General features: G+C 67.5%; 56 protein-coding genes, 1 pseudogene and 1 riboswitch (2 of these 58 only partly in view). Of the genes and pseudogenes, 32 read left to right on the top strand and 25 right to left on the bottom strand.

Going from position 1 to position 55,385, the window contains the following annotated elements:
• The 5 genes from BMX96_RS06370 to BMX96_RS20045 form a co-directional block, all read left to right on the top strand.
• Positions 1–1,324: the end of a formate dehydrogenase subunit alpha gene (locus BMX96_RS06370; protein WP_091844739.1), read on the top strand. It extends 1,637 nt beyond the left edge of the window; the window shows 1,324 of its 2,961 coding nt (coding positions 1,638–2,961); its start codon lies beyond the left edge, outside the window; it ends in the stop codon at positions 1,322–1,324.
• Between the two features lie 14 nt (positions 1,325–1,338).
• Complete coding sequence (gene fdh3B / locus BMX96_RS06365) at positions 1,339–1,932, top strand: formate dehydrogenase FDH3 subunit beta (protein WP_073128519.1); 594 nt, start codon at positions 1,339–1,341, stop codon at positions 1,930–1,932.
• A gap of 122 nt (positions 1,933–2,054) precedes the next feature.
• Positions 2,055–3,509, top strand: coding sequence for a formate dehydrogenase subunit gamma (locus BMX96_RS06360; protein WP_236736984.1), 1,455 nt, complete (start codon positions 2,055–2,057; stop codon positions 3,507–3,509).
• An 8-nt stretch (positions 3,510–3,517) separates the two neighbouring features.
• Positions 3,518–4,843 (top strand): c-type cytochrome, encoded by a 1,326-nt coding sequence (locus BMX96_RS06355; RefSeq protein WP_091844855.1) that lies wholly within the window; start codon positions 3,518–3,520, stop codon positions 4,841–4,843.
• Entirely contained in the window at positions 4,840–4,974 is a 135-nt protein-coding gene (locus BMX96_RS20045; protein WP_269085821.1) for a hypothetical protein, read from the top strand. The genes BMX96_RS06355 and BMX96_RS20045 overlap by 4 nt, the downstream gene beginning before the upstream one ends.
• A gap of 9 nt (positions 4,975–4,983) precedes the next feature.
• Here the strand turns inward: BMX96_RS20045 and BMX96_RS06350 are convergent, their stop codons facing one another.
• Together BMX96_RS06350 and BMX96_RS06345 are read right to left on the bottom strand one after the other, a co-directional pair.
• A complete protein-coding gene (locus BMX96_RS06350) occupies positions 4,984–5,679 on the bottom strand; it encodes a glutathione S-transferase family protein (protein ID WP_091844738.1) in 696 nt (231 codons plus the stop codon).
• Between the two features lie 119 nt (positions 5,680–5,798).
• Positions 5,799–6,290, bottom strand: a complete 492-nt coding sequence (locus BMX96_RS06345; protein ID WP_139209999.1) for a hypothetical protein — start codon at positions 6,288–6,290, stop codon at positions 5,799–5,801.
• A gap of 325 nt (positions 6,291–6,615) precedes the next feature.
• On the opposite strand from BMX96_RS06345, the gene mscL reads away from it, so the two are divergent.
• Both mscL and trhA read left to right on the top strand, forming a co-directional pair.
• The gene (gene mscL / locus BMX96_RS06340; RefSeq protein WP_091844736.1) at positions 6,616–7,053 is read left to right on the top strand and encodes a large conductance mechanosensitive channel protein MscL; all 438 of its coding nucleotides are present in this window, start codon (positions 6,616–6,618) and stop codon (positions 7,051–7,053) included.
• Positions 7,054–7,154: 101 nt separating this feature from the next.
• On the top strand, positions 7,155–7,850 hold the full coding sequence (gene trhA, locus BMX96_RS06335) for a PAQR family membrane homeostasis protein TrhA (protein ID WP_091844735.1): 696 nt from the start codon (positions 7,155–7,157) through the stop codon (positions 7,848–7,850).
• On the opposite strand, the gene cobO is transcribed toward trhA, so the two are convergent.
• Positions 7,847–8,455, bottom strand: coding sequence for a cob(I)yrinic acid a,c-diamide adenosyltransferase (cobO, locus tag BMX96_RS06330; protein ID WP_091844734.1), 609 nt, complete (start codon positions 8,453–8,455; stop codon positions 7,847–7,849). The two genes, trhA and cobO, sit on opposite strands and share 4 nt — an antisense overlap.
• Positions 8,456–8,553: 98 nt before the next feature.
• On the opposite strand from cobO, the gene BMX96_RS06325 reads away from it, so the two are divergent.
• Entirely contained in the window at positions 8,554–8,892 is a 339-nt protein-coding gene (locus BMX96_RS06325; protein WP_091844733.1) for a hypothetical protein, read from the top strand.
• 145 nt (positions 8,893–9,037) lie between these two features.
• Here BMX96_RS06325 and BMX96_RS19265 read toward each other — a convergent pair whose 3' ends face one another.
• Genes BMX96_RS19265 through BMX96_RS06310 form a run of 4 tightly spaced genes read right to left on the bottom strand, consistent with a single transcriptional unit; the run spans position 9,038 to position 14,240 of the window.
• Positions 9,038–9,745, bottom strand: a complete 708-nt coding sequence (locus BMX96_RS19265) for an LrgB family protein (RefSeq protein ID WP_139209997.1) — start codon at positions 9,743–9,745, stop codon at positions 9,038–9,040.
• Positions 9,742–10,098 carry a CidA/LrgA family protein gene (locus tag BMX96_RS19260; RefSeq protein WP_139209996.1) on the bottom strand — a complete coding sequence of 119 codons (357 nt, stop codon included), beginning with the start codon at positions 10,096–10,098 and terminating at the stop codon, positions 9,742–9,744. Before BMX96_RS19260 ends, BMX96_RS19265 begins: the two co-directional genes overlap by 4 nt.
• Positions 10,095–13,766, bottom strand: a complete 3,672-nt coding sequence (gene cobN, locus BMX96_RS06315; protein WP_091844732.1) for a cobaltochelatase subunit CobN — start codon at positions 13,764–13,766, stop codon at positions 10,095–10,097. The genes BMX96_RS19260 and cobN overlap by 4 nt, the downstream gene beginning before the upstream one ends.
• Positions 13,767–13,772: 6 nt before the next feature.
• Positions 13,773–14,240 carry a GNAT family N-acetyltransferase gene (locus BMX96_RS06310; protein WP_091844731.1) on the bottom strand — a complete coding sequence of 156 codons (468 nt, stop codon included), beginning with the start codon at positions 14,238–14,240 and terminating at the stop codon, positions 13,773–13,775.
• A gap of 40 nt (positions 14,241–14,280) precedes the next feature.
• Here BMX96_RS06310 and BMX96_RS19595 point away from each other — a divergent pair, with 40 nt between their 5' ends.
• Entirely contained in the window at positions 14,281–14,451 is a 171-nt protein-coding gene (locus BMX96_RS19595) for a hypothetical protein (RefSeq protein WP_175481670.1), read from the top strand.
• A gap of 2 nt (positions 14,452–14,453) precedes the next feature.
• Here BMX96_RS19595 and cobW read toward each other — a convergent pair whose 3' ends face one another.
• The 3 genes from cobW to tldD all read right to left on the bottom strand — a co-directional run bounded on the left by cobW (position 14,454) and on the right by tldD (position 18,100).
• Entirely contained in the window at positions 14,454–15,521 is a 1,068-nt protein-coding gene (gene cobW, locus BMX96_RS06305; RefSeq protein ID WP_091844730.1) for a cobalamin biosynthesis protein CobW, read from the bottom strand.
• Between the two features lie 71 nt (positions 15,522–15,592).
• A complete protein-coding gene (locus BMX96_RS06300) occupies positions 15,593–16,234 on the bottom strand; it encodes a HupE/UreJ family protein (protein ID WP_091844729.1) in 642 nt (213 codons plus the stop codon).
• Positions 16,235–16,355: 121 nt separating this feature from the next.
• A riboswitch (cobalamin riboswitch) is annotated at positions 16,356–16,591 on the bottom strand.
• Positions 16,592–16,675: 84 nt separating this feature from the next.
• Positions 16,676–18,100: a metalloprotease TldD gene (gene tldD, locus BMX96_RS06295; RefSeq protein ID WP_091844728.1), complete on the bottom strand. Its 1,425-nt coding sequence runs from the start codon at positions 18,098–18,100 to the stop codon at positions 16,676–16,678.
• Between the two features lie 196 nt (positions 18,101–18,296).
• On the opposite strand from tldD, the pseudogene coxB reads away from it, so the two are divergent.
• The 12 genes and pseudogenes from coxB to BMX96_RS06235 all read left to right on the top strand — a co-directional run.
• Positions 18,297–19,181 (top strand): annotated as a pseudogene (gene coxB, locus BMX96_RS06290) (cytochrome c oxidase subunit II); the annotation flags it as partial.
• A 300-nt stretch (positions 19,182–19,481) separates the two neighbouring features.
• Positions 19,482–20,408 carry a heme o synthase gene (gene cyoE, locus BMX96_RS06285; RefSeq protein ID WP_091844726.1) on the top strand — a complete coding sequence of 309 codons (927 nt, stop codon included), beginning with the start codon at positions 19,482–19,484 and terminating at the stop codon, positions 20,406–20,408.
• Positions 20,408–20,590 carry a hypothetical protein gene (locus BMX96_RS06280; protein ID WP_091844725.1) on the top strand — a complete coding sequence of 61 codons (183 nt, stop codon included), beginning with the start codon at positions 20,408–20,410 and terminating at the stop codon, positions 20,588–20,590. The genes cyoE and BMX96_RS06280 overlap by 1 nt, the downstream gene beginning before the upstream one ends.
• Positions 20,587–21,144: a cytochrome c oxidase assembly protein gene (locus tag BMX96_RS06275; RefSeq protein WP_073128535.1), complete on the top strand. Its 558-nt coding sequence runs from the start codon at positions 20,587–20,589 to the stop codon at positions 21,142–21,144. The genes BMX96_RS06280 and BMX96_RS06275 overlap by 4 nt, the downstream gene beginning before the upstream one ends.
• Positions 21,145–21,171: 27 nt before the next feature.
• The gene (locus BMX96_RS06270) at positions 21,172–21,963 is read left to right on the top strand and encodes a cytochrome c oxidase subunit 3 (protein ID WP_091844724.1); all 792 of its coding nucleotides are present in this window, start codon (positions 21,172–21,174) and stop codon (positions 21,961–21,963) included.
• A 107-nt stretch (positions 21,964–22,070) separates the two neighbouring features.
• Complete coding sequence (locus BMX96_RS06265) at positions 22,071–22,757, top strand: SURF1 family protein (protein WP_091844723.1); 687 nt, start codon at positions 22,071–22,073, stop codon at positions 22,755–22,757.
• Between the two features lie 9 nt (positions 22,758–22,766).
• On the top strand, positions 22,767–24,152 hold the full coding sequence (gene thrC, locus BMX96_RS06260) for a threonine synthase (protein ID WP_091844722.1): 1,386 nt from the start codon (positions 22,767–22,769) through the stop codon (positions 24,150–24,152).
• Positions 24,149–25,411, top strand: coding sequence for a M16 family metallopeptidase (locus BMX96_RS06255; RefSeq protein WP_091844721.1), 1,263 nt, complete (start codon positions 24,149–24,151; stop codon positions 25,409–25,411). Before thrC ends, BMX96_RS06255 begins: the two co-directional genes overlap by 4 nt.
• Positions 25,411–25,995 (top strand): GNAT family N-acetyltransferase, encoded by a 585-nt coding sequence (locus BMX96_RS06250; protein WP_091844720.1) that lies wholly within the window; start codon positions 25,411–25,413, stop codon positions 25,993–25,995. Before BMX96_RS06255 ends, BMX96_RS06250 begins: the two co-directional genes overlap by 1 nt.
• Before the next feature lie 63 nt (positions 25,996–26,058).
• On the top strand, positions 26,059–26,607 hold the full coding sequence (locus BMX96_RS06245; protein WP_091844719.1) for a histidine phosphatase family protein: 549 nt from the start codon (positions 26,059–26,061) through the stop codon (positions 26,605–26,607).
• A 111-nt stretch (positions 26,608–26,718) separates the two neighbouring features.
• Entirely contained in the window at positions 26,719–27,543 is an 825-nt protein-coding gene (locus BMX96_RS06240; protein ID WP_236736983.1) for an MBL fold metallo-hydrolase, read from the top strand.
• Entirely contained in the window at positions 27,540–28,946 is a 1,407-nt protein-coding gene (locus BMX96_RS06235) for an FAD-binding oxidoreductase (RefSeq protein WP_091844718.1), read from the top strand. Before BMX96_RS06240 ends, BMX96_RS06235 begins: the two co-directional genes overlap by 4 nt.
• A gap of 78 nt (positions 28,947–29,024) precedes the next feature.
• On the opposite strand, the gene BMX96_RS06230 is transcribed toward BMX96_RS06235, so the two are convergent.
• The 6 genes from BMX96_RS06230 to BMX96_RS06205 form a co-directional block, all read right to left on the bottom strand.
• Positions 29,025–29,831: an ABC transporter permease gene (locus BMX96_RS06230; RefSeq protein WP_073128543.1), complete on the bottom strand. Its 807-nt coding sequence runs from the start codon at positions 29,829–29,831 to the stop codon at positions 29,025–29,027.
• Positions 29,828–30,697: an ABC transporter permease gene (locus BMX96_RS06225; RefSeq protein WP_091844717.1), complete on the bottom strand. Its 870-nt coding sequence runs from the start codon at positions 30,695–30,697 to the stop codon at positions 29,828–29,830. Before BMX96_RS06225 ends, BMX96_RS06230 begins: the two co-directional genes overlap by 4 nt.
• Before the next feature lie 153 nt (positions 30,698–30,850).
• Positions 30,851–31,582 carry a transporter substrate-binding domain-containing protein gene (locus tag BMX96_RS06220; protein WP_091844716.1) on the bottom strand — a complete coding sequence of 244 codons (732 nt, stop codon included), beginning with the start codon at positions 31,580–31,582 and terminating at the stop codon, positions 30,851–30,853.
• Positions 31,583–31,829: 247 nt separating this feature from the next.
• Entirely contained in the window at positions 31,830–32,258 is a 429-nt protein-coding gene (locus BMX96_RS06215; RefSeq protein WP_139209993.1) for a hypothetical protein, read from the bottom strand.
• A gap of 71 nt (positions 32,259–32,329) precedes the next feature.
• Entirely contained in the window at positions 32,330–33,097 is a 768-nt protein-coding gene (locus BMX96_RS06210) for an ABC transporter ATP-binding protein (protein WP_091844714.1), read from the bottom strand.
• A gap of 85 nt (positions 33,098–33,182) precedes the next feature.
• The gene (locus BMX96_RS06205; RefSeq protein WP_091844852.1) at positions 33,183–33,614 is read right to left on the bottom strand and encodes a tellurite resistance TerB family protein; all 432 of its coding nucleotides are present in this window, start codon (positions 33,612–33,614) and stop codon (positions 33,183–33,185) included.
• A 132-nt stretch (positions 33,615–33,746) separates the two neighbouring features.
• Between BMX96_RS06205 and BMX96_RS06200 the strand changes: the two genes are divergently transcribed.
• A complete protein-coding gene (locus BMX96_RS06200) occupies positions 33,747–34,568 on the top strand; it encodes a MipA/OmpV family protein (protein WP_091844713.1) in 822 nt (273 codons plus the stop codon).
• Between the two features lie 71 nt (positions 34,569–34,639).
• Here BMX96_RS06200 and BMX96_RS06195 read toward each other — a convergent pair whose 3' ends face one another.
• The 4 genes from BMX96_RS06195 to secG all read right to left on the bottom strand — a co-directional run bounded on the left by BMX96_RS06195 (position 34,640) and on the right by secG (position 37,779).
• Entirely contained in the window at positions 34,640–35,218 is a 579-nt protein-coding gene (locus BMX96_RS06195; protein WP_139209991.1) for a hypothetical protein, read from the bottom strand.
• A gap of 117 nt (positions 35,219–35,335) precedes the next feature.
• Positions 35,336–35,536, bottom strand: a complete 201-nt coding sequence (locus BMX96_RS06190) for a CsbD family protein (RefSeq protein ID WP_073128550.1) — start codon at positions 35,534–35,536, stop codon at positions 35,336–35,338.
• A 96-nt stretch (positions 35,537–35,632) separates the two neighbouring features.
• Positions 35,633–37,276, bottom strand: a complete 1,644-nt coding sequence (locus BMX96_RS06185; RefSeq protein WP_073128551.1) for a CTP synthase — start codon at positions 37,274–37,276, stop codon at positions 35,633–35,635.
• Between the two features lie 140 nt (positions 37,277–37,416).
• Positions 37,417–37,779 carry a preprotein translocase subunit SecG gene (gene secG / locus BMX96_RS06180; protein WP_091844711.1) on the bottom strand — a complete coding sequence of 121 codons (363 nt, stop codon included), beginning with the start codon at positions 37,777–37,779 and terminating at the stop codon, positions 37,417–37,419.
• A gap of 156 nt (positions 37,780–37,935) precedes the next feature.
• On the opposite strand from secG, the gene BMX96_RS06175 reads away from it, so the two are divergent.
• The gene (locus BMX96_RS06175; protein ID WP_091844710.1) at positions 37,936–39,228 is read left to right on the top strand and encodes an adenylosuccinate synthase; all 1,293 of its coding nucleotides are present in this window, start codon (positions 37,936–37,938) and stop codon (positions 39,226–39,228) included.
• A gap of 4 nt (positions 39,229–39,232) precedes the next feature.
• A complete protein-coding gene (locus tag BMX96_RS06170) occupies positions 39,233–39,457 on the top strand; it encodes a DUF2842 domain-containing protein (protein ID WP_091844709.1) in 225 nt (74 codons plus the stop codon).
• Between the two features lie 72 nt (positions 39,458–39,529).
• Here BMX96_RS06170 and BMX96_RS06165 read toward each other — a convergent pair whose 3' ends face one another.
• Positions 39,530–42,052: a hypothetical protein gene (locus BMX96_RS06165; RefSeq protein ID WP_091844708.1), complete on the bottom strand. Its 2,523-nt coding sequence runs from the start codon at positions 42,050–42,052 to the stop codon at positions 39,530–39,532.
• Between the two features lie 143 nt (positions 42,053–42,195).
• On the opposite strand from BMX96_RS06165, the gene BMX96_RS06160 reads away from it, so the two are divergent.
• Complete coding sequence (locus BMX96_RS06160; protein ID WP_091844707.1) at positions 42,196–42,849, top strand: thiamine diphosphokinase; 654 nt, start codon at positions 42,196–42,198, stop codon at positions 42,847–42,849.
• On the opposite strand, the gene BMX96_RS06155 is transcribed toward BMX96_RS06160, so the two are convergent.
• Positions 42,846–44,219, bottom strand: coding sequence for an L-serine ammonia-lyase (locus tag BMX96_RS06155; protein ID WP_091844706.1), 1,374 nt, complete (start codon positions 44,217–44,219; stop codon positions 42,846–42,848). The two genes, BMX96_RS06160 and BMX96_RS06155, sit on opposite strands and share 4 nt — an antisense overlap.
• A gap of 133 nt (positions 44,220–44,352) precedes the next feature.
• Between BMX96_RS06155 and rpiA the strand changes: the two genes are divergently transcribed.
• From rpiA to BMX96_RS06125, 6 genes are all read left to right on the top strand, one after another.
• Positions 44,353–45,141: a ribose-5-phosphate isomerase RpiA gene (gene rpiA, locus BMX96_RS06150; RefSeq protein WP_091844705.1), complete on the top strand. Its 789-nt coding sequence runs from the start codon at positions 44,353–44,355 to the stop codon at positions 45,139–45,141.
• Positions 45,142–45,154: 13 nt separating this feature from the next.
• Positions 45,155–46,633 (top strand): FAD-dependent oxidoreductase, encoded by a 1,479-nt coding sequence (locus BMX96_RS06145; protein ID WP_091844704.1) that lies wholly within the window; start codon positions 45,155–45,157, stop codon positions 46,631–46,633.
• Positions 46,634–46,708: 75 nt separating this feature from the next.
• Positions 46,709–47,881 carry an FtsH protease activity modulator HflK gene (gene hflK / locus BMX96_RS06140; RefSeq protein ID WP_091844703.1) on the top strand — a complete coding sequence of 391 codons (1,173 nt, stop codon included), beginning with the start codon at positions 46,709–46,711 and terminating at the stop codon, positions 47,879–47,881.
• On the top strand, positions 47,881–48,897 hold the full coding sequence (gene hflC / locus BMX96_RS06135; protein WP_091844702.1) for a protease modulator HflC: 1,017 nt from the start codon (positions 47,881–47,883) through the stop codon (positions 48,895–48,897). Before hflK ends, hflC begins: the two co-directional genes overlap by 1 nt.
• A complete protein-coding gene (locus BMX96_RS06130) occupies positions 48,897–49,091 on the top strand; it encodes a DUF2065 domain-containing protein (protein WP_073128561.1) in 195 nt (64 codons plus the stop codon). Before hflC ends, BMX96_RS06130 begins: the two co-directional genes overlap by 1 nt.
• Positions 49,092–49,318: 227 nt before the next feature.
• Positions 49,319–50,740, top strand: a complete 1,422-nt coding sequence (locus BMX96_RS06125) for a DegQ family serine endoprotease (protein ID WP_091844701.1) — start codon at positions 49,319–49,321, stop codon at positions 50,738–50,740.
• A 75-nt stretch (positions 50,741–50,815) separates the two neighbouring features.
• Here the strand turns inward: BMX96_RS06125 and BMX96_RS06120 are convergent, their stop codons facing one another.
• From BMX96_RS06120 to BMX96_RS06110, 3 genes are read right to left on the bottom strand one after another with little or no spacing between them, the layout of a single operon-like run.
• Positions 50,816–52,195 carry a S8/S53 family peptidase gene (locus BMX96_RS06120; RefSeq protein WP_091844700.1) on the bottom strand — a complete coding sequence of 460 codons (1,380 nt, stop codon included), beginning with the start codon at positions 52,193–52,195 and terminating at the stop codon, positions 50,816–50,818.
• Positions 52,195–53,067, bottom strand: a complete 873-nt coding sequence (locus BMX96_RS06115) for a phosphatase PAP2 family protein (RefSeq protein ID WP_091844699.1) — start codon at positions 53,065–53,067, stop codon at positions 52,195–52,197. Before BMX96_RS06115 ends, BMX96_RS06120 begins: the two co-directional genes overlap by 1 nt.
• Before the next feature lie 12 nt (positions 53,068–53,079).
• Positions 53,080–54,801, bottom strand: coding sequence for an AfsR/SARP family transcriptional regulator (locus BMX96_RS06110; protein WP_091844698.1), 1,722 nt, complete (start codon positions 54,799–54,801; stop codon positions 53,080–53,082).
• Positions 54,802–55,194: 393 nt separating this feature from the next.
• On the opposite strand from BMX96_RS06110, the gene BMX96_RS06105 reads away from it, so the two are divergent.
• Positions 55,195–55,385 carry the beginning of an Ldh family oxidoreductase gene (locus BMX96_RS06105; RefSeq protein WP_091844697.1) on the top strand. 1,573 nt of this gene lie beyond the right edge of the window, so 191 of the gene's 1,764 nt are visible here — the first part of the coding sequence; the start codon lies at positions 55,195–55,197; the stop codon falls past the right edge of the window.

The following is a 55,385-nucleotide window of genomic DNA, read 5'->3' as shown; positions in this document are numbered from 1 at the left end:
GTCGCTGCAATGGCGCGAGAAGGTGGTCGACCCGCTGTTCGAGTCGCTGCCCGACCACGTCATCATGAAGAAGTTCGCCGACAAGTTCGGCTTCTCGGACCGGATCTTCCGCCACATCGAGGTCAACGGCGACGAGCCGCTGATCGAGGACATCACCCGCGAGTTCAACAAGGGCATGTGGACCATCGGCTATACCGGGCAGTCGCCCGAGCGGATGCGCATGCACATGCAGAACCAGCACACCTTCGACCGCACCACGCTGCGCGCGAAGGGCGGCCCGGCCGATGGCGACTTCTACGGCATGCCGTGGCCGGCCTGGGGCAACCCCGAGATGAACCACCCCGGCACCGCGAACCTCTACGACATGTCGATGCCGGTGGCCGAAGGCGGCCTGACCTTCCGCGCGCGCTTCGGCGTCGAGCGGGACGGCGACAACCTGCTGGCCGAGGGCGTGGCCAGCGTCGGGTCGGAGATCCAGGACGGCTACCCCGAGTTCACCATGCAGATGCTGCGTGACCTGGGCTGGGACGGCGACCTGACCGACGAGGAGATGAAGCAGATCGAGTATGTCGCGGGCTTCCGCGACCGCAACGACGGCGTCGTGGGCGAGACCACGTTCACCGGCGAAGTCCCCTCGGACTACGAAGAGCGGACGGGTGCGGTGAACTGGAAGACCGACCTGTCGGGCGGCATCCAGCGCGTCGCGATCGCCCATGGCTGCGCGCCCTTCGGCAACGCCAAGGCCCGCGCCGTCGTGTGGACCTTCCCGGACCCCGTGCCGATCCACCGCGAGCCGCTTTACACCAACCGCCGCGACCTGGTCGAAGCCTACCCGACCTACGAGGACAAGAAGTTCTGGCGCGTGCCGACCATGTACAAGTCGATCCAGGAGAACGACTTCAGCCAGGATTACCCGATCATCCTGACCTCGGGACGCCTGGTGGAATACGAGGGCGGCGGCGACGAGACCCGGTCGAACCCCTGGCTGGCCGAGCTGCAGCAGGACATGTTCGTCGAGATCAACCCGCGCGATGCCAACAACCTTGGTATCCGCGAAGGCGGGCAGGTCTGGGTCGAAGGCCCCGAAGGCGGCAAGGTGCTGGTCATGGCGATGATCACCGAGCGGGTGGGCGAGGGCGTGGCCTTCATGCCCTTCCACTTCGGCGGCATGTACCAGGGCGAGGACCAGCGGTCGAAATACCCCGAGGGGGCCGACCCGTACGTGTTGGGTGAATCCACCAACACTGCCCAGACCTATGGCTATGACAGCGTGACCCAGATGCAGGAGACGAAAGCCACTCTCTGCAAGATCTGGGCGGCTTAAGGGAGGAAAAGACGATGGCAAGAGCCAAGTTTCTCGTCGATGCCGAGCGCTGCATCGAGTGCAACGCCTGCGTCACCGCGTGCAAGAACGAGCACGAGGTGCCGTGGGGCATCAACCGCCGCAAGGTGGTGACCATCCAGGACGGCCAGCCGGGTGAACGCTCGATCTCGGTCGCCTGCATGCACTGCTCGGACGCGCCGTGCATGGCCGTCTGCCCGGTGGACTGCTTCTACCAGAACGAGGAAGGCGTGGTCCTGCACTCGAAGGACCTGTGCATCGGCTGCGGCTACTGCTTCTACGCGTGCCCCTTCGGCGCGCCGCAATACCCGCAGGCCGGCAACTTCGGATCGCGCGGCAAGATGGACAAGTGCACCTTCTGCGCCGGCGGACCGGAGGAAAACAACTCCACCGCCGAGTTCCAGAAATACGGACGCAACCGGATCGCCGAGGGCAAGCTGCCCATCTGCGCCGAGATGTGCGCCACCAAGGCCCTGCTGGCCGGTGACGGCGACGTGGTGTCGTCGATCTACCGCGAGCGCGTCGTCGCGCGCGGCTTCGGCTCGGGCGCCTGGGGCTGGGGCACCGCCTACGAGCAGAAGGGCGGCTGATCCGCAGCCCCGCCTTTCGGCCATGAAATCGGGGCGGCCCTGCGCGCGAGTGCGGGGCCGCTTCCTTTCCCGTCCCGCGTCTCGGGACGGATGACCTGCAGTTTCCCCAGGGGGCCCGCAAAATGCGTCTTCTTCGTTCCGCTCTCGTCTTTCTCTGCCTCGCCGCCGCGCTGCCCGCCATCGCGCAGGACCGTCCGCTGGGCGATGCCGCGCTGGCCGACCGCGACCAGCCCTACCGCACACCCGCCGGAACCTCGTCGGTGCGCCCGCCCGAGGAAGGATCGCGGGACATCCTGCCCACGACCGACACGCCCGAACTGCCGGGCGAGGTGACGATGGAAACGCCCCTGCGCGACGCGTCGGAGGAGTTCGACACCCAAGGCGGCTCGTCCGTGCGCCCGCCCGAGGACACCGTCTACGAGGACGCGCCCCTGTCGGTGCAAAGCCGCCCCGAAACCGGCGGCGCGCAAACGCTGGAAGACATCCTGGCCCGCCAGCGCGGCGAGATCATCGACGAGGATTTCCGCAACAACCCCGACGCCGTCGGCACCGCCCCGGGCGCCGACATGGCGGGTGTGGGTGAGCTGGGCGCGCTAGGCGGCACCTCGGATTCCGAGCTCTGGCGCGCCATGCGTTACGACGCGCAAGAGCTGACCGTGACCGCCCGCGGCCCTGCCGCCGGCGTGCTGATGCAGGATGGCGGCATGGCCTGGTTGCAGTTCCGCCAGGGCCCGCTTCTGAAATGGGGCGGCATCGCCCTGGCCGCCATGGCCGGTCTCCTGCTTCTTTTCTACATCATCGCCGGCCGCATGCGCATCGACGGCGGCAAGGACGGCTCGACCATCACCCGGTTCCAGGGGGTCGAGCGGTTCGGCCACTGGCTGCTGGCCGGGTCGTTCATCATCCTGGCGATTACGGGCCTGTTCTCGCTGGCCGGACGCACGCTGCTGATCCCGGTGATGGGCAAGGAGGCCTATGCCAGCATCGCGGGCTTCAGCAAGTTCGTGCACGACAACATCAGCTGGGCCTTCATGATCGCGCTCGCGCTGATCTTCGTCATGTGGGTCTGGGAAAACCTGCCCGACCGCACCGACTGGACCTGGATCAAGATGGGCGGCGGTTTCCTGACGAAGCATCACCCGCCCGCGAAGAAGTTCAACTTCGGCCAGAAGATCGTGTTCTGGTCTGTGATTGTGCTCGGCACCTCGATCTCGATCTCGGGCCTGTCGCTGCTGTTCCCGTTCGAGCTGCAGCTGTTCGCCCCCACCTTCGACAAGCTGAACGGCCTCGGCATCCCGCAGGTTCTGGGCTTCGGGCCGCTGGACACCGACCTTGCCCCGCACGAGGAAATGCAGCTGAGCCAGCTGTGGCACGCCATCGTGGGCTTCGCGCTGATGACGCTGATCCTGGCGCATATCTATATCGGCTCGGTGGGCATGGAGGGCGCGTTCGCCGCCATGGGATCGGGCCAGGTCGACGAGGCCTGGGCCGAGCAGCACCACTCGATCTGGGCCGAGGAGCAGAAGGCCAAGGAACGGGAAGGCACCGGCACCGGGGCGGCAACCCCCGCCGAGTGAGCCCGCCGGTGCGCGCCCTTGCCCTGACGCTGGTCTGCGCCGCGCTGCCGCTGGCGGCCGATCCCGCGCGGCTGTCGGGGCATGGCGGCCCCGTCATGGACGTGGCGGTGTCGCCCGGGGGGCGCGTCGCCACAGCAAGCTTCGACAACGCGGTCGGGCTCTGGTCCGGTGACGATCCGCGCTGGCTGGACGGCCACGCCGCCGCGGTGAACGCGGTGCTGTTCCCCGGCGCGTCCGCGGTGTTCTCGGGCGGTGACGATTTCGCCGTCCGCCAGTGGACCCCGGAGACGGGCGCGTCCCAGGTGCTGGGCCAGCATCGCGGCAAGGTCTCGGCCCTGGCCCTGTCGCCCACCGCGCCGCTGCTCGCCTCGGCCAGCTGGGACGGCACCGTCGCGCTGTGGGAGATCGCGGCAGGGGGGGCGACCCCGCCTTCGCAAGGCGACGACGCTATCGTCCTTCGCGGGCACGACCAGGGCGTGAACGACGTTGCCTTCTCGGCCGACGGCACGACTCTTTACACCGCCTCCGCCGACGGGACGATCCGGGCCTGGGACCCCGGAACCGGGGCCGAGACGCGGGTCATCGCGCGGCACGGGTTCGGGGTGAACCGGCTGGTGCTGGGGCCGGGCTGGCTGGCCTACGGCGCAGTGGACGGGGGGACGCGGCTGGTGTCGCCCCTGACGGGCGAGCTTCTGGCCGACTTCACGGCCGAGCGGCGTCCCATCCTGTCGCTGGCCTACAGTGACGCGGCCGGGCTGCTGGCCGTCGGCGACGGCGAGGGGTTCATCATGGTGATCGACACCGCGACCCGCGGCGTCGCGCACGATTTCCGCGCCGTGTCGCGTGGCCCGGTCTGGGCGCTGGCCTTCTCGCCGGACGGATCGCGCCTGTATTCCGGCGGACTGGATCCCGACCTGCTGGTCTGGGAGGTGGCCGAGCTGGAGGAGGCCGTCCCGGCCACCACGGCCAAGCGGGCGAGCTTCCTGCGCGACCCCGAATCCATGTCGAACGGCGAACGGCAATTCATGCGCAAATGCTCGATCTGCCACAGCCTGACGCCCGACACGGCGCGGAAGGCCGGCCCGACCCTGCACGGGGTCTTCGGTCGCCGCGCGGGCACCGTGCCGGGCTACGTCTATTCCGAGCGTCTCGACGGGTCGGACATCACCTGGACGCCCGACACCATCGACGCCCTGTTCGACCAGGGCCCCGATCATTATATTCCGGGCTCGAAGATGCCCATGCAGGTCATCGCCAAGCCCGGTGACCGCGCCGACCTCATCGCCTGGCTTCAGACCGCCACGGCGACCCCCGATCAAGGAGACCAACCGTGAAAGCCTTCGTTCTTGCCGTCGTTTGCCTGGGCCTGATCACCGCCGCGGCGCCGATCCTGCTGGAAGACATTTTCGGCGACAGCTCGGCCGCGGTCACGGCCAGCGACAGCGTGCGCCTGCCCGAGGACTGATCGCCCGCTCTAGCCGGCGTCGGGCACGTTCAACCCGCGCTGCACCGCGGGGCGCGCCATGAAGCGGTCGAAATAGGCGTTCACGCGCGGGTAGTCGGTCCAGCCGACCATGTCCTTCGCGCCGTAGAACTCCAGCGCGCCCAGCCACGGCGCGATGGCCATGTCGGCGATGGAATACTCGCCCGCCACCCACTCGTAGCCCTCGAGCTTGGTCTCGAGCACCGACAGAAGGCGCTTGGCCTCGTTGATGTAGCGCTCGCGCGGGCGGGGATCCTCGATGTCCTTGCCGCCCAGCTTCACGAAGAAGCCCAGCTGCCCGAACATCGGCCCGAGACCGCCCATCTGCCATTGCAGCCAGGTGATCGCCTCCCAGCGCTGGGTGCCGGTGCCAAGGAACTGGCCGGACTTCTCGGCCAGGTACATCAGGATGGCGCCCGACTCCCATATGCCCAGCGGTTCGCCCCCGGGTCCGTCGGGATCGATCAGCGCGGGGATCTTGTTGTTGGGGTTCAGCGACAGGAACTCGGGCGATTTCACGTCCGCGTCCTTGAGCGTGACCAGGTGCGGCTCGTAGGGCAGGCCGGTCTCTTCCAGCATGATCCCCACCTTGCGCCCGTTGGGCGTGGGATAGGAGTAAAGCTGGATCCGGTCCGGGTGGCTGGCGGGCCATTTGCTGGCGATGGAAAAGTCGGCAAGGGTGCTCATGGCGTATCCTCTGGGTTCTGCGTCTTGCAGCCACCTAGGATGCCGAAAGGTATACGACAGGCCGGGCCGCGCGCAGAAGGGCTGCGCGCATGCAGGAGAAGGATAGATCCTCCTATTTCCTAGAAATTCGCGCCGCAGCCCCGCGCCAGAGCCCTGCCGGCGATCCGCGCACTGTCGACCGAAAAGGCCGTCGTATAATAGACCGCGCCAAGTATCTTCAGCCCGGATGTGACCGATTGCTCGGCCTTGCCCATTTGCGCCAGCAGGTCCAACGGCATCTCGCCTGTCACCGATAGCTGACCGTCGCCGGCACTGTCGGTCTTTCCCGCCAGAACGAAATGTCGGTTTTCATCCACCTGCACCACCAGGTTGATGGATGCGGCGTTCATGAGCTCGGCCCGGGCAAGCCCCACCTTCTCGGGGGTCGAGAACCGCGCGATGGGCACATCGTCCGCGCTGCATTCCAAAGACAAACCAAAAGCTCCACCCTCTTTCTTCTTTGCTTGCAGGGGAGCTGTATCCATCGCTCCCTGGTGGTTGCTCAGCATCCAGTGTCCGAATGCGGGCGCCGTCAGGGCCAGCAAAACGGAGGCAAATCCGAGAAATTTCATGACGTTATCGTCCCATTACCCCAGTTCGGAGCATTCTGCTCCGAAAGGTCGGTCGATGGATCTCTCGTCCCGATCCGACCACGTCAGCGTCCCACATGAAACGACGCCTCCGTTCCGGCGTCCCGTTGCTCGCTTCTGCGAAATCGATGACGCGGATTGCGCCCTAGGGTAGCAGGAAAAGCGGAAATAGTTTGGCAGGACGCTGTCAAAATGGGAATTTATCGGTGTCCGTGGCGACGATGCGACGAAACGTGATAATTTGTCGTGTGACGCGACCCAGACCCGGACGGGGACAACGCAGTATTTCAATCTCTAGGAGATCGGCATGATCGGTGAATTCAAGGACTTCATCGCCAAGGGCAATGTCATGGACATGGCTGTGGGCATCATCATCGGCGCGGCGTTCACCGCGATCGTCAGTTCGCTGGTGGCGGACCTCATCAACCCGTTCATCGGGATCTTTACCGGTGGAATAGACTTCTCGAACATGTTCGTCGTTCTGGGCGAGGGCGAGTATGCCTCGCTTACCGCCGCGCAGGAGGCGGGCGCCGCCGTCTTCGCCTATGGCAGTTTCATCAATGCGGTCATCAATTTCCTGATCGTGGCCTTCGTGGTGTTCATGCTGGTCAAGATGGTCAACCGCGTGAAAGAGGCAGCGACCAAGCCCGACGATGTCGCGCCCGAAGTTCAGACCGGCCCCTCCGAGCTGGATATCCTGATCGAGATCCGCGATGCGCTGGCGGCCGATCGAAAGGCGTCCTGAGCACTCGGAAGACCGGCGGCGCGGGGCAGGGTGCCGCTCCGTCACCACACCTTTCCGTGGTCTTTCATTTACCGGTTACGATTTGAGGTTATCTTCGGGGCATGACCAGGCTTCAAAGATATTGCCCGCGCTACGCCGTCGAGCGTCGCACCGACGCTGCGGTGCATTATCTCGGCCTGGGCCTTGCCTTGGCGGCTGTGCCAACGCTGATCGTGCTGGCGGTGCTGCGGCGGGGCGACGCGCCCACCGTGACTGCGGTCACGGTCTACGGGCTCAGCCTGGTGGCCATGCTGGGCGCCTCGGCCATCTACAATATCACCGGACGCCATCGCTGGACCAAGGTCCTGAAACGGCTCGACCATTCCGCCATCTACCTGAAGATCGCGGGCAGTTTCACGCCGCTGGTGGCGCTGACCGGCGGGGCGGGCGTGCCTTTCCTGGCCGGGCTCTGGGGCGCCGCGCTGGGCGGCACGTCGCTGAAGATGCTGGCGCCCGACCGCATGCGATGGCTTGGCCTCGCGCTCTATCTCGGGATGGGCTGGGTCGGCATTTGGCTGGGCTGGGACGTGTTCACCGCGCTCAGCCCCGCGGGGATGTGGCTGATCGGGCTAGGCGGCTGTCTCTACACGCTGGGGGTCATCTTCTTCCTGTGGGAACGGCTGCCTTATCACACGACGATTTGGCACAGCTTCGTCCTGGTGGCGAGCGGCCTGATCTACGCCGCCATCACCGTCGAAGTGCTGCGCGAGCTCGAGCCCGAGCTGATCGCCGAGACGATCGCGCCGGTGCTTTTCTAGAACTCCACGCCCACCTGCGCCTTGATGCCCGACCGGAACGGGTGCTTCACCAGCTCCATCTCGGTCACGAGGTCCGCGGCCTCAATCAGGTCGGGATGCGCGTTGCGCCCCGTCAGGACCACGTGGGTCATGGGCGGCTTGTGATCGCGCAGGAACGCCAGGACGTCGGCCAAGTCGAGATATTCATAGCGCAGCGCGATGTTGATCTCGTCCAGCAGGACCATGCGGTTGGTGTCGTCCGCGATCAGTTCGCGCGCCTTGGCCCAGGCGGCCTGCGCCATCTCGGTATCGCGGGACTTGTCCTGCGTTTCCCAGGTAAAGCCCTCGCCCATGGTGTGAAACGCGCAGACATCCTGGAATTTCGACAGGATAAGGTCGCGCTCGCCCGTGGACATGCCACCCTTGATGAACTGCACCACCGCGCAGGGCATTTCGTGGGCGATGCAGCGGAAGATCATCCCGAAAGCGGCCGAGCTCTTGCCCTTGCCCTTGCCGGTATGGACGATGATCAGCCCCTTCTCGTCGGTCTTGGTGGCCATGATCTTGTCGCGCGCGGCCTTCTTCTTGGCCATCTTCTGGGCGTGGCGGTCGGGATCGTCGCTCATCGGGGGCTCCTTTCGTGACGGGGGCAACCTGACGCCCCGCGCGCGGCTGCGCAAGCGCGTTCAGGGTTTGTTAACCTTGGCGCGGCAGGCTGTGTGCCATGCGCTGGTTCGTGATCTTCCTGTCGGTCGCGGCTTGCGACAGTCCGTCGCTTGAGTTCGCGCGGGCGCCGGTGACGCGGGTGGCGGTGGGCGACATGATGTTCTCGGTCCGTGTGCGCGGCGAACGGGCCGAGGCCATCCGCACCTCGCGTCACCTTCTGCCGCGTGAAGGCACGGTGCTGCACCACGCCGAGGTGGCGATCGAGAGTGCCAGCGGGTGCCGGGTGAAGTCACTGGATGCCGATCAGGCGATCCAGAGGGCCAGGTTAAGCTGCGACGATGCCCCGGACGATCCGGCCCCGTTCAGCAGACGTGTGGTGGTGTTGAAGCGGTACTGAGCTCGGACGCCTAAGTGCGCAGATGCAGAGTGAAGGAGGGCCGCAGTGTCCGATGCCACGTCCGTCTTCTCTGGCGGAACGCACGGTCGGCAGAAGGCGCCGCGCCTCAGCGTCGAGCCCGTGTCCCAGGCAGAAACCCTCTGACCTAGAGGAACAGCCGCACGACAACGGGTGCCAGCACCGCCGTCAGCACCGCGTTCAGGCCCATCCCGATGCCCGAGAAGGTCCCGGCGACCTCGTTCACCTGGAACGCGCGCGCGGTGCCGATGCCATGGGCGGCGACCCCGACCGCGAAGCCCCGCGCCCGGTAGTCGGTGAAGCCCAGCCCGTTCAGCAACGGGGTCACGATGATCGCGCCGATGATCCCGGTCAGGATCACCAGCACCGCCGTCAGGTTGGGCAGGCCGCCCAGCTCTTCTGTGATGCCGATGGCCACGGGCGCGGTGGCGGATTTCGGGGCCAGCGACACCAGCACGTCCATGGGCAGGCCCAGCGCCCAGCCCAACGCAAGCGCCGATCCCATGGCGACGACCGACCCCACCAGCAGCGCGGCCCCCATGGGCACCAGCACCCGCGCCACCCGGCCGTGATGCGCCCAAAGCGGCAGCGCCAGCGCCACGGTCGCCGGGCCCAGCATGAAGTGGACGAATTGCGCGCCCTCGAAATAGGTGGGGTAGGACGTGCCGGTCACCATCAGCACACCCGACAGGATCAGCACCGCCACCAGCACCGGGTTCACCAGCGGGCTGCGCCCCGACGCCCGGAAGGCCCAGTCGCCGCAAAGATAGGCCATCAGCGTCGCGGTCAGCCAGACAAGCTCGCCCCGGCTGAGGTAGGACCAGATCTCGCTCATCTGCCGTCCTCGGGCGCGAAACGGCGGGCCAGCACGGCGAAGACCCATGCTCCCGCCACGATGGCAAGCGCCGTGGAGACGACCAGCACCACGAGCAGCGCGAGGCCGCTGTCCCGCACGGTGTCCAGGTTGCCGACGATGCCGGTTCCGGCCGGGACGAACAGCAGCGACAGGTGCCCCAGCAGGGTCGACGTCAGCGGCCGCATCGTGTCCTCGAGCGCGGGGCGCAGCCATAGGGCCGCTACCAGAAGAACCAGTCCGATCACCGGGCCGGGGATGGGCAGGCCGAAGCCGCGGGCGATCACCTCGCCGGCCAGTTGAAAGCTCAGCAGGATGACGATGGAGCCGATCATGCCAGTTCCTCCAACGTCGCGCGGGCCGAGTTCGACTTGGGCTGCCACAGCCCCCGCTCGGCCGCCTCGGTCAGGCGCTGCGCGATCTCCCGCAGGGCGGGCGCGTTGTGCGCCTCGATGAATTCGCGGGTCTCGTCATCCTCGATGAAGGCGGCGTGCACCAGGTCGAAATGGTGGGACTTCACGGCGCCGGTCGTCGCGGCGAAGGCGAACATGTAGTCGACCGTCGCCGCGATCTCGAACGCGCCCTTGTAGCCATGGCGCTTCACCCCGTCGATCCACTTGGGGTTCACTACGCGCGCGCGGACAACGCGCCCGATCTCGTCCTCGAGCGTGCGGATCACCGGGCGTTCGGGGCGCGAATGGTCGTTGTGATAGATCGGCCGCCTGGTGCCCTGCAGCGTTTCGACCGCCGCCGCCGCGCCGCCTTCGAACTGGTAGTAGTCGTCGCTGTCCAGCAGGTCGTGCTCGCGGTTGTCCTGGTTCTGGACGATGGCGTCCGTCTGGCCCAGCCGCGTCTCGAAGGCCTGGCGGGCGGGCTGCCCTTCGGTCCCCGCGCCGTAGGCATAGCTGCCCCATGTCAGGTAGGCTTCCGCGAGGTCGGCGGTATCGTTCCAAAGCCGCTCGTCGATCATGGCCTGCAGCCCGGCGCCGTAGGCCCCGGGCTTCGCCCCGAAGACGCGTGCGCCGTCCTCGCCCGTGCGGGCCCGCGCCGCGGCGGGGTTCATGTCGTCGGGTTCATCCAGCGCCTGCACCGCGCGCGCGGCGCTGTCGAACAGCGCGATCAGCTGCGGGAAGGCATCGCGGAAGAAGCCCGAGATGCGCAGCGTCACGTCCACACGGGGCCGGTCGAGCGTGCCGGATGGCAGGATCTCGAAGCCGGTGACGCGGCGATTGGCGCTGTCCCATTTCGGCTTCACCCCCATCAGCGCCATGGCTTGGGCGATGTCGTCGCCGCCCGTGCGCATGTTGGCGGTGCCCCAGGCGGTGATCAGCATCGCGCGCGGCCAGTCGCCGTGATCCTGCAGGTGCTTGTCGATCAGCAGGTTGGCCGACTTCCACCCCAGCGCCCAGGCCGTGGGCGTTGGCACCGCGCGGCTGTCGACCGAGAAGAAGTTGCGCCCGGTCGGCAGCGTGTCCAGCCGTCCGCGCGTGGGCGCGCCCGATGGCCCGGGCGCGATGGCGCGACCGTCAAGCCCGCGCAGAAGCGCCCCCATCTCGGACGGGCCGCACCCGCGGATCGCGGGAAGAACCGTGGCGTGCAGGTGATCCATGACCGCGGCGCTGGCGGGACCGGGGGGCTGCGCCCGCCCCTCGACCAGCCGCGCGGCCAGCGCCTCGAGCCGCTCGACCGTGTCGCCGGTGCTGCGCCATGTCCCGTCGCCCAACAGCGTGTCGGGCCGCGCCCCCGCCCATGGCGCGGCCATGTCGCAATCCAGCGGGTCGAAGGCCAGCCCGAGATCCCCGGCCAGCGCCCGGATCAGCGAGGCGTCGGCCCCCGTCCCGTCGCCGCGCGGCACCCGCACCAGCGCGATGGCCAGGTCCCGCTCCAGACGCCCCCCGGGCGCGGTGCCGAAAACGTGCAGCCCGTCGCGGATCTGCGCCTCTTTCAATTCGCACAGGTAGGCGTCGAGCTTGGCCAGGTCGCCCTCGGCCTCGCCTGCGAAGCCCACGTCGCGGTCCAAGCCGGTGCTTTGGGCCAGCGACAGGATCTCGCCCCGCAGGTGGGTGATCCGTCGCGGGTCGACCCCGGCCGCCTCGTAGTACTCGTCCACCAGCGCCTCGAGATCGCGCAGCGGCCCGTAGCTTTCGGCGCGGGTCAGCGGCGGTGTGAGGTGATCGACAATGACGGCCTGCGCGCGCCGCTTGGCCTGGGTGCCTTCGCCCGGGTCGTTGACGATGAACGGGTAGAGATGGGGCAGGGGGCCGAGAACCGCCTCGGGCAGGCACTCGGCCGACAGGGCCAGCGCCTTGCCGGGTAGCCATTCCAGGTTGCCGTGCTTGCCCATGTGAACGATGGCCTGCGCGCCGTGGACGTGTCGCAGCCAGATGTAGAAGGCCAGGTAGTTGTGCGGCGGGACAAGGTCCGGCGAATGATAGGTGTCGGTCGGGTCGATGTTGTAGCCGCGGGCGGGCTGGATGCCCACGACCGCGTTGCCGAACCTGAGGATCGACAGGCGGATGCCGCCCGCGCCCGCGAACGGGTCGTCCTCGGGCGTGCCCCAGCGGTCCTCGATGGCCTGGCGCACCGACAGGGGCAGCGCATCGTAATGCCGGCGGTAGGTGTCGAGGGGCAGGACCTCGCCCCCGCGCCGGTCCGCACGGTCGGTCAGCCAGTTGGTCGGCCCCGCCATCACCCGTGCCATCAGCGCGTCGCTGTCGGCGGGGATATCGCCCACGCCATAGCCCGCCGCCGCCAGCGCCCGCAGCGCGCCCACCGTGGCGGCGGGCGTGTCGAGCCCCACGCCGTTGGCCAGCCGCCCGTCCTTGTTGGGGTAATTGGCCAGCACCATCGCCACCTTGCGCCCGGCCGCCGGGGTCGTGCGCAGCCGTGCCCAGTTCGCGGCCAGTTCGGCGACGAAGCCGATCCGGTCCCCGTGCGGGCGGTAGGTGGTGATGTTGCACTGGGTCGCCTCGTCGAAGAAGGCGGTGTCCTTGAAGCTGATCGCGCGCGACAGGATGCGCCCGTCGACCTCGGGCAGGGCCACGTTCATGGCGATATCGCGGGCCGACAGGCCGCTCAGCCCCTCGGACCATTGATCCTCGGTCGAGGAGGCGAGAACGCATTGGAACACGGGCGCTTCGTTCGCCCAAGGGGCAGCCAGCGGATTGTCGGCCCCTTCTCCGGCGTGGGGGCTGCCCACGGCGAAGCTGGTGGTGTTGAGAATCACCGACGGTGGCGCGGCGCGGAACAGGTGCTCGAGCGTTGCAGTCGAAACGGGGTCCTTCAGGGACGCGACGAAGACCGGCATGGGGTTCAGCCCGGCGCGCAGCAGCGCCTTGACCATGCGGTTGATCGGTTGCAGCCCCGCACCTTGCACCAGCGCGCGGTAGAAGATCACCGGGACCACCGGCGCGTCCGGTGTCCACGCGGCGCGCAGGTCGTCGAGCGTCGGCGCAGGCGTCCCGGGCCAATAAAGCCCGGCCCGCAGCAGGGGGCGCGCGGAAGGCGGACGCTCGGCCCCGTCGAGCATGGCGGCGGCGTGGGTCAGCAGCGTCTTTGCGTTCTCGACCCCGCCCTCGACGAAGCACGACCAGAGCGCGTCGTAATCGGCCCCCGACACGGTCGAGAGCGCCCGCAACTCGGCATCGGGCTTGTCGTCGCCGGGCAGCAGCACCAGGGGCACACCCGCCCGTGACAGACGATCCGAGAACTGCGCGACACCGTATTTCCAGTGTCCCACCCCGCCCAGCAGCCGCACGATCACCATGCGGCATTGGCGGGCGCAGTTTTCCAGGTGCAGGTCCACCGACATGGGGTGGCGCAGGTAGGTCAGGTTGGTCAGGCGCAGGCCGGGCGCATCGTCCATCTCGGCGCGTGCCATCGACAGGGCGGCAAGGTCGGTATCGGCGGCCGACAGGATCAGCAGGTCGGCGGGCGTCTGACCGGGATCTACGGGCTCGGTCCCATCGTCGATGGTGCCCGGGGTGGCGGCGAGAAGGTGCATGGCGCGTCAGGGCTCCAGCGGTTTTTCCATGAAGATGCTGGCCGAAATGTCGGACCCGTCCTGCCCGTAGGCGCCGAACGGGCCGCACATCGTGAAGCCGAGCGAACGGTAAAGTGCCACGGCGGCGTCCAGCCCGGTCCCTGTTTCCAGCCGCAGATGCGTGTGCGCGCGGTCGCGCGACAGGTCCTCGGCGGCGCGCATCAGGGCGCGGGCCACGCCCCGGCGACGGCCCGCGTCGGTCACGAACAGCGATTTCACCTCGCCATAGTCGCCCATGTCGGCCAGCGCCACCACGCCCAGGGCCGCGTCGCCGTCGCGGGCCCGCCACAGCGTGACGTGGGGCGCGGCAAGCGCGTCGTGGGATAGGAAGTGGTTCTGTTCGGGCGAGAAGAGCTTTCGCATCATCGCCTGGCTCGCATCGAGCAGGGCCGCCGCGTCGGGCTGACGCGGATGCGATTTTTCAATCGTCAACATGGATCCGCGCTCCAGTTCCTAGGGCAAAGGAGACACGATCATGACCGACGAGAACGGAAAACGCACCGACCGCCCCGCCCACGAGGACAAGGCGAAAGGCAAGACCAAGTTCGACAAGCCGCCCACGGGGGACGAGGCCATCGCCATCGACGAGGAATGGCCGAAGAACGTCCGCGGGCCCGAGGGCCACGCGAAGAAGTCCGACGACTAGGGTCACGCCGCCTGCAGCGCCGCCGTGATGGCGGCGCGGTCAAGCCCGGCCTGGCCGATGACCACCAGCCGCGTTTCGCGGGTGGTGGCGCGCTGGTCGTAATAGCTGTCGACGCGCGGGCCAACGGCCTGGATCGTCAGACGCATGGGTTTGCCGGTGACGGTGGCGAAGCCCTTCAGCCGCAGGATGTCGTGGGCGCGGATCGTGTCGGCGACCTTTTCCGAGAACGCCGCCGGGTCCGAGATCTCGCCCAGCTCGACCGTGAACGACTCGAACTCGTCGTGGTCATGGTCGTGATGGTAGTGGTGATCGTGATCGTCGTGGTCGTCGTCATCGTGATGATGATGGTGGTGATGCGCGGCGCGGGCGTCGACGCTGGCTTCGGCGGCGGCGTTCTGGCCCAGCAGCACGGCCGAGGGCAGCACGCCCATCGACGTGGTGACGACCTGCACGCCGGCCCGTGCCTCGGCCCGCAGGCGATCGGCCAGGCCCTTGGCCTCGATCGGCTCAAGCAGGTCGGTCTTGTTGACCACGATCATGTCGGCGCAGGCGATCTGGTCCTCGAACAGCTCGGACAGCGGCGTTTCGTGGTCGAGGTTGTCATCGGCGGCGCGCTGGGCGTCCACGGCCGACACGTCATGGGCGAAACGCCCCTCGGCCACGGCCTTGCCGTCGACCAGCGTCACGACCCCGTCGACGGTGACGCGGGTCGAGATCTCGGGCCAGTTGAACGCCTGCACCAGCGGTTGGGGCAGGGCGAGGCCGCTGGTCTCGATCACGATGTGATCGGGCGGCAGGTCGCGGGCCAGCAGCTTTTCCAGCGTCGGTACGAAATCCTCGGCGACGGTGCAGCAGATGCAGCCGTTTGACAGCTCCATCACGTCGTCGTCGCTGCAATTCTCGATCCCGCACCCCTTGAGGATGCCGCCATCCACGCCGAGATCGCCGAACTCGTTGATGATGAGCGCGATTCGGCGGCCTTCGGCGTTCTGCATCAGGTGGCGGATCAGCGTGGTCTTACCCGCGCCGAGAAAGCCGGTGACGATGGTGGCGGGAATCTTTGCGGGCATTTGAACGGCCTTGCTGAACGGGAAAATCGCGCGTCCCGCTACGGGACGCGCGCGTGGTCTTCAAGGGGCGATCAGCCCCAGCCGAGCGCAGTGAGGGTCGCGCCCTCGACCGTCTCGAGCGTCAGGAACAGCCCCATGCCGGCGACCAGGGCGCCCGCCAGGCGCGGCTGCATCGCGGCGGCGCTGTCGGCCACGCGCAGGGCGAGCGCGCCGGCGGCCAGCGCGATCAGGTACTGCACCGCGACCAGGCCCAGCAGGTAGCCCGGCAGCACGACCATGGCCGCGCCCGCCTCGGCCGAGGCCATCGCGCCGCCGAAGGCAGCACCGTGAAACAGGCCGAAGCCCGCGAACAGCGCCAGCGCGGCCCCGTGCGATACCTTGCGGCCCGACAGAGCCACCGCACCCAGCGCCAGCAGCGACACGGCGATGACCGCTTCGGCCAGCGGCAGCGCGACGCCCGCGACGGTGAACAGCACGCCGGCGGCCATGGCGCCCAGGTAGGCCAGCGGCGCGGTGCGCAGGTGGCCGGTGAACGCGGCGACGAGGCCCACGGCCACGACGAAGAACAGGTGGTCGAAGCCCAGCACGGGGTGTCCCACGCCCGAAAGCAGCCCGTGGGCGAAGGTCGTCATCTCCATCCCGGCCAGCGGGTGGTGGGCCAGCGCGGGCGTGGCGGCGAGGGCCAGGGCCCCGGTCGAAATCAGTTTTTTCATGTCGTTGTCCCCTTTCGGATCCCAGTTTTGAAAGGGGGGTCTGGCAACAAGGGGGCGCGGGCGGTGTCGTCGCGTCCTTCCCCATCCCCGGAACACCCCGTCCGTTCAGCAGGCCGGGTGCCGAGGCGCCCGGTGCATGGCTGGTCTCCTGGCTTGCGGGTCGTCGCTTGCGCCGGCCTTCCCGGGTCCGTGCGGACCCAGTGGCGTGATCGGCGCGCGCTCGCCGCGTACAGTCGCGGGGGCGGCTGCGGTCTGACGGGGCCCGGTATGGGTCCCCCGTGTCCGCATTCCCATTTCAGCCCCCTTGCCGCGGCTTCTGACGCGGCCCGACGGGGCACCATGCTGCGACAGTGTTGCGCAGGGCGGCGGGCCCGCGTCAAGCGGCATTCGAGCCGCGACGCGGTCGGTGACAAATTTCCCTAATGCCGGAACGCGGCAGGCCTAGGACGCGGCGGAACCGCCCACCGTCAGCCCGCCGATCATCAGCGTTGGCTGGCCCACGCCCACGGGCACCCACTGGCCCGCCTTGCCGCAGTTCCCGATCCCCGGGTCCAGCGCCATGTCGTTGCCCACCGCGCGGATCTTCTGCAGGGCGGTCGCCCCGTCGCCGATCAGCGTCGCGCCCTTCACCGGCGCGCCGACCTTGCCGTTCTTCACGCGGTAGGCCTCGGTGCAGGAAAACACGAACTTGCCGTTGGTGATGTCCACCTGCCCCCCGCCGAAGCCGACGGCGTAGATCCCGTCCTTCAGGTCCGCCAGGATCGCGGCCGGATCGGCGTCGCCGCCCAGCATGTAGGTGTTGGTCATCCGGGGCATGGGCGGGTGCGCATAGCTTTCGCGCCGTCCGTTGCCGGTGGGCGCCACGCCCATCAGGCGCGCGTTCTGCCGGTCCTGCATGTAGCCCACGAGGACGCCGTCCTCGATCAGGACGTTCTTGCCCGAGGGCGTGCCCTCGTCGTCGATGGTGATCGAGCCGCGCCGGTCGGGAATCGTCCCGTCATCCAGCACCGTGATGCCGGGCGCCGCGATGCGCTGCCCCATTAGCCCGGCGAAGGCCGAGGATTTCTTGCGGTTGAAGTCGCCCTCCAGCCCGTGACCGATGGCCTCGTGCAGCAGGATGCCGGGCCAGCCGGGCCCGAGGACCACGTCCATGACGCCGGCGGGGGCCGGTTCGGCACGCAGGTTGACCAGCGCGATGCGCAGCGCCTCGCGCGTCAGGCCCTGCCAGTGCTCGGGCGCCATCAGGCCTTCGAGCCCGGTGCGGCCGCCGCCGCCCATGCCGCCCGACTCGCGACGCCCGTCTTCCTCGACGATGACCGACACGTTCAGCCGGGCCATGGGGCGCACGTCGCGCAGCGGGATGCCCTCGACGCGCAGGATCTCGACCTCCTGCAACGACGCGGCGAGGGTCGCTGTCACCTGCACCACGCGCGGGTCCAGCCCCCGCGCGAAGGCGTCGATCTCGCGCAATAGGTCCAGCTTGACAGAGAACTCGGCCCCCGCGACCGGGTCGGCATCGGTATAGAGCTTCCGGTTCGTCTGCGCGGGCGCATCGGCCGCCACGCCGCCGCCGTCGCCCACCGCCAGGCGCGCCGTTTCCACCGCCCGCAGCAAGGCCCGTTCGCTCAACTCGGTCGAGTGGGCGTAGCCCGCGGTCTCGCCCCGCACGGCCCGCAATCCGAAGCCTTCCGAGGCGTCGTAGCTGGCGTTGCGCACCCGCCCGTCGTCGAAGCTGAGAACCTCGGAACGCTTGCGCTCGAAGAACAGCTCGCCGTCGTCGGCGCCGTCCAGCGCGGTGCGCAGGTGGCGGCGCGCGGCGTCTTCGTCGATTCGGTCGCCGAGCGGGCGAAAGGGTGCGTCGGTCACGGAGGGGCTCCTTCTGCGGGAAAATGCACGGGATCCGCGTCATTATTGGCGATCGGGTGACGGGATGCCGCAAGCCTGCGGCTTGTTCCCTGAGCGGTAATATGGTTTTAAGCGGCAACATTCCAGCGGGCGGAGCGCGCGCACCCCACAGGGTCCGCGGCGACGCCCGCACGTCGTAGCCTGACAGGACAAGCCGATGCGCATAGCCTTAACGATCACCGCAGCCGCAACCGCCGCCTTTTCCGCCTTCGCCGCCCGCGCGCAGGAAGTCGGTCAGGATCTCGAGATCATCGGTCGGCCGACCCCTGGCGCCATGGGCTTCCAGCCTGCTGCGACGTCGCTGGCCGAGGATGTCCATTGGCTCGACGGCATGCTGCTGATCATCATCACGGCGATCACGCTGTTCGTGGTGGCGCTGCTGGGTATCGTTCTGGTGAAGTACAACAGCCGCCGCAACAAGGATCCCAAGACATTCACCCACAACACGCCGATCGAGATCGCGTGGACCGTGGTGCCGATCGTGATCCTGGTGTTCATCGGTGCATTCTCGCTTCCGATCCTGTTCAACCAGCAGGAAATCCCCGAGGCGGACGTGACGGTGAAGGCGACCGGGTACCAGTGGTACTGGGGCTACACCTATCCCGACCATGACTTCAGCTTCGACAGCTACATGATCGGCTCGCCCGCGACCGGCGGCGACAACCGCATGTCGTCCGAGGTGGTCGCGCAATTGGAAGAGGCCGGTTACACTCAGGACGAATTCCTGCTGGCGACCGACACCGCCATGGTGGTTCCCGTGGGCCAGACCATCGTGGTCCAGGTCACCGGCGCCGACGTGATCCACTCGTGGACCGTGCCCGCCTTTGGCGTGAAGCAGGACGCGATCCCCGGCCGCCTGGCCGAGCTGTGGTTCGAGGCCGAAGAGGAAGGCATCTATTTCGGCCAGTGCTCCGAGCTCTGCGGTATCGCGCACGCCTACATGCCGATCACCGTGAAGGTGGTCAGCGAAGAGGAATACGAGGCCTGGCTGGACCGGTCGATCGAGGAATACGGCGGCACCCCGCGCGAAACCGCGATGGCCGAGCAGACGGGTGACGCCGACGCCACCACGTCGGACGAGGCTCCGGCCGAAGGCGGTGACGACGCCGCTGCCGAGGAGACGCCCGCCGAGGACGCCGCCTCCGGGGAACCGGCGGCCGACGACGCTGCTTCTGAAGAAGGGACGACCGACGACGCCGCCGCCGATGAAGAAACGGCGGATGGCGAAGCGACCGATGCCAGTGCCGACGACGCGGCGGCCGAAGACGGCGCGGACGAAACCGCGAACTGATCCAGCGATCCCGGCGCGGCGGGGTCGCGCCGGGACGCAAGGAGTGCACCCATGGCCGACATCTCAGTCCACACGCCCGAGCGCGAGGCAGAATTCGGCGATTACTTCGCCCTTCTGAAGCCGCGTGTGATGACCCTCGTGGTGTTCACCGCGCTGGTGGGTCTGCTGGTCGCGCCCGTGTCGCTGCACCCCTTCGTCGCCTTCTGCGCAATCCTGTTCATCGCCGTGGGCGGCGGGGCCTCGGGCGCGCTGAACATGTGGTGGGATGCCGATATCGACGCGGTGATGAAACGCACCGCGCGGCGCCCGGTCCCGTCGGGCCGCGTGTCGGGGGGCGAGGCGCTGGCCATAGGACTGGCCCTGTCGGGCTTCTCGGTGCTGATGCTGGGGTTGGCCACCAACTGGCTGGCTGCCGGGCTGCTGGCCTTCACCATCTTCTTCTACGCCGTCGTCTATTCCATGTGGCTCAAGCGTTCGACGCCGCAGAACATCGTGATCGGCGGGGCCGCGGGGGCGTTTCCCCCGATGATCGGCTGGGTCGCGGCCACAGGGTCGGTCAGCCTCGAGTCGGTGCTGATGTTCGCCCTGATCTTCCTGTGGACGCCGCCCCATTTCTGGGCGCTGGCGCTGTTCATGCGCAGCGATTACGACGACGCGGGCGTGCCCATGCTGACCGTGACCCACGGCCGCCGGTCCACACGCCGTCACATCCTGGCCTATACCGCGATCCTCGCGGCCTTCGCCGTCTGGCTGGGCTTTACGGCTGCGGGCGGTCCGGTCTACCTGGTCGCCGCCATCGCGCTGAACGCCTGGTTCCTGAAGGGCGCGTGGGAGATCTCGCGCCGGGACGAGGACATGGCCGAGGCCGACAATTTCGCTGTCGAGAAGGCGTTCTTCAAATTCTCGCTGCTGTACCTGTTCATCCATTTCGGCGCGCTGCTGGCCGATGCGGCCCTGCGCGCAGGGGGTATCATCTGATGGCAATCCAAGCGGAACACGAACTTCACGGTCGCCGCAAATCCCGCAATGTCGGGGTCGGCCTGGTCCTGGCGGGCTTCATCGCGATCATCTTCGGACTGACCGTGGTGAAAGTCGAACAGATCGGCGCCGTCGACGGCTTCGACAACGCGAACGTGCCCGGCACAGCGGTGACGCAATGAAGATGGATGGCAAGACGAAGACGGTCGCGCAGACCCTCGGGCTCGTGCTGGTCATGGGTGGCCTGGCCTGGGCGTCGGTGCCCTTCTACGACTGGTTCTGCCGGGTCACGGGTTACGGCGGTGCGACCAACACGGCCGAGGCCGGGGCCGACACGGTGCTGGACCGCGAGATCACCATCCGCTTCGACGGCTCGCTGGAACGCGGCATGCCGTGGGAGTTCAAGCCGGTCGAGACCGAGGTCACGCTCAAGATCGGCGAGACGGGGCTGGCCTTCTACGAAGCCTACAACCCCACCGACGAGCCCATCGCGGGCAGCGCGTCCTATAACGTGGCGCCCTACGATGCCGGCAACTTCTTCACCAAGATCGACTGCTTCTGCTTCGAGGAGCAGGTCCTTCAGCCCGGCGAGCGGGTGCAGATGCCGGTGACCTTCTACGTCGATCCCGCCATCGTCGACGACCGCGACGCCAAGTTTGTGAATCACATCACGCTGTCTTACACGTTCTACCAGATCGACCTGCCGCAAGAGCAGGCCGCGCTTGACCTGAATTAAGCCGAAGCCAAACCCGAGGGACCGCCCATGGCGCACGAAAAGAACCACGACTACCATATCCTGCAGCCATCGCTTTACCCGTTCATCGGCGCGGTCGGCGGCTTCATCATGCTGTTCGGCGCCGTGCTGTGGATGGCCAATGACAGCCCCTGGATGTTCTTCATCGGGCTGGCCGTCGTGGCCTACACCATGTTCGGCTGGTGGTCGGACGTCGTGGCCGAAAGCCGCGATGGTGATCACACGCCCGTGGTGCGCATCGGCCTGCGCTATGGCTTCATCATGTTCATCATGTCAGAGGTCATGTTCTTCGCCGCGTGGTTCTGGTCGTTCTTCAAGCACGCCATGTACCCGATGGAGACGTTCAGCGAAGGCCAGTGGCCGCCCCCCTCGATCGAGACCTTCGATCCCTGGCACCTGCCGCTGATCAACACGCTGATCCTGCTGTGCTCGGGCGCGGCGGCGACCTGGGCCCACCACGCGCTGGTGCACGAGAACAACCGCAAGGACCTGCTGAACGGCACCCTCCTGGCCGTGGTGCTGGGCCTGATCTTCACGGTGTTCCAGGCCTATGAATACAGCCACGCGGCCTTCGGGTTCTCGGGCAACATCTACGGCGCCAACTTCTTCATGGCGACGGGTTTCCACGGCGCGCACGTCATCATCGGCACGATCTTCCTGTTCGTCTGCTACCTGCGGGCGCGGGCCGGTCATTTCACCCCCGAGAAGCACGTGGGCTACGAGGCCGCCGCCTGGTACTGGCACTTCGTCGACGTGGTGTGGCTGTTCCTCTTCGCGTCGATCTACATCTGGGGCTCCTGACGCCCGGCACCGGCCCGGATGCCTGTTTCGGCAGGGCGGGCCGGTCCTGAAACGAACGACGAAAGGGCGCGCTTGCAGCGCCCTTTTTTGCAGACAGGGGAAGGCCAATGGCCCGGACGACTCGCGTGCGGATGATCGGTTTCGGTGTGTTTGCCGTGGTGGGCCTTGCGCTGCTGCTGGGGCTGGGGATCTGGCAGGTGCAGCGGTTGGCCTGGAAACAGGATATCCTCGCCCGCATCGACGCCCGCATCGCGGGACCGGCCGAACCCCTGCCGCGGAACGTCTCCGAGGCCGCCGATGAGTACCAACCGGTCACGCTGACCGGTCAGCCCCGCGATGCCGCGATCCGGGTGCTGGTGACCACCGCCGAGCTTGGCCCGGCCTATCGCCTGATCTATCCGCTGGACCTGCCGGATGGCCGCGCCGTCCTGCTGGACGCGGGCGCCGTGCCGGCCACGTCCGGCAGCGACATCCCCGATCTGGGCGACACGCTCACCGTGACGGGCAACCTGCTCTGGCCGGACGAGGTCGACGGTTTCACACCCGATCCGGACCTGGACGACAATATCTGGTTCGCCCGCGACCTGCCGACAATGGCCGCAACGCTCAACACCGACTTCGTGCTCGTGGTCGCCAACGCGCGGGTCCATCCCGATATCCTGCCTTTGCCCATCACCAGCGAAGGCATCCCGAACGATCACCTGCAATACGCCATCACCTGGTTTTCCCTGGCCGCGATCTGGGCGGGGATGACACTGCTTCTGCTTCGGCGTATGGCAAGGTCCACCAACTGAAGGTTGCCGATGCAGTATGTCTCGACCAGGGGGCAGGCCCCCGAGCTTGATTTCGAAGGCGCGATGCTGGCGGGTCTGGCCCGCGATGGTGGTCTTTACGTCCCCGATCACATTCCGACGCTGGATCAAGACGCCATCGCCGCCATGGCGGGGCTGCCCTACGAAGAGATCGCGCTGCGGATCATGCAGCCGTTCACGGGGCTGCCCGAGGATCGACTGAAACCCCTGATCGACGCGGCCTACGCGGGGTTCGGTCACGACGCGCGCGCGCCGCTGGTGCAGCTCGGTCCGAACCATCACCTGCTCGAACTTTTCCACGGGCCCACGCTGGCGTTCAAGGATTTCGCCATGCAGCTGATCGGCCAGCTGTTCCAGGACGCCATGCGCCGCCGCGGCGAACGGATCACCATCGTCGGCGCCACCTCTGGCGATACCGGGTCGGCGGCGATGGAGGCGTTCCGCGGGCTGGACAACGTGGAATGCTTCATCCTCTACCCGCACGGTCGCGTCAGTGATGTGCAGCGCCGGCAGATGACCACGCCGTCCGAGGCCAACGTCCACGCGCTGGCTGTCGACGGCGATTTCGACGACTGCCAGGCGGCGGTCAAGGCCATGTTCAACGACCACGCCTTCCGGGACCGGGTCGGGCTGACGGCGGTGAACTCGATCAACTGGGCGCGGGTGCTGGCGCAGGTCGTCTATTTCTTCTCATCCGCCCTGTCGCTGGGCGCGCCCGCGCGGCCCGTGCGCTTCACCGTGCCCACGGGCAATTTCGGCGACATCTTCGCGGGCTACATCGCGCGCCAGATGGGGCTGCCGATCGAACGGCTGGTGATCGCCACCAACCGCAACGACATCCTGCACCGCACGCTTGCCACGGGCGAGCATCGCAAGGACGGCGTGTCGCCCACCATCAGCCCGTCCATGGATATCCAGGTCAGCTCGAATTTCGAGCGCGCGCTGTTCATGGCCTATGGCCGGGACGGGGCCGCCGTGTCTCAGCTGATGGACGAGCTACGCGACGCCGGCGGTTTCCCTGTCAGCCAGGGCGCGCTGGAGGCCCTGCGCGAGATCTATGGCTCGGGCCGCTGCTCGGAGGATGAGACCGCCGCCACCATCCGCGCCATGCACACCCGCACCGGCGAGGTGCTGTGCCCGCACACCGCCGTCGGCGTCAAGGTGGCCGAGGAGCATCTGGGCGACAGCCGGACGCCGATGATCACCCTGGCCACCGCCCATCCCGCCAAGTTCCCCGACGCGGTCGAGGCCGCCACAGGCGGACGCCCGGCGCTGCCGGACCGGATGGCCGACCTGTTCGACCGCGACGAGCGGCTGACGCGCATCGACAACGACGTCGCCGCGATCGAAGCGCTGATCGAGGATCGCCTGAAATGACCCCGCAACTGCACACGCTCGAAAACGGCCTGCGCGTCGTGACCGAACCCATGCCGGGCCTTCAATCGGCCAGCATAGGCATCTGGGTCAATGCCGGGGGGCGGCACGAACGCCCCGAGCAGAACGGCATCGCCCATTTCCTGGAACACATGGCCTTCAAGGGCACCGAGCGGCGCAACGCCCTGCAAATCGCCGAGGCGATCGAGGATGTGGGCGGCTATATCAACGCCTACACCTCGCGCGAGATGACGGCGTATTACGCCCGGGTGCTGGCCGCCGACGTGCCACTGGCGCTGGACGTGATCAGCGACATCGTCCTGAACCCGATCTTCGAGGAGCGCGAGATCGAGATCGAGCGCGGCGTCATCTTGCAGGAAATCGGGCAGGTGCTGGATACGCCCGACGACATCGTCTTCGACTGGTTGCAGGAGGCCGCGTATCCCGGACAGCCCATCGGCCGGTCGATCCTCGGCCCCTCGGACAAGGTGCGCGGTTTCGGCCGGGCGGATCTGTCGGGCTTCGTAGCCGAACGCTACGGTCCGGACCGTCTGATCGTCGCGGCGGCCGGCGCGGTCGACCACGACGCCATCGTCCGCTTCGCCGAGGAAACCTTCGGCCACATGATCCCGCGCGCGAATGCCGATGCCGCGCCCGCCCGGTTCGAGGGCGGCGAGCGGCGCGAAACGCGCGAGCTGGAGCAGGTGCATTTCACCCTCGGCTTCGACGCGCCCGGGTATCGCGACGAATCCTTCTACGCCGCGCAGGTCCTGTCGAGCGCCTTGGGCGGCGGCATGTCCTCGCGCCTGTTCCAGGAACTGCGGGAACGGCGCGGCCTGTGCTATTCCATTTTCGCGCAGGCCGGCGCCTACGAGGATGGCGGCATGATGACCGTCTATGCCGGCACCTCGCCCGACCAGATCGACGCCCTGGCGGACGTCACGATAGACGAGCTGAAACGCGCGGCCGACGACATGACGGCGGTCGAGGTCGCGCGCGCCCGCGCCCAGATGAAGGCGGGTCTGCTCATGGGGCTGGAAAGCCCCTCGGCCCGGGCCGAGCGCCTGGCGCGGCTGGTGGCGATCTGGGGCCGCGTGCCCGACATCGACGAGACCGTGGCGCGGATCGACGCGGTCACCGCCGGTGAGGTGCGCGAGTTCGCGGCGAACATGCTCTCCCGGTCGCAAGCCGCCATGGCGCTTTACGGTCCCATCGACCGTGCGCCGGTATTGCAGGATCTGCAGGCCCGTCTGGCCGGTTGATGCTGGGTCGAAAACGGAAATTCGCGATCCAGACGGATCGCCTGACCCTGCGCCCGCCGCAGCACGGAGATTTCCGCGCCTGGGCCGACCTGCGCCGCGACAGCGCCGATTTCCTCCAGATGTGGGAGCCGGTCTGGGCCGCCGACCACCTGACGCGCAAGAGCTTCACCAACCGGGTCTACTGGGCCCAGCGGTCCATTGCCGCCGACACGGCGGTGCCCCTGTTCCTGATCCGCCGCGAGGACGGGATGCTGACGGGCGCCATCACGCTGGACAATATCCGGCGCGGCCCGGCGCAGTCGGGCACGCTGGGTTACTGGATCGGGGCGCCCTTCGCGCGGCAGGGTTTCATGTCCGAGGCCATCGTCGCCTTGGTGCACCATGCCTTCCACAAGATGGACCTGAGCCGGGTCGAGGCCGCGTGCCTACCAGAAAACGTGGCCTCGCGCGGGGTGCTGGAGCGGTCGGGCTTCAAGTACGAGGGCGTCGCGCAAAGCTATCTCCAGATCGCGGGGCGGTGGCGGAACCATGTGCTCTACGCCAACCTGCGCGCCGACCGCCGCGGCAAAACGGGCGCCGGCTAGGTCTGGCCGGGCGGGCCGGCGGCCCTAGCTGTCCGGCGAACCGAAACAGCCGCTGCGCCCGCCATGACCTTTCTTCGTTCCGTCCTGATCGCCCTGTGCCTGGCCGCGCCGATGTCGGCGTCCGCCAATGACTGGCATCGTCTGTCCGAGCCCGGTGTCATGGCGATCATGCGGCACGCGCTGGCCCCCGGCACCGGGGACCCGGCCAATTTCACGCTGGGCGATTGCAGCACCCAGCGGAATCTGGACGAGCGCGGCCGCCACCAGGCGCGCCGGCTGGGCGCCGCCCTGCGCGAACGCGGCATTCGTTTCGACCGGGTGCTCACAAGCCAGTGGTGCCGCAGCCGCGAAACGGCCGAGCTGCTGGAGGTGGGCCCGGTGGTCGATGAGCCGGAGCTGAACTCCACCTTCGCGGGGCGCGGCGACAGCGGCGCGCAGACGCAACGGATGCGCGAGATCATCGCCGCGGCCGACGGGCGCCTGATGATGGTCAGCCACCAGGTGAACATCCGCGACCTCACCGGCCAGAGCACCCGCTCGGGCGAGGTCCTGCTGATCCGCGAGGGCGAGGACGGGATCGAAGTGGTGGGCGAGATCCTGGTGGCGCCGTGAAGCGCCCGCCGATCCGCCCGCGCGATTGTGAAGCGGCAGGCAAGGCCGCTACCGGGTGACCTGTGCGCCGGGCGTGCTAACGTTGCGGAACCTCAGGAAGGGGAGACCACCTTGCGAAAACTTCTTTCACTTGCCCTGATCGCCCTTGCCGTGCCGTCCCTGGCGGCCGCACAGGACCGCATGCCCAGCCACTGCATCGCCATCGCCGACGCGGCGCCGGGGATCGAGTACCTGCACAAGGCCAGCTGGCGCGAACCGATCGGCGACCCCTATACCGTGCGGCTGACCTATATCGATCATTCCATGTTCCTGATCCAGGCGCCCGACGGGACCTCGGCGGTGACAGATTACAACGGGTTCATCGGCGGCGTGGACCTGGTGCCCGACGTGGCGACCATGAACCACGCCCATTCCAGCCACTGGACCGTCCGGCCCGACCCGCGCATCCCCAACCTGCTGGAGGGCTGGGGCGACAGCCTCGAGCCGAACCTGCACGACATGATGCTGGGCGAGATGCGGGTGCGTAACGTGCCCACCGACATCCGCCGCGGCACCGGGGTCGAGAAATTCGGCAACTCGATCTTCGTGTTCGAGGTCGGGGGCCTTTGCATCGGCCACCTTGGTCACTTGCATCACAAGCCCGACGATGCGCAATTTGCCGCGCTGGGCCGGCTGGACGTGGTGATGGCGGCCGTCGATGGCGGCATGACGCTGGACCTGCCCACGATGGTCGAGACGCTGAAGCGGCTGAGATCCTCGGTCGTGATCCCCATGCACTGGTTCGGGCCGATGACCCTGGGCCGCTTCCTCGACGATATCTCGCAGGACTTCGACGTGGATCTGCGCGACACCTCGTCCATGGAGGTCAGCCTGCGAAACCTTCCCGACCGGCCGACGGTGGTGGTCCTGCGACCGTCCTTCCTCGGCGCAGAATGACCGGTGGTCCCCTGACGCCCGATCTGCGCGACGCGCTGGCTGGGCAGCTTTCCGACGGCGCGCTGCGCGAAGTCTCGGACGCCTACCTGAGCGAGCCGCGGGGCACGTGGCGTGGCAGCGCGGGCGCCGTCGTCGCGCCGCGCGACACAGAAGAGGTGGCGAAAGTCATCTGCTTCGCCCGCGATCACGGCGTTGCGGTGGTCCCCTGGGGTGGCGGCACCGGCCTTGTCGGCGGCCAGACCCTGCCGAACGCCGCGCCGATCCTGCTGAGCCTCGAACGGATGCGCGCCATCCGCGCCGTGTATCCCGATGAGAACGTGCTGGTGGCCGAGGCGGGCGCGATCCTGGCCGACGTGCAGGCGGCAGCGCGCGACGCCGGGCGGCTGTTCCCGCTGTCGCTGGCCTCGGAAGGAACGGCGCGCATGGGCGGGTTGCTGGCCACCAACGCGGGCGGCGTGAACGTCCTGCGCTATGGCAACGCGCGCGATCTTTGCCTGGGGCTGGAGGCCGTGCTGCCGGACGGGTCGATCCTGCACGGGCTGCGGCGGCTGAGGAAGGACAATACCGGCTACGACCTGCGCAACCTCCTGATCGGCGCCGAGGGGACGCTGGGCGTCATCACGGCGGCCAGCCTGCGGCTGTTCCCGCAGCCGGGCGCCGAGGGCACGGCGATGCTGGTGGTGGATGGCCCCCGCGCGGCGCTGTCGCTGCTGGCGCGGGCGCAGGCCATGGGCGGCGTGTCGGCGTTCGAGCTGATCTCGGGGCAGGGGCTGCGGTTCCTGCGCGACCACGCGCTGCCGGTGCGCCAGCCCTTCGACGATATCCCCGACTGGTGCGTCCTCGTGGATCTCGGCCTGCCCGAGGGGGGCGATCCGGCGTGCCAGCTGGAACGGCTGTTCGAGGCCGGGTTCGAGGCGGGCGAGGTCAGTGACGGTGTCATCGCCCAGTCCGAGGCGCAGCGCCACGAGCTCTGGGCCGTGCGCGAGACAATCCCCGAGGCCAACAAGCGCACCGGCGCGATCGCGTCGAACGACATCTCGCTGCCCTTGTCCGAGGTGCCGGGCTTCATCGAGGCGTGCGGGGCACGTCTGCACGCCGCGGCCGAGCTGCGCATCAACTGCTTCGGGCACCTGGGCGACGGCAACCTGCATTTCAACCTGTTCCCGCCCGAGGGCCGGTCGAAGGCCGAGTATCGCGACCGCGCGGCGGACCTGCGCCGGATCGTCGACGACGCGGTGGCCGAGCGCGGCGGATCGTTCTCGGCCGAGCACGGCGTCGGGCGGCTGAAGGTCGAGCAGATGCGCCGCTACGGCGATCCGGCCAAGCTGGCCGCCATGCGCGCGATCAAGGACGCGCTGGACCCGGCGGGCATCATGAACCCGGGCGCGGTGCTGGGCGATTGAGCGTCGGACCGGGGCTCTGCCCCGGACCCCGGAGTATTTGAGGACCAGTGATGCGGCAGACGCGCGGGGCGCCCGGCGTCAGCGCAGGAAATTCGGACGCAGGCGCAGTTTCTGCCGGGCCTCGCGCGGCAGGTGGCGGTTCAGGCGGCGCGAGGCCAGCGCGAACAGCCCCACCACGCTCAGGGTCAGCAGGATGAAGTAGAAGGCCAGGATCGGGTAGGGCACGAACGGGTTGAAGGTCTTGTCGGCGAAGTAGTTCGCGTAATAGAGCGCGTCGCCCCGTTGCTGCCACGCAGGGAAGCCCGAGAAGAAGACAAGCGTGGTGGCGTGAAACAGGAAGATCGCCTCGTTCGTGTAGGCGGGCCAGGCCAGGCGCAGCATCGTGGGGAAGGTGATGCGCCGGAACTTGTTCCAGCCGGTGATGCCGTAGGCCTCGGCCGCCTCCATGTCGCCCCGGGGGATCGAGCGCAGCGCGCCGTAGAAGATCTCGCCCGAGTAGGCGGCGGTGTTCAGGAAAAGCACAACCAGCGCCCCGGCCCAGGCAGCGGTGAAGGCACCGAAGAACGGGTAGCTGTTCTTGAGGCTGAGAAAGAGCAGGTAGGCGAAGAAGAACTGGATGAAGAGCGGCGAGCCACGGAAGACGAAGATGACCCATTCGGCCGGCTTGCGAAACAGCGGGTTGGCCGACGCCTTGCCCACCGCCAGCGCCACGGCCAGCACGAAGCCCGAGCAGAGCGCCAGCACGCCGAAATAGATGTTCCAGATCATCCCCGAGCCGATCAGGGTGAATTGCTGACAGAGGGTGTATCCCTCGCGCGGGAGCAGCCGTTCGCCGAAGCCGATCGAGCGCAGGGCGTAGTCGGCGATGGTCTCGACGCAGCTCATGCCGCCATCCCCCCGGTGGTGGCCTGGCCGAAGGTCAACCGTTTCATCAGCCGTTCCAGCACGATCTCGGACACGCGGGTCAGCAGCAGGTAGAAGACCAGCAGCGCCAAGAAGTACCAGACGCGCCAGTCGCCGTGGGGATAGTCCGAGAAGCGCGGCGTGACCGACCCGCCGAGCTCGCGCGCCCAGTAGACGATATCCTCGACCCCCAGCAGGAACAGAAGCGGCGTCGCCTTGACCAGGACCATCCACAGGTTCGACAGGCCGGGCAGGGCGTAGACCCACATCTGCGGCACCAGGATGCGCCGGAAGGTCTGGGCGCGGGTCATGCCGTAGGCCTCGGCGGTTTCGATCTGCGCGCGCGGCACCGCCATCATCGCGCCGAACAGCACGTTGGCGGCGAAGGCGCCGAAGACGATGGCGAAGGTGAACATGGCCAGCAGGAAGCCATAGACCTCGTGCACCCATTGCGGGGCGCTGTTCGAGGGCAGCTTGGCGGCGCTGCACACCACGAAATCGTTGCCCTGTCGCACCGGCTGGTCCCAATCGGGGCAGAGCGCCAGCAGGCGCAGGTATTCCAGCCCCTGGTCCAGCGCGATCACGAAGAACAGGAAGAAGGCGATGTCGGGCACGGACCGGACGATCGCGATATAGGTCTTGCCTAGCATGCGCAGCGGCAGGAAGCGGGCACGGGCCGCAACGGCGCCGCCGAAGCCGAACAGGAGCGCGGTGGGCGCGGTGATGGCCAGCAACAGCATGACCGTGCCGAACGAGGCGTAGAACGCCATGTGCTTGCCGGTGGTCAGGTAGCAGGCCAGCCAGGCCAGGCCGTCAAGCGATGCGGGGTCGGTGCAGTAGGCGAACATGCTCAGCGGGGCCCGTGGTGCGGCGCCGGTCCGGCGGCGGGGCTGTGGGATGTGGGGCTTCGGTGCATGTCGACGTCCCGCTGGGCCGGGCGCCCGGTCGGGGCGCGGTCATGCCCCGGGCGCAGCCATGGCGCGCCCGGGGGCGAGGCAATCTTAGAACGTCGCGCCGTCGGGCAGCCATTCCTCGATCAGCGCGTTCAGCGACCCGTCGTCCTTCATGGACTGGATCGCGGCGTTGAACTTCTCGCGCAGTTCGCCGTCGCTTTCACGGAAGCCCATGCCGATGCCGCCGCCCAGCAGGACATCGTCCCCCACGACCGACAGCTCGGATTCGTTCTCGACGATGGGCATCAGGAACGCCTTGTCGGCCAGCACCGCGTCGGCTTCGCCGTTGCGCACGGCGGCGACGGTTTCCTCGGGGGTGGCGAATTCGACCAGGGTCGCGCCCTCCATCGAGGCCACGTGGCCGGCCTGGATCGTGCCGGACTGCGCCGCGACGACCGCGTTCTCGACATCGACGTCGTCCATGGTCGAGACGTAGACCGACGGATCGGGCTGGGTGTAGGGATCGGAGAAGTCGATGACCTCGTCCCGCTCGTCGGTGATCGACATGCCGGCCATGATGGCGTCGTAGTTGCCCGAGACCAGGTTCGGGATGATCGAATCCCAGTCGTTGGTGACCCACTCGCAGGTCAGCTCGGCCCGCGCGCAGAGTTCGTCGCCCAGTTGACGCTCGAAGCCGGCGACTTCGCCGTTGTCGTCGAGGAAGTTGTAGGGGGCATAGGCGCCCTCGGTGCCCAGGCGCACGGTCTCGCTGTGTTCGGCGGCAAACGCCATGCCGGTGCCAAGCGCAAGCGCGGCGGTGGCGGTCAGGATGGTTTTCATGCGGGTATCTCCCATTGATCGGATTCGACGGGCCTGTGGTCGGCCCTTGACCGCCGCAAAATCGGGCGCATGCGTGTTTTTTGCAAGGGTGCCCCAAGGGAAACTGCCCCGCGGGGCCGTTTTCGCGGCCAAATCGGGCAGGATTTATGCGGTCGGTCGCATGTTGCCTAAGGGTCAGGGGCGGCCGGGATGCTGCATCTCTGCGCCCGAGGCGTACAGTCGGCCGAATATCGGCGTACTCTGATTTTCAGAGAATGGCGAAGGACATGGATACGAGAAGCCCCGCGATGCCCACCACGGTCTTGTACCAGTACTCGGTCGGGCGGTCGTAGTCGCCTTGCTCCAGTCGCTCCGGCGATCCCGCTTCGACGGGATAGAGCGGGCCGTCGAGATATATCCCGGGCGTGTGGAAGCCCGCGGCGCGCTCGAGATTCGCAACGATCTGCAGGATCGCGTAGAGGACCCGGTATGATTGGTGCAGGAGGAAAAGGCATAGGGCGGTGACGATCAACACGGCCGCTCCGCCTGCGGCCCGATGGGTGGTGTCGAGCGCCATGTCGGCATTCGTCGCCAGGAACCCGGTGATGGCGAAGGCGCCCAGCACGAAATTGCGGGTCAGTTGGTAGGCCCGGTCGCGGCATCGCGCGGCAATGCCGCATTTCTCGTCATAGGTCATTTGAAGAAAGGCCCGGCGCGCCTCCTTGTCCAGGGGCTCCGGACGCGGCGGCGCGGTCTCGGCGCCACGAGTCATGACGTTGACGACAGGAAACCGCGCAGGCGTTCGCTTTTTGGGTTGCCGAACAGCTCGGACGGCGCGCCTTCCTCCTCGATCCGGCCCTGGTGCAGGAAGATGACGTGGTCCGAGCAGTCGCGGGCCAGGCCCATGTCGTGGGTCACGATGATCATGGTGCGGCCTTCCTCGGCCAACCCCTGGATCACGCGGATGACCTCCTGCTCGAGCTCGGGGTCGAGCGCCGAGGTGGGTTCGTCGAACAAGAGCGCGCGCGGCTCCATGCACAGGGCGCGCGCGATCGCGGCGCGCTGCTGCTGGCCGCCCGACAGCTGCGCGGGATAGACGTCGCACTTGTCGCCGATGCCCACCTTGGCGAGATAGCCGCGCGCGGCCTCCTCGACCTCGGCGCGGTCGCGTTGCAGCACGGTGACCGGCGCCTCCATCACGTTTTGGAGGATGGTCATATGGGCCCACAGGTTGAATTGCTGGAACACCATCGACAGGTTCGTGCGGATGCGGGTGACCTGCCGGGGATCGGCGGGCTTGCGGTCCGCCCCGGTGCCGCGCCACTTGACCGGCTCGCCCTCGAACGAGATCTCGCCGGACTGGCTGTCCTCGAGCAGGTTCGCGCAGCGCAGCAGGGTGGACTTGCCCGACCCCGATGACCCGATCAGCGAGACGACATGGCCGCGCGGCGCGGTCAGGTCGACCCCTTTCAGGACCTCCAGCGCGCCGTAGCTCTTGTGGAGGTCTCGGATCTGGAAAACGGGGGTATCTGTCACGGGGTCCGGCGGGCTCGGGCTGTTGCGCGTCGCGGCGCAGTAGGGCGGAAATCCGCCGGGATTGCAACGCCCGGCCCGCGCGGGGTTACTCGACGCGCTTGCGCGCCATGTTGCTGTCGCGGTCGTTGACGCCCAGCATGGGGGCCACCATGCGCATCAAGGCGTTCTCGTCCTCGTCCCGCCGGCCGTCGGCCAGCACGACACCCCACAGCGCCTCGACCACGGCCAGGCGATCCTCGTAGGCCACGCTGTCCTTTATGGCGCGGGTGAAGCGGACGGTGTCGGGCGCCTCGGACTCGAGCGTTTCGGCCTCGGCCCGCAGGGATTGCGCGGCCTCGTCCGTCAGCCCGTAGCGATGGGCCAGCGTGCGGTCGATCCGCGCGATCTCGGCGGCGGCATAGTCGCCGTCGGCCCGCGCGAGACGGACCAGGAGCGCTGCCAGGGCCAGGCGGGAATCGCTATCGGCGAGGGGGGCGGGCTCGGGCGCGGTCATGCGCTTGAGAAGATCTGCAAACATGCGGATTGAGATAGGCGCGTGTTGCACGAAGGCCAAGCCCATCCACTTTCGCGTGTTAATTCGGCGCGCCCCTGTTCAATGCGCGGTGCGGGGACTAGGTAGTTCAGAACTCTTGTGTGTTTGGACGATCCAATGCTGCGAATCGCTGCCCCCGTACTGGCCCTTGCCATGGGCCCCTCGGCCCTCATGGCCGGTGACCTGAGCCTGCCTGCGCCCGAGCCGCAGCCGGTGTTCCAGGCGCCCGCGCCGTCGACCCCGAACCTTGTTTTCACGCTGCGCGGCGGCGCCGCGGTGAACCCCGACTATTTCGGATCCGACGATTACTCGGTGGGGCCCGATTTCGGCTTCCGCCTGGGCTATGCCAACCTGTTCGGCCGTGAGTTCGGCAATGCCGACGGCTCGCCCAGCTATGGCCTGGGCGTGCGCGGATCGTTCCGCTACATCGGTGAGCGTGACGATGCCGACAACCCCGAGCTGACGGGCCTGAACGACATCGACGCCTCGGTCGAGCTGGGCCTTGGCCTGGGCTACAGTTCTTACAATTTCGACGCCTTCGCCGACGTGCGCTATGGCGTCATCGGGCACGAGGCCGTGGTCGGTGAGCTTGGGGCCGACTTCAAGGTGCATCCCAGCGACCGGCTGACGCTGAGCGTCGGGCCGCGCGTCTTCGTCGGGTCCGGCAAGTACTCGGACGTGTATTTCGGCGTGACCCCGGCCGAGGCCGCCGCCAGCACCAGCGGCTTCACCGCGTATGATCCCGACGGTGGTATCCTCAGCGCGGGTGTCGAGCTGGGCGCGAGCTACGAGATCAACGACCAGTGGGGCGTCGAAGGCGCCGTGACCTGGGACCGTCTGACCGGCGACGCCGCCGACAGCCCGATCGTGCAGGCCGGCGACCGCGACCAGTACGGCATCCGCGTGGGTATCACCCGCCAGATCACGCTGGATTTCTGATCCGGTCATCGTCCGCGAACGAAAAAGCCGCCCGGTTGGGCGGCTTTTTGCATTTCTTGGGTGGGGCAAGATCAGACGGGCGGGAGTGACCCGTCTTCGGCCACGCCCGCGAGGTTCGCGCTGATCCCGCCGTCGGGCTCCTGGGTCACGAACAGGATCGCCATGTCGCCCTCGGAAAGGTCGCGGTCGGGGGCGATGTTGAACTCGGTGATGGGGGTGCCTTCGGGGACGAGCACCGGCTCATCCTCGCCGTTGTAGCTGACCACGATCACCGATCCGTCCGACGCGTTCACGACCTCGCCCACGGTGGCGTTGGTCATCAGGCTGTCCTCGGTCAGATCCCACGCGGTTTCGCCTTCCCCCGTGCCGCGCAGGGCCTCGGGGAAGACGTTGATCGAGACGGCGACCTTGCGGCCATCCTCTCCCTCGGTCGACGGGATCGACAGGAAATCACCCTGCCGCACGTCGCCGATCTCGATATACTCGTAGACCAGAACGCTGAAGTCGTCGGTCAGGGTCACGTCATAGCTGTCGCCGCCCTGGGTGGTCACCGTGACGGTGTCGCCGCTGGTCGACGTGACTTCGCCGCGCAGACGCGCGGTTTCCTGCGCGAAGGCAGGGGTCGCCAGCGCAAGGGTCGTGGTGATCATCGCTGTGGAAATCAGGGCGTTCATGGAATCCTCGTAAGTTGGTCGAAGACCCAACACCTGTTCCGCCCTTTGGTTTCAGACCGCGGGGCCACGCAAGGCGCGGCCCCGGTCGCTGTTTTACTTGCGATCGCTCGTGACCGAATCCTTCGCGGTGTCGACGGCATCTTCGACGTGACCGGCGCTTTCCTGCGCCTTGCCCTCGACCTGGTCCGCCTGGCCTTCGGCCTTCAGCTTGTCATTGTCGGTGGTGTCGCCCGCGGCCTCTTTCATCTTGCCGAGCGCGTCCTTGACCTTGCCCTTGATGGTGTTCTCGCTCATCGCGTCTCTCCATTTGCTTGCTGCAATCTGAAGGGACAACGTCAGCGCGGGGCTCGCGTTCCTGCGGCCCGAAAATCGTGATCGGGGTGGCCGCGGTCAGACCAGGCGGCTCATCTCGACGGCGGCGCGCACGAAATCGGCGAACAGGGGATGCGGCGCGAAGGGCTTGGATTTCAGCTCGGGGTGGAACTGCACGCCGATATACCAGGGATGGTCCTTGATCTCGACGATCTCGGGCAGGCGACCGTCGGGCGACATGCCCGAGAAGACCAGCCCGCTGTTTTCAAGCGCGTCCTTGTACTTGATGTCCACCTCGTAGCGGTGGCGGTGGCGTTCCTCGATCCGGTGACTGCCGTAGATCTCGGCCACCTTCGAGCCGTCCTTCAGGCTGGCGGCGAAGGCGCCCAGCCGCATGGTGCCGCCCTTGTCGTCCAGGACATCGCGCGCGATCTTCTGGTTGTCCTTGATCCATTCCTTCAGGTGGAAGATCACCGGCTCGAACCGGGCCTCGCCCGCCTCGTGGTCGAATTCCTGGCTGCCGGCGGTCTTCATGCCCGCCAGGTTGCGCGCGGCCTCGACCACGGCCATCTGCATCCCGAGGCAGATCCCCAGATACGGGACCTTGTGCTCGCGGGCGAACTGCGCGGCGCGGATCTTTCCCTCGGTCCCGCGCTCGCCGAAGCCGCCGGGGACGAGAATCGCGTGGAAATTCTCGAGGTAAGGGGCGGGGTCCTCGCGCTCGAACAGCTCGGCATCGACCCAGTCGATGCGGACCTTCACCCGGTTGGCCATTCCGCCGTGGGTCAGCGCCTCGGCAATGGATTTATAGGCATCCTCGAGCTGCGTGTACTTGCCGACGATGGCGACGCGCACTTCGCCCTCGGGGTTGAACACGCGGTCTGCGACGTCGTCCCAGCGGTCCAGCGTCGGCTTGGGCGCGGGCGAGATGCCGAAGGCGTCCAGCACAGCCTGGTCCAGCCCCTCGCGATGATAGGCGAGCGGCGCCTCGTAGATCGACTTCAGGTCATAGGCGGCGATCACGCTGTCGGGGCGCACGTTGCAGAACAGCGCGAGCTTCTCGCGCTCCTTCTCGGGGATGGGCCGTTCCGAGCGGCAGACCAGCACGTCCGGCGCGATGCCGATTGAGCGCAGTTCCTTGACCGAGTGCTGGGTCGGCTTGGTCTTCAGCTCGCCGCTGGCCGCGATCCAGGGCAGCAGGGTCAGGTGCATGAAGATGCACTGCCCGCGGGGGCGTTCCTGCCCGAACTGGCGGATGGCCTCGAAGAAGGGCAGGCCTTCGATATCGCCCACCGTGCCGCCGATCTCGCACAGCATGAAATCGACCTCGTCGGCGCCGATGGTCAGGAAGTCCTTGATCTCGTTTGTGACGTGGGGAATGACCTGGATCGTCTTGCCCAGGTAGTCGCCCCGGCGTTCCTTCTCGAGCACCGAGGAATAGATCCGCCCCGAGCTGACGCTGTCGGTCTGGCGCGCGGCGACGCCGGTGAACCGCTCGTAATGACCCAGGTCCAGGTCGGTCTCGGCGCCGTCATCGGTGACGAAGACCTCGCCATGCTCGAACGGGCTCATCGTGCCGGGATCGACGTTCAGGTAGGGGTCGAGCTTGCGCAGCCGCACCGAGAACCCGCGGGCCTGCAACAGCGCGCCCAAGGCGGCCGAGGCCAAGCCCTTGCCCAGCGAAGAGACGACACCGCCGGTGATGAATACGTAACGCGCCATGTGCCGACGACTCCCGTGACTGGTGGCCCGATCGGCCAAAAATCCTGCTTAAGGGGCGATCCGACATCGCCCCATCACGGGATTTGAGCATTACAAGGTATGCGGACCCGTCGCAACAGGGACGCAGGATGATGTGGCCCTTATTCCGCGCGGGGCGGCAGGGCGGGCGCATCGCCGGCGGACGGCGGCAGAAGGCCGCTGCCATCGGGCAGGGACGGTGCGGGAGCGCTGTCCTCGGTCTCGGACGTGCCGCCCAGACGGTCGATGACCGACGTTCCGGCGCTCTGATCGGCGGCGATGATCGTCAGCGTGATCGAGGTGGCGATGAACGCGATGGCCAGCGCCCAGGTCAGCTTGCCCAGGGCCGTTGCCGCGCCGCGCGCGGACATCGCGCCGCCACCGCCGCCCATCCCGAGGCCGCCGCCTTCGGACCGCTGCAGCAGCACCACGCCGATAAGGCACAGCGCCAGGATCAGGTGGACGACAAGCACGATATTTTGCATGGGGCAAAGGCCTTCGCGGTCAGGGACAGGCGGTATCTAAAGGCCAAGCCGCGAACCCGCAACCCCGAGAAACCGGCCCCGCGCGATTGCGGGTTTCCCACGCGGCGAGGGGTCTGTATGGAAGGCACGCAATTTCCGCATGATAGGATACGGCACATGGCCAACGTAGTGGTGGTGGGCGCCCAGTGGGGCGACGAAGGCAAGGGCAAGATCGTCGACTGGCTGTCCGAGCGGGCCGACGTGATCGCCCGGTTCCAGGGTGGACACAACGCCGGCCACACGCTGGTCATCGACGGCGAGGTCTACAAGCTGCATGCCCTGCCGTCCGGCGTGGTGCGGCGCGGCAAGCTCAGCGTCATCGGCAACGGCGTGGTGCTGGACCCCTGGCACCTTGTTTCCGAGATCGAGGGAATCCGCGCGCAGGGCGTCGAAATCACGCCCGAGACGTTGATGATCGCCGAGAACACGCCGCTGATCCTGCCCTTCCACGGCGAGCTGGATCGCGCGCGCGAGAACCAGGCGAGCGTTGCGAAGATCGGCACCACCGGCCGTGGCATCGGCCCCGCCTACGAGGACAAGGTGGGCCGCCGCGTGATCCGCGTGGCCGACCTGGCCGATGACAAGACCCTTGAGACGCGCGTCGACCGCGCGCTGGTCCACCACAATGCCCTGCGCAGCGGGCTCGGGCTCGAGCCCATCGACCGCGACGCGCTGCTGGCCAAGCTCCGCGAGGTGGCGCCCAAGATCCTGCCCTTCGCCGCGCCGGTCTGGAAGGTGCTGGGCGAGAAGCGCGCGCAGGGCAAGCGCATCTTGTTCGAGGGCGCGCAGGGCGCGCTGCTGGACATCGATTTCGGCACCTACCCCTATGTCACCTCGTCGAACGTGATCGCGGGTCAGGCGCCCACCGGCACCGGCATGGGGCCGCACGCGGCGGGCTTCGTTCTGGGCATCGTGAAAGCCTACACGACCCGTGTGGGCGAGGGCCCGTTCCCGACCGAGCTGCACGATGCCGACGGCCAGATGCTGGGCGAGCGGGGCCACGAGTTCGGCACGACCACCGGGCGCAAGCGCCGCTGCGGCTGGTTCGATGCCTGCCTGGTGCGCCAAACCTGCGCCATCTCGGGCATCTCGGGCATCGCTCTGACCAAGCTCGACGTGCTGGACGGGTTCGACACGCTGAAGATCTGCGTTGGCTACGACCTGAATGGCGAACGGCTGGACTACCTGCCCACCGCGTCGGACAAGCAAGCGCGCTGCACCCCCATCTACGAGGAAATGCCGGGCTGGTCCGAGACCACCGCCGGCGCCCGCAGCTGGGCCGACCTGCCGGCGAACGCCATCAAGTATGTCCGCCGCGTGGAAGAGCTGATCGGCTGCCCGGTCGCCATGCTGTCGACCTCGCCCGAGCGCGAGGACACGATCCTCGTCAAAGATCCTTTCGCGGACTAACCCCATGGCGCTGTCGCACAAGGCCAAACGCCGCTGGTCGCTGGTGATCCTGCTGGTTCTGCTGCCGATTTATATCGTCGTGGCGTCGAGCATCATCACCTGGCTGGGCCGCCCGCCAATCTTCGTCGAGCTGCTGGTCTACCTGGTCCTCGGCGTGCTCTGGGCGCTGCCGTTCAAGAACGTCTTCAAGGGCGTGGGGCAGCGCGACCCCGATGATGACGGGGCCTAGCCAGAAAGCTCAGCTCGAATGAAAACGGCGCCCCGCGGGGCGCCGTTTCCGTTTCTTGCGTTCGTATCTCGCTTAGCTGCCGGTGGCGCGGGCGCGTTCGATCATCTCGGCGCTGTCGTCCACAGCGAACTGGCCCTTGCCGACCTTGCGGATCCGGCCCGAGCGCAGCAGCTGGCCGAAGCTTTGCAGACCCTGCTCGCGGGTGATCTCGCCCTCGGCGGCGCTGGCGGCGCGGCGCAGGATGGTCGGGCGCGACACGCCCTCCTGCCCCTCGACGATCTTGGCGTAGACCGCCGCGGCCTCGAGCATGTCGGGTAGTTCCTTCGCGCCGACCCGGGCAGCGAAATCGCGGAAGCTTTCGCCATCCAGGGTCTTGGCAGTGGCCGGCCGGGCGGCCGAAACGCGCTGCGGGCGGCTGGGCGTGATCGTCATCGACCGGCGCGGCTTCACCTCGCTGTCGACCCGCTGTTCCGAGACCAGCACCAGCGGCGCGGGGCGGCTCTGGATATCCGCCTGCGGGCGGCCCGTGCGGTCCCCGTCAGCCTTGGGCGCGGGGCGCGAGGGACGCACCACCTGGGCCAGGTCGTCCCGGAACTGGCTGATCGCTTCGGCGTCTTCCTCCTGCCGCTTGTCGCGCAGCTTGCCGTCGGCCTTGGTCGCAGCCACGGCGGCCTTCAGGTGGGCGATGGCCGACCGGCGGCGGTTGCCTTCGGCGTCGCCGAGCTGCGCGTTGGTCTTGTCCAACAGCCGCTTCAGGGCCTCTTCGCCTTCGTTCTGTGGCGCAGCTTCGGCCACCTGGTCGTCCGCGTGGTCCTCGTCCTCGTCGGTGGCGGCTTCGACCGCTTCGTCCTCGTCCCAGGTCTCGCCGGTCTCTTCGGCGATCAGTTCATCCAGCGACCGCATCTGGCGCGGCTCGGACGGGGCGTCGGCTTCGGCGGTTTCACCGGCTTCGGCGCGGCGTGCCTCGCGTTCTACCTCGGCCAGTTCGGCGACCAGGTCGTCCTCGTCCTCGGCGTCCAGCCCCGATGCGCTGACCAGGTCGCGGATACCGGCGGACAGGTCGTCGTCTTCGCTGGCCGAAGTGTCTCCGGTGGCATCGGCGTGCTCTTCCTCGTCGGCAAGATCGTCCGCGTCCCCCGAGAACATGTTTTCGGTCTCGTCCACATCGTCGGACCGATCGTCGTCGGCGTCGTCCATCAAGCCCGCGATCAGGGTATCGGCCCCGTCGTCGTGCAGCTCCGCGTCGGCATCCTCATCGGAAGCGGTCGCAACAACATCCGTTCCGTCGTCGTCAATGGCGATCTCGGCGGTCAGGTCGTCGCCGGCATCGTCCTCGTCCTCGATTTCCTCGATCTCGCCGGCGGCCAGAGCAGCCTCGAAATCGCTACGCTTGAGCTTGATGACCCGTGCGACGGGCGCGGCGGGACGCGCCTGCTGCGGCGGCAAGGGCGCGGTGCATTCTTCGAGGGTCTCGGCTTCGGCTCCGGCATCAATCGCGATCTCGGCGCTGCCGTCCTCGATCGCGATTTCATCTGTCTCGGACGTATCCAGGTCAACTGTGGCGGTCTCGAGCGCATCCTGTTCGTCAGCGTCGTCGACGCTGTCCTGCGCGGCCTCGATTGCGGCGATCTCGGCCGCGATGGCATCGGCCTTGGCCTTGGCGCGCTCGGCCTGGGCGTGGGCTTTTTCCTCGGCGCGGGCCTGCTCGATGGCGGCAAGCTCGGCCTCCCTCGCTTCGGCCTTCAAGCGGTCCATCTCGGCGCGCTCGGCTTCGGCTTTCGCGCGGGCTTCTTCCTCGGCGCGCTCGGCTTCGGCCTTTGCGCGGGCTTCTTCCTCGGCGCGCTCGGCTTCGGCTTTCGCGTGGGCTTCTTCCTCGGCACGTTCGGCTTCGGCTTTTGCGCGGGCCTTTTCCTCGGCGCGCTCGGCCTCGGCCTTTGCGCGGGCTTCTTCCTCGGTACGTTCGGCTTCGGCCTTCGCGCGGGCCTCCTGCTCGGCGTCGTCCGGTTCGTCCTCTGCGACCGTGGGCTCGGCCGGAACCGAGAGGTCGTCCATCAGCGGCATTTCTTCGGTCGCGACGTCTGCTTGGTCCTCGTCGGACGCATCGGTGAAGGCCGCGTCTATGTCATCGCTGACCACGGCGTCCTCGATCCCATCGTCGGGGGCCGTGTTCTGCGCCTCGGCGCGGGCCTTGGCGACCACGGCGCGGATGCGGCTGAGCTTGTCGGCCACGCTGTCACCCGATGCGGCGGCGGCCGGTGCGGGGGGCGTGCAATCCTCGGCCGGTGCCGCGGCGGCGGGCTTGGACGGGGCGGAGAGCGGCGCGGGCAGCGCGCTGTCCTGGTCCATCTGGCGCAGGACGACACCGTTCTTGGCGATGCGCGCCTCGACCCGCTTCTGCACTTCGCGCTCGGCGATCTGGTGCAGCATCTGCGCGTCAGGCTGGGGCGGTTCCGCGCCGAAATACCTGTCCTCGGCGGCCAGATCACGGAAATACTCGGCGATCGACTGCATGGTGCTGAAGGGTTGGTCGAACCCTTCGAGAGTGCACGAGAATGTGCCGTAGGATACGGTCAGAATTTTGTTCGATCCAGTCATCGGCGTCTCGCTTTCTTTCCGATTAGGCAAGAAAAGGTTTACCACGCATTGGTTCCTAGAAATGAACAGAACCAAGAAAGTTGCGGTATTTTTTCGGGGCCGAAATGTGGCCGTTGAGAACAAAATGGCAGTATCTAACGGAAATGGCGAGTACCCGAGTTTTTTCGCAGGGCCTGACCCTGTTGGGCGGCGGCGCATCCGATCCGGCTGATTTGGCCGAGTCGCTGGTCCGTGCCCCGGATCTTGTAGCGCTGGACGGTGGGGCTGACGTGGCGCTGGCCGCGGGTCACACGCCGGCGCTGACCATCGGCGACATGGATTCGATTTCGGGGACGGCGCTCGCGGCGCTGCCGCCCGACAGTGTCATCCGGGTCGACGAGCAGGACACGACCGATTTCGAGAAGGGGCTGAGCCGGGTCTCGGCGCCGCTGATCCTGGGCGTGGGATTCACGGGCGGGCGGCACGACCACATGCTGGCGGCGCTGTCGGTGCTGGTCCGGCTGCGCCCGCCCTGCGTTCTGCTGGGCGGCGAGGACGTGATCTTCGCCGCGCCGCGCCGGGTGATGCTGGACCTCGCGCCCGGGACCCGGGTGTCGTTGTTTCCGCTGGCGCCGGTCACCGGGCGGTCGCGGGGGCTGGAATGGCCCATCGACGGTCTGACCCTGTCGCCCGTGGGCCGCGTCGGGACATCGAACCGCGCGCTGGGCCCGGTCGAGCTGTCCTTCGACGGGCCGGGGCCGATCGTGCTGCTGCCGCGCAGCTGTCTCGATCAGGCCATCGCGGCGGTGACGGCCTAGCAATTCGGGACATTCACCGCGAGGCCGCCCAGGGATGTTTCCTTGTACTTCTCGCTCATGTCGTTGCCGGTCTGGCGCATGGTCTCGATCGCGGCGTCCAGCGGCACCAGGTGCACACCGTCGCCGCGCAGGGCCAGCGACGCGGCGCTGACGGCCTTGATGGTGCCAAGCCCGTTGCGCTCGATGCAGGGCACCTGGACCAGCCCGCGAATGGGGTCGCAGGTCATGCCCAGGTGATGCTCCAACGCGATTTCGGCCGCGTTCTCGATCTGCCGGGGCGTGCCGCCCAGCACGGCGCACAGCCCCGCGGCCGCCATGGCCGACGCGCTGCCCACCTCGGCCTGGCAGCCGCATTCGGCGCCCGAGATCGAGGCGTTGTGCTTGACCAGTCCGCCTATGGCCGCGGCGGTGAGCAGGAACTCGGGCACCTGCCGCCGCGACGCGCCGGGCATGTGGTCCAGCCAGTAGCGGATCGTCGCAGGCACCACGCCCGCCGCGCCGTTGGTGGGCGCGGTGACGACCTGGCCGCCGGCGGCGTTCTCCTCGTTCACCGCCATGGCATAGGCGCTCATCCAGTCCAGCATGACGTGGGGCGTGGCCTGGTTGCGCCCGTGCTCGGCCTTCAGCGCATCGAAGATGCCCGCCGCGCGCCGCCGCACGTTCAGCCCGCCGGGCAGCGTGCCGTCGGTTGTCAGACCCCGGTCGATGCACGCGGCCATGACCTGCCATATCCGGTCGAGCCCGCGGTCCAGATCGCCCCCGCTGCGGCGTGACAGCTCGTTCTTGCGTTTCATGGCGGCGATGGAAAGGCCCGAGCTCTCGGCCATCTCGACCATCTGTGCGGCGGTCTTGAACGGGTAGGGCACGGGCGGTCCGGTGTCGGTATCCGCACCCTCGGCCAGTTCGCGGTCGGTCAGCACGAAGCCCCCGCCGACCGAGTAGAAGACCTGCTGCACCAGCGTGTCGCCCTGCGCGTCGCGGGCCAGCAGGACCATGCCGTTGGCGTGGCCGGGCAGGGCGGTCTCATAATCGAAGCGCAGATCCTTCTCGGGATCGAATCCCATGCGCGGCAGCCCCTCGGGCGCGACGGAGCGGCGTGCGGCGATATCGGACAGGGTCGCCTCGGCGGCGTCGGCGTCGAAGTCCTCGGGCGTGAAGCCGGCCAGCCCGAGGATCACCGCCCGGTCCGTGGCGTGGCCCTTGCCGGTGAACGCAAGGCTGCCGTGCAGAACCGCCCCCACCGACGCCGGCGTGAACGGCCCCGCGCGCAACTGGTCGAGGAAACGCGCGGCGGCCACCATGGGCCCCATGGTGTGCGAGGACGACGGGCCGATCCCCACCTTGAACATCTCGAAGACCGACAGGAACATGGCGGCTCCTTCTGATTTGGCACGCGGCCAGATTGATCCATGGGGCCGAGCGCGCAAGGGGGCGCGGCTTTGCCATGGCCCCGGCGGGCGTCACCGCTTATAAGGCCGGCGAACCATCCGAGAGGTCCCGCCCATGTCCGCACAGCTTTCGCCCATCGACACCGCGAAATTCGTCGCTGCAAAGCGCGCTTGCGACTTCGTCGAGAACGGGATGCGCGTCGGGCTCGGCACCGGGTCGACCGCCGCGTGGCTGGTGCGCTGCCTGGGCGAGATGGTGGAGAAGGACGGCCTGCGCATCAAGGGCGTGCCGACCTCGACCCGCACGGCCGAGCTGGCGCGCAGCGTCGGCATCGACGTCATCGCGCTGGACGAGGCCAAGTGGCTGGACCTGACCATCGACGGCGCGGACGAGTTCGACAACGAACTGAACCTCATCAAGGGCGGCGGCGGCGCGCTGCTGCAGGAGAAGATCGTCGCCACCGCGTCGGACCGGATGATCGTCATCGCCGACAAGTCCAAGCACGTGGAAACGCTGGGCGCCTTTCCCCTGCCGGTCGAGGTGATCCCGTTCGGCTGGCAGACCACCAAGGCGCTGGTCGAGGAAACCGTCAGCGCGCTGGACGTGCTGGGCGACCAGGTGACCCTGCGCATGGATGGTTCACGGCCCTACGTCACCGACGAAGGCAACCACATTCTCGACCTGCACCTGAACCGCATAGGCAATGCCCGACAGCTGGCGCTGGTCGTCAACCAGATCCCCGGCGTCGTCGAGAATGGCCTGTTCATCGACATCTGCGACGTGGTGGTGCTGGGCCATGGCGACGGGCGGGTCGAGGTGCGGGACATCAACGATGGCACCACGCAGGAGGACCGGATCGATTTCGTCGATACCGAGAACCTCTTTTCCGACCTGAACGACTGAGCGCGGAGTAACCATGTCTGAATTCGACTACGACCTGTTCGTGATCGGCGGCGGCTCGGGCGGGGTGCGCGCCGCACGCACCGCCGCCGCGACCGGCGCCCGCGTGGCCCTGGCCGAGGAAAGCCGCATGGGGGGCACCTGCGTGATCCGCGGCTGCGTGCCCAAGAAGATCATGGTCTTCGCCTCGGAATACCCCGAGGCCATTGCCAACGCGCAGGCCTACGGCTGGGACGCCAGCATCGGCGCCTTCGACTGGCCCGACTTCCGCACGCGCCTGCACAAGGAGCTGAACCGGCTGGAAGAGGTGTATCGCTCGATGCTGAAGAAGTCGGAGGTCGAGATCTACGACAGCCGCGCGACACTGGCAGACCCGCACACAGTGAATCTGGCGGATGGCGGGACGAAGACCGCCAAGCACATCCTGATCGCCACCGGCGGCCACCCCGTGCGGCCCGAAGTGCCGAATGCCGACCTGGGTCTCGTGTCCAACGACATCTTCCTTCTCGAACAGCTGCCCGAGCGCATCCTGATCGTCGGCGGCGGCTATATCGCCTGCGAATTCGCCTGCATCCTGCACGGGCTTGGGGTCGAGGTCGAAATGTACCTGCGCGGCGCCCAGGTGCTGCGCGGCTTCGACGAAGAGGCGCGCGGCCTCGTGGCCGAGATGATGCGCGACCGCGGGATCGGCATCCACACCGGCACCAATATCGCCGAGATGGACCTGGCCGAGAACGCCGACCACCGGCCCAAGGGCACGCAATCGGACGCTGCCATGGGGGCGCCCGCCAATGACGGGATGTCCCGCACTCTGGGCGAGAACCCCAGGTCGCGCACCGAGGATGCCGCCGGCAAGAAGATCTGGGTGAAATCGACGTCGGGGCGCGAGAACGTCTATGACCACGTCTTCTTCGCCACCGGCCGCAAGCCGTCGACGGATGGCCTCGGGCTCGAGGATCTGGGCGTGAAGCTGGGCCGGTCCGGCAATATCGAGGTGGACGAGTATTCCCAGACCTCGGTGCCGTCGATCTATGCCATCGGCGACGTGACCGGCCGGGTCGAACTGACGCCGGTCGCCATCCGCGAGGGCATGGCCTTCACCGAAACCGTGTTCAAGGGCAACCCGACCCCCGTGGACCACGAGATGATCCCGTCGGCCGTGTTCACGCAGCCCGAGCTGGGTACCGTCGGCATGACCGAAGAAGAGGCCCGCGAGGACCGCGAGATCGAGGTCTACTGCACCTCGTTCCGTCCCATGCAGACCGCCTTCATCGATCGGCCCGAACGCACGCTGCTGAAGCTGGTGGTGGACCGCGAGACCCGCGTGGTGCTGGGCTGTCACATCGTCGCAGATGCCGCGGGCGAGATGATCCAGCTGGCCGGCATCGCCGTGAAGGCGGGCCTTACCAAGGAGCAGTTCGACGCAACTTGCGCGGTTCATCCGACCATCGGTGAAGAACTCGTGACCATGCGCGAGCCGACCCGAACGGGTTGAAGTTTGGCCCCGATTGCCCAATTGGATACCATACCCATACGACCGAAGACGATCGACAAAAAGGCGACAACAAGCATGGCGAACAATAACGGCGGCCCTTGGGGAGGCGGCTCGGGTGGCTCGGGCGGCGGCAATCGCGGAAACGGCGATGACCGGCGGCCCGGCAATCGGCGCCCGGGCGATGGACCGCAAGTTCCCGACATCGACGAAATCGTGCGCAAGGGCCAGCAGCAGCTGAAGGTGCTGATGGGCGGCCGTGGCGGCAACAACCGCCCGAACGGCTCGGGCGGCGACGGCGGTCCCGGCATGGGTCGAAACGGCTTCGTGGTCGGCGGGCTCGTGCTGATCGCTCTCTGGCTCTTCGCCAGCTTCTACACGGTCCGCCCCGAAGAGCAGTCGGTGGAATTGTTCCTCGGCGAATATTCCTCGACCGGCAATCCTGGCCTGAACTTCGCGCCGTGGCCCGTCGTCACCGCCGAGGTGATCCCGGTCACCCGCGAACAAACCGAGGAACTCGGTATCGGCCGCGGATCGAACCAGGATGACGGCTTGATGCTGACCACCGACGAGAACATTGTCGACATCGACTTCGAGGTCGTCTGGAACATCCGCGACCCCGCCCAGTTTTTGTTCAACCTGGCCGAGCCGCAGGCGACCATCCGCGCCGTCTCCGAATCGGCCATGCGCGAGGTCATCGCCCAGTCCGAGCTGGCGCCGATCCTGAACCGCGACCGCGACCTGATCGCCAACACGGTGCAGGAGCTGATCCAGTCGACGCTCGACAGCTACGACTCGGGCGTGAACATCGTGCGTCTGAACCTCGACAAAGCCGACCCGCCCGCCGAGGTGATCGACGCCTTCCGCGACGTGCAGGCCGCCGAGCAGGAGCGCGACCGGCTTGAGCGTCAGGCCGACGCCTACGCCAACCAGGCGCTGGCCGATGCTCGCGGTGAGTCCGCGCAGATCCTGGAAGAGGCCGAAGCCTACCGCGCCCAGACCGTCAACGAGGCGCAGGGTGAGGCAAGCCGCTTCACGGCCGTGCTGGGCGAGTACCAGAAGGCACCCGAAGTGACGCGCAAGCGGCTGTATCTTGAAACGATGGAGCAGGTTCTGGGACGGGTCGACAAGGTGATCCTCGATGAACAGGCCGGTGGCGGCACCGGGCAGGGTGTCGTGCCCTACCTGCCGCTCAATGATCTGAACCGCCGTTCCGGCAACCAGACCCAGACCAACGGAGGGTCGAACTGATGCGTAAATCCTATGTGGCCCTCGCCCTTGCGGCCCTTGCCCTCGTTGGTATCAGCGGCGCGGTCTTCATCGTGGACGAGCGTGAAAAGGCGCTTGTGCTCCAGTTCGGCCAGATCCGCGCCGTGAAGGAAGAGCCCGGGCTCGCGTTCAAGCTGCCCATCATCCAGGAGGTCGTGCGTTACGACGACCGCATCCTGTCGCTGGACACCGATCCGATCGAGGTCACGCCCAGCGATGACCGCCGTCTCGTGGTCGATGCCTTCGCGCGTTACCGCATTGCCGATGTCGAGCAGTTCCGCCGCGCCGTGGGCGTGGGCGGCGTGCGCTCGGCCGAAAGCCGGCTGGCGTCCATCCTGACCACCCAGACTCGTGCGGTGCTGGGTTCGGACGGTGTCACGTCGAACACGATCCTGTCCTCGGACCGCGCCGCGCTGATGACGCGGATCCGCGACCAGGCCCGGCTGCGCGCCAATGCGCTGGGGCTCGAGGTGATCGACGTGCGGCTGAAGCAGACCGCGCTGCCCGACCAGAACCTCGCCGCGACGTTCGACCGGATGCGCGCCGAGCGGGAACGCGAAGCCACCGACGAACGGGCCCGCGGTGAAGAAGCAGCGCAGCGCGTCCGCGCGCAGGCCGACCGGACCCGGGTCGAGCTTGTCTCCGAGGCCGAGCGCGAAGCGCAGATCGCCCGCGGTGAGGCCGACGCCGAGCGCAACGCGATCTTCGCCGAGGCGTTCGGATCGGACCCGGAGTTCTTCCAGTTCTATCGCTCGCTCACGGCCTACGACCGTTCGCTGCAGGGGCAGAATTCGACGCTGGTCCTGTCGCCCGACAGCGAGTTCTTCGACTACCTCAAGTCGGACAATCCGCGCGACGTGAACATCCAGGCCGTCGCGTCCGCGCCGTCGGAGGCATTCGATGAAAGCGGGTCCACGGACGAGTCCGGTGCCGGCCCCACGGTCGAGCTGCCCGCCACGACGGATGACGACGCTTCCGGGGAAACGGCCACAAACTGATGGCCACGATCCTCCTGGCCATAGGCCTTGTATTGATTATCGAGGGGCTGGTGTTCGCACTGGCCCCTTCGCGTCTAGAGGACCTTCTGGCGGCCCTGAAACAGATGCCGATCGAGACGCGCCGCCTGGTGGGGTTCGGGGCGCTGACCCTGGGCGTGATCCTGGTGGCGTGGGCACGGTCGCTGGGCGCCTGAGCACCGTCGGACTGTCCGCCGGCGCCATGTTACGATCTGTCACGCTGCTTTGAGAGCGCGTCATCGCCCGTTGTGTTGAACAAATCACAGCCTACATTCTAAGCACATGACATCTTGCGCGGCCCGCCGCTTTTTCCGTGGCCCCGCGACAGGCGACATTCTCAACCCGTAAGGAGAGACGACGCGTGACGTCCCAAGCAATCACATTCAGGCCCGTCCGCAGCACCATGCGGCAATGGCTGTCCGCCCTCATGCTGGGCGGCGCCCTGGTTCTGACCCAGACGGTCACGGCCAAGGCAACCCCCGAAACCTTCGCGCCGCTGGCCGAACAGATCTCGGACTCGGTCGTGAACATCACCACGTCCACCACCGTCGCGGCCCGTTCGGGACCCGCGCCGCAGATCCCCGAGGGTTCGCCCTTCGAGGATTTCTTCCGCGACTTCATGGACCGCGCCCCCGGTGGCGAGGGTCAGCGTCCGCGCCGCAGCCAGGCGCTGGGCTCGGGCTTCGTGATCTCGGAAGACGGCTTTATCGTGACGAACAATCACGTCATCGACGGCGCCGACGAGATCAATATCGAGTTCTTCAACGGCGAAGAGCTTCCGGCCGAGGTGATCGGCACGGACCCCAAGACGGACATCGCGCTTCTGAAGGTCGACAGCGATGCGCCCCTTCAGCCGGTTCCGTTCGGCAACAGCGACGAGGCGCAGGTCGGCGACTGGGTCATGGCCATGGGCAACCCGCTGGGTCAGGGCTTCTCGGTCTCGGCCGGTATCGTGTCGGCCCGCAACCGTGCGCTCAGCGGCACGTATGACGATTACATCCAGACCGACGCCGCCATCAACCGCGGCAACTCGGGCGGCCCGCTGTTCAACATGGATGGCGAAGTCGTCGGCGTGAACACCGCGATCCTGTCGCCCAACGGCGGCTCCATCGGCATCGGCTTCGCCATGTCGTCGAACGTGGTGACCAAGGTCGTCGAACAGCTGCAAGAGTTCGGCGAGACCCGCCGCGGCTGGCTGGGCGTGCGCATCCAGGATGTGACCGACGACATCGCGGAAAGCATCGGTCTCGAGACCGCGGAAGGCGCGCTGGTCACCGACGTGCCCGAAGGCCCTGCAATGGAAGCCGGCATGGAAGCGGGCGACGTGATCGTGTCGTTCAACGGCAATGACATAGAGGACACCCGTGAGCTGGTCCGCCGCGTGGGCGATGCCGCGGTCGGCGCCGAGGTCCCTGTCACCGTGTTCCGCGAAGGCGACGAGGTCGAGCTGACCGTCGTCCTTGGTCGCCGGGAAGAGGCCGAGGCCGTGCCCGCTGCAATGAGCAGCGACGACGCGGAAGAGCCGTCCGAGACCGAGCTTCTGGGCATCACCGTCGCCCCCCTGACCGACGAGATGCGCGAAGAGCTGGGCGTCTCGAACGGCATGGACGGTCTTGCCGTGACCGAGGTCTCCGAGGACAGCGACGCGTTCGAAAAGGGCATCCGTGCCGGTGACGTCATCACCGAGGCGGGCCAGGAAAAGGTCGCATCCGCCTCGGATCTCGAGGCGCGTGTCGAAGCCGCGCAGGAGGCCGGCCGCAAGTCGATCCTGCTGCTGATCCGCCGCGGCGGCGAACCGCGGTTCGTGGCCCTGCCGATCGAATGATCCGCGGGATCTGATCTGGAACACCAAAACGGCCCCCTCGGGGGCCGTTTTTTCGTTCACGGGTCGCGAGGTAGGTCAGGCGTCCGGGAATGTCGGTTTACCGTCCCAGCACGGCATCGACAGTGGCGCATCCGGGTCGCCCACCGCGTGGCATTTGCCAAGCAGCCAGCCCTTCGCCTCAACGCCCGAGCGCCCCGTCATCGCACCGGTGGACATCCCCAACGACAGGAATCCGGCCACCAAGGCCGAGGCCGCTGACGTGCCGCCGAACCGGCTGAAATACGATCCGAATTCCCTGATCGGGGCGCCAACCGGGTCCGTCGGGACCGAGCTGCCCGAATACCCCGCGGGCCCCGGCACATCGGTGCTGATGACGTCGAACCGCGAATACTTGGCGTTGTCGTTGTCGACCGGGACGCCGATGGGGTCATAGTCCGGTGCGCTTTCGTCCAGGCGGATCTCGGTCGCGTCGAAGATCTCGGCGTCGTTGCTGGGCGCCGCGACGGTGACCCCGCGCGCGGGGGCGAAGCCGCTGCGCTGACCCTTGGCGTTCACGGCGCCGACCGAGATGATCCCGTTATGGTCCGTGGCCAGGTTCGCGGGGTAGATCCCGCCATCCTCGGCGGCGTTCCCCGCCGCGCACACCACCGGGCGACGGTGGGACACGGCGACGATCAGGGCGGCCAGTTCGCTCCAGAGGTCGGCCTCGCCTTCGACGGGGGCGACCTGCCGCACCATGTCGCCAAGACTGCGGTCGCCGATCTTGATGTCGTCCAGTTCCGGCACGGTGCGCACCGGGTCGGCGATCACCCGGGGCAGCAGGACAACATCCGCGCCCACGAGGTCGGCATAGAGGAACGCGAGGATCAGGCTTTCCGGCGCAGGATCGAAATTAGTCGACACCTGGATGATCCGGCACATGGGATCGACACCACTGTAGGGCAGGGGCAGGTCGGCGGTTCCGCCGCCGGGCAGGGCTTGCTGCGCGATGGCGGGGCGGGCGCCGACCAGCCCGGCGATGTTGGTGCCATGGGCCGAAAACATCGGCGACACGCAGGGCTGCACGCCAAGGTGGTGCGCGGCCGAGCCCGAGGACAGCCGGTCTACCAGCTCGGCCAGCAAGCCGGAACTGCGTGGCAGTCCGTCGGCGATCGTCGTGGTCCAGTCCAGCGGCAGCGCCCCGATCTGGTCCTGCCCCTCTGGCAGGTATGGAAACGACCCAAGCCGCGCCGAGAAAAAATCCAACGACAGGTCGCGGTCGATCGCGTCGACAAGGTTCGGATGGTCCGGCGCGGCGGAGGTGTCGATGACAACCACCTTGGTGGGTTTCTCGGGCTTGGACAGCGCCCAGCCGCGCGGGGCATGATCCGCGTCCAGCACGCCAAGGGTGACCAGGTGCCAAAGCGCATCGTAATGCAGCGCGGCGGGGACGGCGGTTTCGGTATATCCATCCATCACAGCCACTCCGCCTGGGCGGCCAGCATCTGTTCGGCGCAGACCTGTTCCAGCACCGGCGCAACCATTCGGGCCAGGGCGTAACCGGCGGCCGTGTCCGAGGCATAGTGCACCCCGGCCCATTCGCGGTTCTCGGCGATGCGGCGCGCGGCCACGAACATCTCGGCACTTGCCGGGTGTTCCGGCAGCACGCGCGAGAACAGGAACGCGACCGAGAACGACTGGAACGAATGGTTCGACGGGTACGACTGGTGCGCCGGGTTTGGCAGCAATGGGCGCAGCCGCGGCTCGACCTGGTTCGGTCGGAGCACGCCGAAGCGATCCTTGTACCGCAATCCGATCTCGTCGGTCAGGGCGAGGATCAGGTAGAACAGGCTTTCGGTCGCGCCGTAGTCGCCCAGCTCCTCGATCCCCAGGGGCCGAAGATAACCCGACAGCTCCAACCCGGCTTCGCGGTAGATCTCTTCGTGGCGCTGGGACTCGGCGGGACTGCGGCGCAGCGCCTGCTTGATCAGCAGATCGACTGCCTCGCGCCGCAGGCCGTCAAGTCCGGGCGGCGGCGGCAGAGGAAGCGCCATCCACTGGTCGGCCAGCGCGTGCAATTTCTGCCGTTCCCGCCACGGCTCCTGCAGCCCGCCGTCGGGCGCCGCGTCGAGCATCCGGTTTCGATTGCGGTTGCGGTTCCTGTTACGGTTTCTGTTCCTGTTGCGATTACGGTTCCTGTTGCGGTTCAAAGCCAGCACCGAAAGTGCGCCGCCGCCTCCGGCGGCCGTTGCGGGATCAGCGACCGGCTGCGCCGAGGTCTCGTTCAGCAGCAGCCCGGTCGGCGTGACGGTAAAGCGGTTCGCCGCAAGAATGTCGTGAAGTCCCATGTGTAGCCCCCTTCAGCCGGAAATGCGTCGGACCGCGGCGATCAGGTCGTCCTCGCGGTCTGCTTGAGAAATGCGGAACCGGGCTTTCTGCACCGCCGGATCGGTGAATTCGGGATCGCGCAGCAGCAGGTTCTCGAACACTTCGCGCGCCTCGTCCTCGCGGCCGGTCTTGGAGAGGTTGACCAGCAGATACCGCATGGCCGCCGCAAAGCGCGGCTGCTTCGACAGGGCAGCGCGGCTCGCGGCGATGGCCTGTCCGTCTTGGCCGGCCATGGTTGCCGCCATGGCGAGGGTGGTATCGTAGGTATAGCTGAGCGGACTGTACGCCCCGATGGACACCGCACGGCGGGCGGCTTCGATCGCCGTTTTGTAATCTCCCGCGTAGATCCGGTTCAGCGCGTAGTGATCCCACACGAACGCCTGGTGCGGGTTTAGTTGCAGGGCGCGTTCCAGCAGGCCGCGCGCCTGTTCGTGGTCGCGCAGCACGTAGCCGACGGCGTGCCCGAGACAGGCCAGTGCGACCGAGTTGAACGGCGAATCGCGCAGCACGTCCGCGACGATGGCCCGGGTCTCGTCCTCGCCGGACTTCGCCAGCGAGCCCAGGTTCTCGCCCACGCGGAAACTCGTGGCATAGGCCGAGAGCGCCGGCATCAGGACTCCGCCCGCGCTGCCCTTTGCGCCGGCCAGCATCGTCTCGGCATTCTGCAGCGCGTTGCGGTCAAGGCGGAACATCATGTTCAGCGCGGTGTAGCCGGTCAGCAGCGTCGAGGTGCCTTGCTGCGCGGGCGCGGGCCGGCGCCGCTCGATCTCGCGCGACAGGCGGTCGGCGTTCTGGGTGACGAAGCCGGCCAGGATCTGGCTGTCGGGGGTCAGCACCTCGGAACGGTCGGCCTGGATCGACTGGCTCCAGGCCAGGGTCATGGTCTCGGCCAGATGGAAGAAGAAGGTCAGCGTCAGCGAGCCGTGGACCTGAAGGGTGCGCACCCGCAGGAAGTACTCGGTATCGCCGGCACCGATCAGCCGGTCCGATGGCCCACCCGCGTCGCGGAAATCGTAGACGGCAATCGGATGCAACTCGCCCAAGTTGCGGACGATCGACTCCATCAGGTGATCTGCGACGAAGGCCGTCTGGTCGTCGCAGCCTTGCAGGATATGCGGCATCAATCCCAGCGAGATGCGCCCGGCCTTCGGCATCGCGACGCTTGCGGACGGCGGCGCGGGCGCGGCGGCCGTTGCCGGTGCGCGGGCGGCCCGTTCGGCCAGCCGTTCACGCGCATCGTGCCAGCCTTGCCGCTCCAGCAGCAGCCAATCCTCGAACTCGGGGTCGCCGATGTCGATGCCTTCCAGCAAATCCGTTTCGGCCGACAGGCCGGACGCCGCCAGCAGCGCTGAATTCTCTTCGACGGCGTGAATATCGATCCAGAGCGCGCCAGGGCGCAGGCCAAGCGTCTGGCGGTCGACCTCGAGGATCTGGTCGAACAGGTCGCCCAGGTCGCGCCGTAGCTCGAAAATGGTCTGCCGCAGGCTGGTCGAGGCATTGCGGTCGCTGCTGTCTGACCAGAGCTTGTCGCGTAGCCACACGCGCGTGCGTTGCCGCCGGGGCGCAAGCGCGAGAAGGGCAAGAAGCGCGCAGGCCTTCTGACCGCGAGGGGTGCACGGCGCGCCATCGGCATCGGTCAGCGCCAGCGGGCCGATTAGGTGAAGTCGTGCGACGGGTTGCGACGTGCCCAGCATATGCGAACCATAGAAAGGCGTTGGCGCATTTGGAAGGAAAGTGGGGCTATGGTCCCGCTGGTCGGGCCACCGATCAGCCCCATGGCGAGCCATGGATGCCCTTCGGATGACGCTCCCAACAGGTTCGTCCTCAATGAATGGATCAAAGCCTTGGGTGCTCAAATGAATTTTCCACTTTCCTCCAAATGCACGAATCATCCTACGAAGTGCGGCGTTAGCCCGGCGTTAGCTCTTTCCAGAACAGTCGTTAACCTTGCGTTAACTTGCGGAAATCGCCACGATGAACGGTGTCGGTAGGGCGTCCGCCGCTCGGCCACCGGCTTCCGATCCCACAGACTCACTGCCCTTGCGTCATGTGATATATGATATATCGTCGAGGTCGGGAGGATTCGAATGAGCATGGCACTGGACAGCCGCGAGGCGACCGGGCGGCAGAAACTGTCCGAGATCGCGCGCGACCTCATTCGCGAGAAGATCGTCTATGACGAGTTCGGTTTCGGGCGCGTCCTGCGCGAATCCGAGCTTTCTCAGATGCTGAACATGAGCAAGAGCCCCATCCGCGAGGCGCTGTCCGAGCTGGCCTA

This window comes from Palleronia pelagia (assembly GCF_900110115.1).
In the GTDB taxonomy this organism is placed as follows: Bacteria; Pseudomonadota; Alphaproteobacteria; order Rhodobacterales; family Rhodobacteraceae; genus Palleronia; species Palleronia pelagia.
This window is presented reverse-complemented; position numbering and strand designations above follow the sequence as displayed.

Coding starts and splice junctions, on each gene's coding strand:
- hflK (WP_091844703.1), top strand. CDS start 46,709: ATGGCGAACAATAACGGCGGCCCTTGGGGAGGCGGCTCGGGTGGCTCG.
- BMX96_RS06360 (WP_236736984.1), top strand. CDS start 2,055: ATGCGTCTTCTTCGTTCCGCTCTCGTCTTTCTCTGCCTCGCCGCCGCG.
- BMX96_RS19260 (WP_139209996.1), bottom strand. CDS start 10,098: ATGATCGGCTCCATCGTCATCCTGCTGAGCTTTCAACTGGCCGGCGAG.
- BMX96_RS06205 (WP_091844852.1), bottom strand. CDS start 33,614: ATGTTTGCAGATCTTCTCAAGCGCATGACCGCGCCCGAGCCCGCCCCC.
- BMX96_RS06145 (WP_091844704.1), top strand. CDS start 45,155: ATGTCTGAATTCGACTACGACCTGTTCGTGATCGGCGGCGGCTCGGGC.
- BMX96_RS06345 (WP_139209999.1), bottom strand. CDS start 6,290: ATGAAATTTCTCGGATTTGCCTCCGTTTTGCTGGCCCTGACGGCGCCC.
- BMX96_RS06220 (WP_091844716.1), bottom strand. CDS start 31,582: ATGAAAACCATCCTGACCGCCACCGCCGCGCTTGCGCTTGGCACCGGC.
- BMX96_RS06225 (WP_091844717.1), bottom strand. CDS start 30,697: ATGTTCGCCTACTGCACCGACCCCGCATCGCTTGACGGCCTGGCCTGG.
- BMX96_RS06155 (WP_091844706.1), bottom strand. CDS start 44,219: ATGTTCCTGTCGGTCTTCGAGATGTTCAAGGTGGGGATCGGCCCGTCG.
- BMX96_RS06265 (WP_091844723.1), top strand. CDS start 22,071: ATGGCCCGGACGACTCGCGTGCGGATGATCGGTTTCGGTGTGTTTGCC.
- BMX96_RS19595 (WP_175481670.1), top strand. CDS start 14,281: ATGACCGACGAGAACGGAAAACGCACCGACCGCCCCGCCCACGAGGAC.
- BMX96_RS06175 (WP_091844710.1), top strand. CDS start 37,936: ATGGCCAACGTAGTGGTGGTGGGCGCCCAGTGGGGCGACGAAGGCAAG.
- cobO (WP_091844734.1), bottom strand. CDS start 8,455: ATGAGCGACGATCCCGACCGCCACGCCCAGAAGATGGCCAAGAAGAAG.
- BMX96_RS06215 (WP_139209993.1), bottom strand. CDS start 32,258: ATGACCTATGACGAGAAATGCGGCATTGCCGCGCGATGCCGCGACCGG.
- cobN (WP_091844732.1), bottom strand. CDS start 13,766: ATGCACCTTCTCGCCGCCACCCCGGGCACCATCGACGATGGGACCGAG.
- BMX96_RS06250 (WP_091844720.1), top strand. CDS start 25,411: ATGCTGGGTCGAAAACGGAAATTCGCGATCCAGACGGATCGCCTGACC.
- BMX96_RS06110 (WP_091844698.1), bottom strand. CDS start 54,801: ATGCTGGGCACGTCGCAACCCGTCGCACGACTTCACCTAATCGGCCCG.
- BMX96_RS06300 (WP_091844729.1), bottom strand. CDS start 16,234: ATGAAAAAACTGATTTCGACCGGGGCCCTGGCCCTCGCCGCCACGCCC.
- fdh3B (WP_073128519.1), top strand. CDS start 1,339: ATGGCAAGAGCCAAGTTTCTCGTCGATGCCGAGCGCTGCATCGAGTGC.
- BMX96_RS06280 (WP_091844725.1), top strand. CDS start 20,408: ATGGCAATCCAAGCGGAACACGAACTTCACGGTCGCCGCAAATCCCGC.
- mscL (WP_091844736.1), top strand. CDS start 6,616: ATGATCGGTGAATTCAAGGACTTCATCGCCAAGGGCAATGTCATGGAC.
- rpiA (WP_091844705.1), top strand. CDS start 44,353: ATGTCCGCACAGCTTTCGCCCATCGACACCGCGAAATTCGTCGCTGCA.
- cyoE (WP_091844726.1), top strand. CDS start 19,482: ATGGCCGACATCTCAGTCCACACGCCCGAGCGCGAGGCAGAATTCGGC.
- BMX96_RS06195 (WP_139209991.1), bottom strand. CDS start 35,218: ATGATCACCACGACCCTTGCGCTGGCGACCCCTGCCTTCGCGCAGGAA.
- BMX96_RS06310 (WP_091844731.1), bottom strand. CDS start 14,240: ATGTTGACGATTGAAAAATCGCATCCGCGTCAGCCCGACGCGGCGGCC.
- thrC (WP_091844722.1), top strand. CDS start 22,767: ATGCAGTATGTCTCGACCAGGGGGCAGGCCCCCGAGCTTGATTTCGAA.
- BMX96_RS06190 (WP_073128550.1), bottom strand. CDS start 35,536: ATGAGCGAGAACACCATCAAGGGCAAGGTCAAGGACGCGCTCGGCAAG.
- BMX96_RS06350 (WP_091844738.1), bottom strand. CDS start 5,679: ATGAGCACCCTTGCCGACTTTTCCATCGCCAGCAAATGGCCCGCCAGC.
- BMX96_RS06230 (WP_073128543.1), bottom strand. CDS start 29,831: ATGAGCTGCGTCGAGACCATCGCCGACTACGCCCTGCGCTCGATCGGC.
- BMX96_RS06165 (WP_091844708.1), bottom strand. CDS start 42,052: ATGACTGGATCGAACAAAATTCTGACCGTATCCTACGGCACATTCTCG.
- BMX96_RS06160 (WP_091844707.1), top strand. CDS start 42,196: ATGGCGAGTACCCGAGTTTTTTCGCAGGGCCTGACCCTGTTGGGCGGC.
- BMX96_RS06170 (WP_091844709.1), top strand. CDS start 39,233: ATGGCGCTGTCGCACAAGGCCAAACGCCGCTGGTCGCTGGTGATCCTG.
- cobW (WP_091844730.1), bottom strand. CDS start 15,521: ATGCCCGCAAAGATTCCCGCCACCATCGTCACCGGCTTTCTCGGCGCG.
- BMX96_RS06255 (WP_091844721.1), top strand. CDS start 24,149: ATGACCCCGCAACTGCACACGCTCGAAAACGGCCTGCGCGTCGTGACC.
- BMX96_RS06325 (WP_091844733.1), top strand. CDS start 8,554: ATGCGCTGGTTCGTGATCTTCCTGTCGGTCGCGGCTTGCGACAGTCCG.
- trhA (WP_091844735.1), top strand. CDS start 7,155: ATGACCAGGCTTCAAAGATATTGCCCGCGCTACGCCGTCGAGCGTCGC.
- BMX96_RS06185 (WP_073128551.1), bottom strand. CDS start 37,276: ATGGCGCGTTACGTATTCATCACCGGCGGTGTCGTCTCTTCGCTGGGC.
- BMX96_RS06235 (WP_091844718.1), top strand. CDS start 27,540: ATGACCGGTGGTCCCCTGACGCCCGATCTGCGCGACGCGCTGGCTGGG.
- BMX96_RS06245 (WP_091844719.1), top strand. CDS start 26,059: ATGACCTTTCTTCGTTCCGTCCTGATCGCCCTGTGCCTGGCCGCGCCG.
- BMX96_RS06275 (WP_073128535.1), top strand. CDS start 20,587: ATGAAGATGGATGGCAAGACGAAGACGGTCGCGCAGACCCTCGGGCTC.
- hflC (WP_091844702.1), top strand. CDS start 47,881: ATGCGTAAATCCTATGTGGCCCTCGCCCTTGCGGCCCTTGCCCTCGTT.
- BMX96_RS06200 (WP_091844713.1), top strand. CDS start 33,747: ATGCTGCGAATCGCTGCCCCCGTACTGGCCCTTGCCATGGGCCCCTCG.
- BMX96_RS06270 (WP_091844724.1), top strand. CDS start 21,172: ATGGCGCACGAAAAGAACCACGACTACCATATCCTGCAGCCATCGCTT.
- BMX96_RS06115 (WP_091844699.1), bottom strand. CDS start 53,067: ATGGGACTTCACGACATTCTTGCGGCGAACCGCTTTACCGTCACGCCG.
- BMX96_RS06130 (WP_073128561.1), top strand. CDS start 48,897: ATGGCCACGATCCTCCTGGCCATAGGCCTTGTATTGATTATCGAGGGG.
- secG (WP_091844711.1), bottom strand. CDS start 37,779: ATGCAAAATATCGTGCTTGTCGTCCACCTGATCCTGGCGCTGTGCCTT.
- BMX96_RS06120 (WP_091844700.1), bottom strand. CDS start 52,195: ATGGATGGATATACCGAAACCGCCGTCCCCGCCGCGCTGCATTACGAT.
- BMX96_RS06125 (WP_091844701.1), top strand. CDS start 49,319: ATGCGGCAATGGCTGTCCGCCCTCATGCTGGGCGGCGCCCTGGTTCTG.
- BMX96_RS19265 (WP_139209997.1), bottom strand. CDS start 9,745: ATGAGCGAGATCTGGTCCTACCTCAGCCGGGGCGAGCTTGTCTGGCTG.